The sequence below is a fragment of the Pelomonas aquatica genome, assembly GCF_026712205.1.
In the GTDB taxonomy this organism is placed as follows: domain Bacteria; phylum Pseudomonadota; class Gammaproteobacteria; order Burkholderiales; family Burkholderiaceae_C; genus Pelomonas; species Pelomonas aquatica.
Genome location: NZ_JAPPUW010000021.1, coordinates 1 through 56,119, shown reverse-complemented (window position 1 = coordinate 56,119; position 56,119 = coordinate 1). Strand labels below are relative to the sequence as shown.

The 56,119-nt window shown below is 69.8% G+C and carries 49 protein-coding genes, 1 pseudogene and 1 riboswitch (1 of these 51 cut by a window edge); of the genes and pseudogenes, 25 read left to right on the top strand and 25 right to left on the bottom strand.

All coding sequences use genetic code 11. From position 1 onward, the window contains the following. Positions 1-1,047, bottom strand: the 5' portion of a protein-coding gene (locus NYP07_RS19400; RefSeq protein ID WP_268153378.1) for a DUF2235 domain-containing protein. The gene continues 165 nt to the left of window position 1, outside the view; 1,047 of the gene's 1,212 nt are visible here — the first part of the coding sequence; its start codon is at positions 1,045-1,047; the stop codon falls past the left edge of the window. 49 nt (positions 1,048-1,096) lie between these two features. Then, positions 1,097-1,759 (bottom strand): Crp/Fnr family transcriptional regulator, encoded by a 663-nt coding sequence (locus tag NYP07_RS19395; RefSeq protein ID WP_268153377.1) that lies wholly within the window; start codon positions 1,757-1,759, stop codon positions 1,097-1,099. Between the two features lie 57 nt (positions 1,760-1,816). Here NYP07_RS19395 and NYP07_RS19390 point away from each other — a divergent pair, with 57 nt between their 5' ends. Genes NYP07_RS19390 through NYP07_RS19365 form a run of 6 tightly spaced genes read left to right on the top strand, consistent with a single transcriptional unit; the run spans position 1,817 to position 8,267 of the window. Next, a complete protein-coding gene (locus NYP07_RS19390; protein ID WP_268153376.1) occupies positions 1,817-2,929 on the top strand; it encodes a DUF2332 domain-containing protein in 1,113 nt (370 codons plus the stop codon). A gap of 56 nt (positions 2,930-2,985) precedes the next feature. Further along, complete coding sequence (locus NYP07_RS19385; RefSeq protein ID WP_268153375.1) at positions 2,986-4,182, top strand: amino acid aminotransferase; 1,197 nt, start codon at positions 2,986-2,988, stop codon at positions 4,180-4,182. Between the two features lie 7 nt (positions 4,183-4,189). Continuing rightward, on the top strand, positions 4,190-5,053 hold the full coding sequence (locus NYP07_RS19380) for a hypothetical protein (protein WP_268153374.1): 864 nt from the start codon (positions 4,190-4,192) through the stop codon (positions 5,051-5,053). 41 nt (positions 5,054-5,094) lie between these two features. Continuing rightward, complete coding sequence (locus NYP07_RS19375) at positions 5,095-6,039, top strand: ornithine cyclodeaminase family protein (protein WP_268153373.1); 945 nt, start codon at positions 5,095-5,097, stop codon at positions 6,037-6,039. Next, on the top strand, positions 6,033-7,454 hold the full coding sequence (gene dacB / locus NYP07_RS19370) for a D-alanyl-D-alanine carboxypeptidase/D-alanyl-D-alanine endopeptidase (RefSeq protein WP_268153372.1): 1,422 nt from the start codon (positions 6,033-6,035) through the stop codon (positions 7,452-7,454). The genes NYP07_RS19375 and dacB overlap by 7 nt, the downstream gene beginning before the upstream one ends. A 45-nt stretch (positions 7,455-7,499) precedes the next feature. After that, positions 7,500-8,267: a substrate-binding periplasmic protein gene (locus tag NYP07_RS19365; RefSeq protein WP_268153371.1), complete on the top strand. Its 768-nt coding sequence runs from the start codon at positions 7,500-7,502 to the stop codon at positions 8,265-8,267. Here NYP07_RS19365 and NYP07_RS19360 read toward each other — a convergent pair. Then, entirely contained in the window at positions 8,260-9,309 is a 1,050-nt protein-coding gene (locus tag NYP07_RS19360; protein ID WP_268153370.1) for a S66 peptidase family protein, read from the bottom strand. The genes NYP07_RS19365 and NYP07_RS19360 overlap by 8 nt on opposite strands. Positions 9,310-9,415: 106 nt before the next feature. Here NYP07_RS19360 and NYP07_RS19355 point away from each other — a divergent pair, with 106 nt between their 5' ends. Genes NYP07_RS19355 through NYP07_RS19340 form a run of 4 tightly spaced genes read left to right on the top strand, consistent with a single transcriptional unit; the run spans position 9,416 to position 13,349 of the window. Next, the gene (locus NYP07_RS19355) at positions 9,416-12,256 is read left to right on the top strand and encodes a peroxidase family protein (RefSeq protein ID WP_268153369.1); all 2,841 of its coding nucleotides are present in this window, start codon (positions 9,416-9,418) and stop codon (positions 12,254-12,256) included. 15 nt (positions 12,257-12,271) lie between these two features. Next, complete coding sequence (locus NYP07_RS19350; protein WP_268153368.1) at positions 12,272-12,508, top strand: DUF1653 domain-containing protein; 237 nt, start codon at positions 12,272-12,274, stop codon at positions 12,506-12,508. Continuing rightward, positions 12,505-12,975 carry a GNAT family N-acetyltransferase gene (locus NYP07_RS19345; protein ID WP_268153367.1) on the top strand — a complete coding sequence of 157 codons (471 nt, stop codon included), beginning with the start codon at positions 12,505-12,507 and terminating at the stop codon, positions 12,973-12,975. Before NYP07_RS19350 ends, NYP07_RS19345 begins: the two co-directional genes overlap by 4 nt. A gap of 56 nt (positions 12,976-13,031) precedes the next feature. Further along, positions 13,032-13,349, top strand: a complete 318-nt coding sequence (locus tag NYP07_RS19340) for a hypothetical protein (RefSeq protein ID WP_268153366.1) — start codon at positions 13,032-13,034, stop codon at positions 13,347-13,349. A 1-nt stretch (position 13,350) separates the two neighbouring features. On the opposite strand, the gene NYP07_RS19335 is transcribed toward NYP07_RS19340, so the two are convergent. Together NYP07_RS19335 and NYP07_RS19330 are read right to left on the bottom strand one after the other, a co-directional pair. Beyond that, positions 13,351-13,956 carry a M15 family metallopeptidase gene (locus NYP07_RS19335; RefSeq protein ID WP_268153365.1) on the bottom strand — a complete coding sequence of 202 codons (606 nt, stop codon included), beginning with the start codon at positions 13,954-13,956 and terminating at the stop codon, positions 13,351-13,353. Beyond that, entirely contained in the window at positions 13,953-15,533 is a 1,581-nt protein-coding gene (locus tag NYP07_RS19330; protein ID WP_268153364.1) for an ABC transporter substrate-binding protein, read from the bottom strand. Before NYP07_RS19330 ends, NYP07_RS19335 begins: the two co-directional genes overlap by 4 nt. Before the next feature lie 195 nt (positions 15,534-15,728). Between NYP07_RS19330 and NYP07_RS19325 the strand changes: the two genes are divergently transcribed. From NYP07_RS19325 to NYP07_RS19305, 5 genes are all read left to right on the top strand, one after another. After that, a complete protein-coding gene (locus tag NYP07_RS19325) occupies positions 15,729-16,778 on the top strand; it encodes a homocysteine S-methyltransferase family protein (protein ID WP_268153363.1) in 1,050 nt (349 codons plus the stop codon). Positions 16,779-17,072: 294 nt separating this feature from the next. Beyond that, positions 17,073-17,237 (top strand): carboxymuconolactone decarboxylase family protein, encoded by a 165-nt coding sequence (locus NYP07_RS24195; RefSeq protein WP_455430674.1) that lies wholly within the window; start codon positions 17,073-17,075, stop codon positions 17,235-17,237. 147 nt (positions 17,238-17,384) lie between these two features. Then, positions 17,385-17,987, top strand: coding sequence for a hypothetical protein (locus NYP07_RS19315; RefSeq protein WP_268153362.1), 603 nt, complete (start codon positions 17,385-17,387; stop codon positions 17,985-17,987). 28 nt (positions 17,988-18,015) lie between these two features. Then, positions 18,016-19,167: a methionine aminotransferase gene (locus NYP07_RS19310; protein WP_268153361.1), complete on the top strand. Its 1,152-nt coding sequence runs from the start codon at positions 18,016-18,018 to the stop codon at positions 19,165-19,167. A gap of 72 nt (positions 19,168-19,239) precedes the next feature. After that, the gene (locus NYP07_RS19305; RefSeq protein ID WP_268153360.1) at positions 19,240-19,950 is read left to right on the top strand and encodes a methyl-accepting chemotaxis protein; all 711 of its coding nucleotides are present in this window, start codon (positions 19,240-19,242) and stop codon (positions 19,948-19,950) included. On the opposite strand, the pseudogene NYP07_RS19300 reads toward NYP07_RS19305, so the two are convergent. Then, a pseudogene (locus NYP07_RS19300) lies at positions 19,950-20,270 on the bottom strand (MerR family transcriptional regulator); the annotation flags it as partial. The gene NYP07_RS19305 and the pseudogene NYP07_RS19300 overlap by 1 nt on opposite strands. An 86-nt stretch (positions 20,271-20,356) precedes the next feature. On the opposite strand from NYP07_RS19300, the gene NYP07_RS19295 reads away from it, so the two are divergent. The 4 genes from NYP07_RS19295 to NYP07_RS19280 all read left to right on the top strand — a co-directional run bounded on the left by NYP07_RS19295 (position 20,357) and on the right by NYP07_RS19280 (position 23,824). Then, positions 20,357-20,761, top strand: coding sequence for a hypothetical protein (locus NYP07_RS19295; protein WP_268153358.1), 405 nt, complete (start codon positions 20,357-20,359; stop codon positions 20,759-20,761). Between the two features lie 101 nt (positions 20,762-20,862). Next, entirely contained in the window at positions 20,863-22,722 is a 1,860-nt protein-coding gene (ilvD, locus tag NYP07_RS19290; protein WP_268153357.1) for a dihydroxy-acid dehydratase, read from the top strand. Positions 22,723-22,898: 176 nt separating this feature from the next. Further along, a complete protein-coding gene (locus tag NYP07_RS19285; protein WP_268153356.1) occupies positions 22,899-23,306 on the top strand; it encodes a hypothetical protein in 408 nt (135 codons plus the stop codon). Further along, entirely contained in the window at positions 23,303-23,824 is a 522-nt protein-coding gene (locus tag NYP07_RS19280) for a hypothetical protein (protein ID WP_268153354.1), read from the top strand. Before NYP07_RS19285 ends, NYP07_RS19280 begins: the two co-directional genes overlap by 4 nt. Positions 23,825-23,867: 43 nt before the next feature. Here NYP07_RS19280 and NYP07_RS19275 read toward each other — a convergent pair whose 3' ends face one another. The 8 genes from NYP07_RS19275 to NYP07_RS19240 are packed head-to-tail and all read right to left on the bottom strand — an operon-like array spanning position 23,868 to position 33,458. After that, positions 23,868-25,124 carry a Zn-dependent hydrolase gene (locus NYP07_RS19275; RefSeq protein ID WP_268153353.1) on the bottom strand — a complete coding sequence of 419 codons (1,257 nt, stop codon included), beginning with the start codon at positions 25,122-25,124 and terminating at the stop codon, positions 23,868-23,870. A gap of 31 nt (positions 25,125-25,155) precedes the next feature. Beyond that, positions 25,156-25,569 carry a hypothetical protein gene (locus NYP07_RS19270; RefSeq protein ID WP_268153352.1) on the bottom strand — a complete coding sequence of 138 codons (414 nt, stop codon included), beginning with the start codon at positions 25,567-25,569 and terminating at the stop codon, positions 25,156-25,158. 8 nt (positions 25,570-25,577) lie between these two features. Beyond that, complete coding sequence (gene hydA, locus NYP07_RS19265; protein WP_268153351.1) at positions 25,578-27,026, bottom strand: dihydropyrimidinase; 1,449 nt, start codon at positions 27,024-27,026, stop codon at positions 25,578-25,580. Further along, complete coding sequence (locus tag NYP07_RS19260; RefSeq protein WP_268153350.1) at positions 27,023-28,540, bottom strand: NCS1 family nucleobase:cation symporter-1; 1,518 nt, start codon at positions 28,538-28,540, stop codon at positions 27,023-27,025. The genes hydA and NYP07_RS19260 overlap by 4 nt, the downstream gene beginning before the upstream one ends. A gap of 1 nt (position 28,541) precedes the next feature. Further along, positions 28,542-29,270, bottom strand: coding sequence for a hypothetical protein (locus tag NYP07_RS19255; protein WP_268153349.1), 729 nt, complete (start codon positions 29,268-29,270; stop codon positions 28,542-28,544). A 22-nt stretch (positions 29,271-29,292) separates the two neighbouring features. Next, positions 29,293-30,792: a CoA-acylating methylmalonate-semialdehyde dehydrogenase gene (locus NYP07_RS19250; RefSeq protein WP_268153348.1), complete on the bottom strand. Its 1,500-nt coding sequence runs from the start codon at positions 30,790-30,792 to the stop codon at positions 29,293-29,295. Positions 30,793-30,802: 10 nt separating this feature from the next. Continuing rightward, positions 30,803-32,110, bottom strand: coding sequence for an NAD-dependent dihydropyrimidine dehydrogenase subunit PreA (preA, locus tag NYP07_RS19245; protein WP_268153347.1), 1,308 nt, complete (start codon positions 32,108-32,110; stop codon positions 30,803-30,805). Next, positions 32,103-33,458: an NAD(P)-dependent oxidoreductase gene (locus NYP07_RS19240; protein WP_268153346.1), complete on the bottom strand. Its 1,356-nt coding sequence runs from the start codon at positions 33,456-33,458 to the stop codon at positions 32,103-32,105. Before NYP07_RS19240 ends, preA begins: the two co-directional genes overlap by 8 nt. A gap of 107 nt (positions 33,459-33,565) precedes the next feature. On the opposite strand from NYP07_RS19240, the gene NYP07_RS19235 reads away from it, so the two are divergent. After that, positions 33,566-34,198, top strand: a complete 633-nt coding sequence (locus NYP07_RS19235) for a TetR family transcriptional regulator C-terminal domain-containing protein (RefSeq protein WP_268153344.1) — start codon at positions 33,566-33,568, stop codon at positions 34,196-34,198. 146 nt (positions 34,199-34,344) lie between these two features. Here NYP07_RS19235 and NYP07_RS19230 read toward each other — a convergent pair whose 3' ends face one another. Both NYP07_RS19230 and NYP07_RS19225 read right to left on the bottom strand, forming a co-directional pair. Continuing rightward, the gene (locus tag NYP07_RS19230; protein WP_268153343.1) at positions 34,345-34,971 is read right to left on the bottom strand and encodes a hypothetical protein; all 627 of its coding nucleotides are present in this window, start codon (positions 34,969-34,971) and stop codon (positions 34,345-34,347) included. Beyond that, complete coding sequence (locus tag NYP07_RS19225) at positions 34,968-35,474, bottom strand: RNA polymerase sigma factor (protein WP_268153342.1); 507 nt, start codon at positions 35,472-35,474, stop codon at positions 34,968-34,970. Before NYP07_RS19225 ends, NYP07_RS19230 begins: the two co-directional genes overlap by 4 nt. Positions 35,475-35,552: 78 nt before the next feature. On the opposite strand from NYP07_RS19225, the gene NYP07_RS19220 reads away from it, so the two are divergent. Both NYP07_RS19220 and NYP07_RS19215 read left to right on the top strand, forming a co-directional pair. Further along, complete coding sequence (locus tag NYP07_RS19220) at positions 35,553-36,842, top strand: S8 family serine peptidase (protein WP_268153341.1); 1,290 nt, start codon at positions 35,553-35,555, stop codon at positions 36,840-36,842. A 111-nt stretch (positions 36,843-36,953) separates the two neighbouring features. Beyond that, positions 36,954-37,592 (top strand): hypothetical protein, encoded by a 639-nt coding sequence (locus NYP07_RS19215; RefSeq protein ID WP_268153340.1) that lies wholly within the window; start codon positions 36,954-36,956, stop codon positions 37,590-37,592. Positions 37,593-37,646: 54 nt separating this feature from the next. Here NYP07_RS19215 and NYP07_RS19210 read toward each other — a convergent pair whose 3' ends face one another. After that, positions 37,647-38,849 carry an HD-GYP domain-containing protein gene (locus NYP07_RS19210; RefSeq protein WP_268153339.1) on the bottom strand — a complete coding sequence of 401 codons (1,203 nt, stop codon included), beginning with the start codon at positions 38,847-38,849 and terminating at the stop codon, positions 37,647-37,649. Between the two features lie 75 nt (positions 38,850-38,924). Further along, positions 38,925-38,990, top strand: a riboswitch (S-adenosyl-L-homocysteine riboswitch). Between the two features lie 19 nt (positions 38,991-39,009). Between NYP07_RS19210 and metH the strand changes: the two genes are divergently transcribed. From metH to NYP07_RS23980, 3 genes are all read left to right on the top strand, one after another. Next, positions 39,010-41,703, top strand: a complete 2,694-nt coding sequence (metH, locus tag NYP07_RS19205) for a methionine synthase (protein ID WP_268153338.1) — start codon at positions 39,010-39,012, stop codon at positions 41,701-41,703. Between the two features lie 111 nt (positions 41,704-41,814). Next, entirely contained in the window at positions 41,815-42,387 is a 573-nt protein-coding gene (locus NYP07_RS19200) for a glycine zipper 2TM domain-containing protein (RefSeq protein WP_268153337.1), read from the top strand. Positions 42,388-42,468: 81 nt separating this feature from the next. Continuing rightward, the gene (locus tag NYP07_RS23980) at positions 42,469-42,921 is read left to right on the top strand and encodes a glycine zipper 2TM domain-containing protein (RefSeq protein ID WP_276597536.1); all 453 of its coding nucleotides are present in this window, start codon (positions 42,469-42,471) and stop codon (positions 42,919-42,921) included. A gap of 15 nt (positions 42,922-42,936) precedes the next feature. Here NYP07_RS23980 and NYP07_RS19190 read toward each other — a convergent pair whose 3' ends face one another. The 8 genes from NYP07_RS19190 to NYP07_RS19155 all read right to left on the bottom strand — a co-directional run bounded on the left by NYP07_RS19190 (position 42,937) and on the right by NYP07_RS19155 (position 56,007). Further along, positions 42,937-44,451, bottom strand: coding sequence for a YifB family Mg chelatase-like AAA ATPase (locus tag NYP07_RS19190; RefSeq protein WP_268153336.1), 1,515 nt, complete (start codon positions 44,449-44,451; stop codon positions 42,937-42,939). A gap of 158 nt (positions 44,452-44,609) precedes the next feature. Then, positions 44,610-46,262 (bottom strand): RHS repeat-associated core domain-containing protein, encoded by a 1,653-nt coding sequence (locus NYP07_RS19185; protein ID WP_268153335.1) that lies wholly within the window; start codon positions 46,260-46,262, stop codon positions 44,610-44,612. Positions 46,263-46,489: 227 nt separating this feature from the next. After that, positions 46,490-47,848, bottom strand: a complete 1,359-nt coding sequence (locus NYP07_RS19180; RefSeq protein WP_268153334.1) for a PoNe immunity protein domain-containing protein — start codon at positions 47,846-47,848, stop codon at positions 46,490-46,492. A gap of 7 nt (positions 47,849-47,855) precedes the next feature. Next, positions 47,856-52,958, bottom strand: a complete 5,103-nt coding sequence (locus tag NYP07_RS19175) for a DUF6531 domain-containing protein (RefSeq protein ID WP_268153333.1) — start codon at positions 52,956-52,958, stop codon at positions 47,856-47,858. Between the two features lie 21 nt (positions 52,959-52,979). Next, positions 52,980-53,873, bottom strand: coding sequence for a TadE/TadG family type IV pilus assembly protein (locus NYP07_RS19170; protein WP_268153332.1), 894 nt, complete (start codon positions 53,871-53,873; stop codon positions 52,980-52,982). Between the two features lie 10 nt (positions 53,874-53,883). Continuing rightward, positions 53,884-54,738, bottom strand: a complete 855-nt coding sequence (locus tag NYP07_RS19165) for a hypothetical protein (protein ID WP_268153331.1) — start codon at positions 54,736-54,738, stop codon at positions 53,884-53,886. A gap of 8 nt (positions 54,739-54,746) precedes the next feature. Then, positions 54,747-55,115: a DUF192 domain-containing protein gene (locus NYP07_RS19160; protein WP_268153330.1), complete on the bottom strand. Its 369-nt coding sequence runs from the start codon at positions 55,113-55,115 to the stop codon at positions 54,747-54,749. A 7-nt stretch (positions 55,116-55,122) separates the two neighbouring features. Further along, positions 55,123-56,007, bottom strand: coding sequence for a type II secretion system F family protein (locus tag NYP07_RS19155; RefSeq protein ID WP_268153329.1), 885 nt, complete (start codon positions 56,005-56,007; stop codon positions 55,123-55,125). Positions 56,008-56,119 lie beyond the last annotated feature (112 nt).

The following is a 56,119-nucleotide window of genomic DNA, read 5'->3' as shown; positions in this document are numbered from 1 at the left end:
CTGGCCCGGGGCGACGCGGGCCGCGACGCCGAGGGCCGTCCACGGCAGATGCTGCCAGGGGGCGTGGGCCCAGGCGTCGGGCTGGGGCCGCGGCAGCGTGGGCAGCGGGTCGACGAAGCGCAGGCCCTGGGCCGCGACGCCGGCCTGCATCCAGGCCAGGGCGGCGTCCGACAGGCCGGACTCCTCGGCCGTGTTCGGATAGCCGCCGCCCACGTCGGCATGGGCACCGGGGAAGAGCACCTGGGTGATGCGGGCATCGGCCGTCCACAGGCAGGGCGTGAAGTTCTTGCGCTTCTCGTCGGCCGCCACCGCGTGCAGGCCGCGCTCGACGGCCGGGCTCAGCCGCGTGTCGGCGAACTGCAGCGCGTCCACCAGCGCGCCGTCGCTGCCGATCTGCGGGATGCCCAGCGAGCCCACGGTGTCCCAGACCGCCACCGTCGCGATGACTATGCCCGTGCGCCGCGGCGGCGTGGCCGGGCCGGCGCTGAAGAAGCCGGGCAGCGAGGTCAGCAGGTCTTCCAGCCGGCCGAGCAGGGTCGGGTCGCCGCCGAGGGCGCCGCGGCGGTAGTCGCTCCAGGCCGCCGCGCCGAGGCGGTAGGCGCCGGCCTTGTCCTCCAGGTCGCTGCGGGCCGGGTCGAGCAGGCCCTGGGACGCGATCAGCCCGGCCAGCGCCCGCGCCGTGTAGGCGCCGCGGCTGAAGCCGATCAGGTGGATGCGGTCGCCGGTCTCGTAGTGGCGCGACACGAAGGTGTAGCCGCGGATGACGCGCGCGATCAGCCCGGCGCCGAGGGTGCCGCCCAGCAGCTTGACGAGCAGGTTGTTGGAGTCGCCGACGCCGTGCAGGTATTTGGCCGCCTGCAGCGTGGCGCCGGCGCCGTCGGCGAGGAAGCGCTCCTGCTCGTCGGCCAGCGCGAGGCTGTCCAGCGAGTCGATGCCGGCCAGGTTGTGGAAGAGCTTGAGCACATTGGTCGGCGGCCCCGGCTCCTCGTCGTCGCTGCCGCTGCCATTCCAGGTGCCGTCGGCACAGAAGACGATCTGCTTGCCCATGAAGCCCTCCCGAGCGGTGAAGCCCGCCTTTTAGTCCGAAGCGGGCGTTTCAGCCATCCCCTGCCGTGCGCTGCCACCAGCGGCCGCGGCTCAGGCGCAGCCGGCCGTCGGCGCGGCCGGCCTGCAGCAGCTCGTTGACCGTCTGCCGCGACAGATGGGCCAGGCGGGCCAGCTCGGCCTGCGTGGCCGCCACCTCCAGCCAGCCCGGGGCCGCCGGCCGGCCGCGCTCGCGCGCGAGCTGGGCCAGCGCGAGGCCGAAGCGCTCCGCCGCGCTCTGGTGGCGGGCCGCCTGCAGCAGGCGCAGCGTGCCGTCGTAGCGGCGCGCGAACTCGGCCAGCAGTGCGCGCGCAAAACCCGGCACCTCGTCCATCAGCCGCGCATAGGCCTCGGGGCCGAAGACCAGCACCTCGCTCGCACCGCGCGCAAGCGCCTCGTACTCGGACGGCCGTCGCGCAGCGAACGCGGCCAGGCCGAAGAGGCGTGGCGGGCCGACGTTCTCGATGACCGACACCGTGCCGTCGACGCCGGTGAAGCGGGTCTCGATCTCGCCGGCCGCGACCGCGTAGAAGGCCGTCGTCCGCTGGCCCTGCACGAACAGGCTGCGGCCGGCCGCCAGGCGCCGCCGCGCGACGGCAGCGGCGATGTCGGCCGGCAGCGCGATGCCGGGGAAATGGGCGTCGAAGACGCGCTGCAGGGCCGGATCGACAGTCATGGTTCTATTGTCGGCTGGCCGACACAAGCCGGCCCGGTGCCTGCCTATGCTGGCCGCATGGACCACCCCGAAGAACTCTCCGCGCTGCTGCGCCGCTTCGGCCGCGAGGAATGCGCGCAGGAACCGCTCTACGTCGCGCTGTGCGGGCTGGCCGCGGACGACGCCCGGCTGTGCGCGCTGCTGGCCGAGGTGCCGCCCGAGCAGCGCAAGGTCAATCTGCTGCTGGCCGCGCTGCACGAGCGCGTGCTGGCCGGCGCCGCCCCCGAGCTGGCGGCCTACTACCCGAGCGCCGGCGGCGAGCGCACGCCCGACGCCGGGCTGGCCGCCGCGCTGGCGGCCTGCGTCGAGCGCGAATGGCCGGCCCTCGTCCGGCAGCTGCGCCACGGCGCGACGCAGACCAACGAGGTCGCCCGCGGCGCTGCGATCTGGCCGGCCCTGGGCGCCGCGGCGGCCGCGACCGGTGCGCGGCAGCTGGCGCTGCTGGACTTCGGCTGCAGCGCCGGCCTCAACCTCGGCGTGGACCGCTACCGGCTGCGCTACCGCTGCGGCGACGGCGGCTGGCACGAGCGCGGTGCCGCCCGCGACGAACACGGCGCGGCCGAGATCGAAGCGCTGTGGCTGAGCGCCGCGCCGCCGCCGGCCGACACCGGCTGGCGCCTGGCCCTGCGCCATGGCCTGGACCCGGCGCCGGTCGACGTCGCCGACCCCGTGCGTCTGCGCTGGCTGCAGGCCTGCCTGTGGCCGCACGACGCCCGCCGCCGCGAGCGCCTGGCCCGCGCGGCGGCCCAGCTGCGCACGCTGCCCCACGCGCTGACCCGGGCCGACGACTGCATCGCCGCCATCGGGCCCTGGCTGGCCGGCCTGCCCGCCGGCGTGCAGCCGGTGCTGCTGACGAGCTGGGTGCTGTACTACCTCGGCGCGGCCGAGCTCGCGCGGCTGCGCGAGACGGCGGACCGCCTCGCCCTCGGCCACGGCCTGGCCTGGATCTGCGGCGAGCTGCCGGCCCTGAGCGCCCAGCTGCTCGCGCCGCCGCCGTTGCCCGCGCTGCCGCCGGGCGAGGTCGCGTCGTCGGCCACGCTGTGGACGCTGCGCTGGCCGCAGGCCGGCCGCGTCGCCGAGCGGGCGCTGGGCTGGAGCCACCCGCACGGGCGCTGGGTGGCCTGGCTGTAGGAGGGGGCTTTGGCGGCCGCTCGGATAATCTGGGTTCCCCAACGGAGTCGAGCCCCATGTTCCAGCACGTCGATGCCTACGCCGGCGATCCCATCCTGAGCCTCAACGAGGCCTTCCAGAAGGATCCGCGCGCCGGCAAGATCAACCTGTCCATCGGCATCTATTTCGACAACGACGGCCGCATCCCGATGCTGCCCTCGGTGCGAGCCGCGGAGCTGGCCGTCGTCGAGGCCGCCGGCGCGCGGCCCTATCTGCCGATGGAGGGCGCCGCCAACTTCCGCAGCGCCGTGCAGGCCCTGCTGTTCGGCGCCGAGCATCCGGCCATCGCCGCCGGCCGTATCGTCACCATCCAGGGCGTGGGCTCCAGCGGCGGCCTCAAGGTCGGCGCCGATCTGCTGAAGCGTTATTTCCCCGACAGCAAGGTCTATCTGTCCGACCCGACCTGGGACAACCACCGCGCCGTCTTCGAGGGCTCGGGCCATGTCTGCGAGACCTATCCCTACTACGACGCGGCCACCGGCGGCCTGCGCTTCGACGAACTGCTGGCCCGCCTCAAGGCCCTGCCCGCGCGCAGCATCGTCGTGCTGCACGCCTGCTGCCACAACCCCACCGGCGTGGACCTGACGCAGGACCAGTGGCGCGCCCTGCTGCCCGTCATCCGCGAGCGCCAGCTGCTGCCCTTCCTCGACCTGGCCTACCAGGGCTATGGCGACGGCATCGAGGAGGACGCCTTCGCGCCGCGCCTGCTGGCCGACGCGGGCCTCGCCTTCCTGATCGCCAACAGCTTCTCCAAGAGCATGAGCCTGTACGGCGAGCGCTGCGGTGCGCTGAGCGTCGTCTGCCCCGACGCCGACCAGGCCGCGCGCGTGCTCGGTCAGATGAAGTTCATGATCCGGCGCAACTACTCCAACCCGCCGATGCACGGCGGCCAGATCGTCGCCAAGGTGCTGACCACGCCCGAGCTGCGCGCGATGTGGGAGGCCGAGGTGGCCGAGATGCGCGAGCGCATCCAGGCCATGCGCCGCGAGCTGCATGCGGTGCTGGCGGCCAAGCTGCCGGGCCGCAGCTTCGACTACTTCCTGACCCAGCGCGGCATGTTCAGCTACACCGGCCTGACGGAGACCCAGGCCGAGCGGCTGAAGGCCGAGTTCGGCGTCTACATCCTGCGTTCGGGCCGCATGTGCGTGGCGGGGCTGAACACGCGCAACGTCGAGGCCACCGCCGCGGCCATGGCCGCGGTGCTGGCCGGCTGACCCACCCATGCGAGGGCGGCTCTGCGGCATCGCCGCGCTGCTGCTGGCCGGCTCGGCTCACGCGGCCGAGCCGGTCGTCGACCGCATCCTCTGGCTGAACGGCGACACCCTCGCCGTGCGCGACGGCGACAAGCTCGTGCGCCCGTCCCAGATGATCTCGATCTGGCTGCAGACCCATCTGCAGGGCGTCGAGCTCAGGCCCATCGTGGCCAATGCCGAGCGTGCCTGGACGCTGGTGCGGCGCGGCGAGAACGCCTGCATCGCCAACGCCGTGCGCCTGCCCGAGCGCGAGCGCATCGCCTACTTCAGCGCGATCTGGCTGATGCCGCCGCCCCAGCTCATCGTGCGCCGCGAACGCCGCGACGCGCTGCCGCTGGACGCGCGCGGCGCCGTCGACCTGCAGGCCCTGCTGGCCGATGCGTCGCTGCGCGGCGTTGTCGTTCATGCGCGCAGTTATGGCGCGACGCTGGACGCGCAGCTGGCCTCCGGCGGCCCGGCGCTGCGGCGCGTGACCGGCGGCGACTTTGGCAGCAACCTCGTGTCCATGCTGCTGCAGGACCGCGCCGACTACACCGTCGAATATCCCAATCTGCTGGTCGCGCTGGCCAGCCAGCGCGAGGGCGAACTGCCGCTGGCGGTGCTGCCGGTCAAGGGGGCCACCGACCCCGTCCCCAGCGGCGCGGCCTGCCCGCGCACGCCCTGGGGCCACGCGGCCATCCGGCTGATCGACCAGGCCCTGGGCACGCCCGAGGGCGCCGCCATGCTGCGCGAGGCCCTGCGCATCTCGCTGCCGGCCGACACCCAGCGCGCCTACCGCGACGCCATCGACGCCTACTTCCAGCGCCGCGCCAGGCCCACGCCGGGCTTGTAGGCGCCCGGGCCGGCGCCAACCAGCTTTCCGGAGATGTCTCCATGCGATTGATCACCGAGGCCGAGGTCGCGGCCGTGCTCGACCCCGACAGCGCCGTGGCCGCGCTGCGCGCCGCCTTCGCCCAGCATGGCCGGGGGCGCGCCCAGGTGCTGGGCCGCCACCGCGCGACCGCCACGCAGGACGGCGCCGCGCTGGCCATCAGCGCGATGGGCGCCATCCTCGATGCCGACGCGGCGGCCGACGGCGGGCTGCCGGCCGTGCTCGGCACCAAGGTCTACTCGGCGCGCAACGGCCGCTACCACTTCCTCGTCAGCCTGTTCTCGGCCGCCACCGGCGCGCCCATCGCGACGCTGGAGGCCAACGAGTTCACGCGGCTGCGCACGGCCGCGGCCACGGCCGTCGCGGCCGACCTGCTGGCGCGGCCGGACGCGCGCACGCTGGCCGTGTTCGGCGCCGGCATCCAGGCGCGCGCACACGCCGAGGCGCTGTACCGCGTGCGCCGCTTCGAGCGCGTGCTGGTCTGCGCCCGCTCCGGCGCCGACGCGCTGGCGCGCGAGCTGCAGGCGGCGCTGGGCCTGACGGTGCGCAGCGCCGCCGTGGCCGAGGCCGCCGCCGAGGCCGACGTGATCGTGACGGCCACGCGCTCGGCCACGCCGCTGTTCGACGGCGGCCTCGTGAAGGCGGGCGCCTTCGTCGCCGCCGTCGGCACCAGCACGCCGACGGCGCGCGAGCTGGACGATGCGCTGCTCGGCCGCGCCAGCCTGGTTGCCGTCGAATGGCTGGGCGCCGCCCGCCATGAGGCCGGCGAGCTCGTGCTGGCCGCGCCCGGCGTCGTGCCGGCCGAGCGCCTCGTCGAGCTCGGCGCGCTGCTCGTCGAGCCGCGCCCGCGCGGGCCGCTGGACATCGTCGTCTACAAGAGCGTCGGCATCGGCCTGGAGGATGTGGCCCTGGCCCGCCTCGTCGCCCGCCGACTGGGCCTGTGCTGACACGCGCGTGGTTGTGTGCAGCAGCCCTGCTGCTGGCGGGCTGCGCCACGACGCGGCTGCCCGACCCCGCCCAGGCGGCGCTCGCCCGGGCCGGCCTGCCGGCCGACAGCCTGGGCTTCGTGCTGCAGCCGCTGGACGGCTCGCGGCCCGCGCTGACCCGCCGCGCCGGCGACGCGATGGCGCCGGCCTCGACGATGAAGCTGGTCACCGCCATCGTCGCGCTGGACCGGCTGGGCATAGCCCACCGCGGCCGCACCGAACTGCTGGCCGCCGTGCCGCCGCTGAACGGCGTCATCGACGGCCCGTTGTTCCTGCGCGGTGGCGCCGACCCCGACCTCGACTGGCCGGCGCTGTGGTGGCTGCTGCGCCAGCTGCGCGAGAGCGGCGTGCGCGAGATCCGCGGCGGCCTGCTCGTCGACCGCACGCTGTTCAACCCCGCCCGGCTCGACATCGGTGCGCCGCCCTTCGACGAGGCGCCAGCGTTCGCCTACAACGTCATCCCCGACGCGCTGCAGCTGAACGGCAGCCTGCTCGACGTCGAGCTGCGCGCGACGGACACCGGCGTCGTCGCACGCAGCCTGCCGGCGCTCGCCGGGCTGGGCATCGACGCCGGCGCGATGACGCTGTCCGCCCGGCCTTGCAAGGACTGGGACGAAGACTGGCGACCCGCCGAACTGACTGCCGCCGGCGATGCGCGGCGGCTGACGCTGCACGGCGCCTTCCCGTGCGGCTGCCGCCGGCTCGAAGCGCTGCAGCTCGTCGACCGCCAATGGCTGGCGACCCATGCGGTGCGCCAGTTCTGGGCCGAGCTCGGCGGCACGATGGGCGCGGGTGACGCGGAAGGCGCGGCGCCGGCCGATGCGGTCGTGCTGGCCAGCCACCGCGGCCGGCCGCTGGCCGAGGTGCTGCGCGGCGTCATGAAAGGCAGTGACAACGCGCTGGCCCGCCTCGTCTACCTGCAGCTCGGCGCCCAGGCCGCGCGGCCCGGCGAGCCCACGCTGGCGGCGGCCGGGCGCAGCGTGCGCGCCTGGTTCGCGGCCCATGGGCTGGACGACCGCGGCCTCGTGCTCGACAACGGCTCCGGCCTGTCGCGCAGCGAGCGCATCAGCCCCGCCCAGCTGGCCGGCCTGCTGCGCGCGAGCCAGGCCGGCGGCCAGGCGCCCGAACTGCTGGCGGCCCTGCCCGTCGCCGGCCTCGACGGCACGCTGTCGCGGCGCCTGAAGGACGGCCCGGCCGCCGGCCAGGCGCGGCTCAAGACCGGCACGCTGCGCGACGCGGTCGGCCTGGCCGGCTTCGTGCCCGACGCCGCGGGCCGGACCTGGCTCTTCGTCGCGCTGCTCAACCACCCCGACGCGGCGGCCAAGGGCCGGCCCGTGCTCGACGCCCTCGTGAACTGGGTGGCCGCGCAGCGCTGATCCGCCTATCCTGCGTCCCCGACGCAGTGGACCGGGAGGGCAGGCATGGGCAAGCGACGGGGCGTGATCGGCGTGCTGCTGGCAGTGGCCGCGCTGCAGGCCGCAGCAGCGCCGATGCGCTTCGTCACCGAGTCCTTCCCGCCCTACACCTTCGCCATCGACGGCCGCGCGGCGGGCCCGATGGTCGACGTGCTGCAGGCCGCCTGCGTGAAGCTGGCCTGGAGCTGCAGCATCGAGGTGCTGCCCTGGCGGCGCGCGCTGTTCATGGCCCAGCGCGGCGAGGTGGAGGGCATCTTCACCGTCGTCGACTCGCCCGAGAGGCGTGAGTATTTTCATGTGTCGCCGCCGGTCATCGAGGCGCGCTATGTGCTGTTCGCGCGCCTGGGCAGCCGCTTCCAGTACGCCGGCGACCCGCAGACCCTGGCCGGGCGCGTCATCGGCGCCTACGGCCCGTCGGCCACGGCGCTGACGCTGGAGCAGCTCATCGAGGGCGTGCCGCGCACGCGCAGCGAGATCGAGCCCGACAACCGCACCGTCGTGCGCAAGCTCGCGGCCGGCCGCTACGGCGAAGACGGCCTGGCCCTGGCCAACGAGGCCGTGGCCCAGCACCTGATGCGCGAGGACGGCATCCGCAACCTGCGGCCCGCCGGCCTCGTGAAGGCCTTCGGCTATGCCTTCGGGCTGACCCGCCAGAGCGTCGACCCGGCCCAGGCCCAGGCCTTGGCGAAGACGCTCCACGAGCTGTGCCGCAGCGGCCGCACGGCCGAACTGCTCAAGCCCTATGGCCTGCCGGCGTCGGTCTGCGTCAAATGACGGCGGGTTGCAGCAGCCTGATCGTGCCGGCATCCGCATCCATCTCGGCCGGCGCGCCCACCGGCACCGTCAGCTTGCGTTTGATGTGGCCGATGGCCGCACCGCGGAACACCGGCACGCCGAGCGGCAGCAAGTAGTCGTCGAAGACCTCGTCCAGCGTCAGGCTGCCGTAGCCCTCGCCGGGCTCGCATTTCGTGAAGCGGCCGAGCACGACGCCGGCCAGCCGGGCCAGCGCGCCGCCCAGGCGCAGCGTGGAGAGGCAGCGGTCGACGCGGTAGATGTATTCGCCGATGTCTTCGAGGAAGAGCAGCGCGCCGCGGCAGTCGGGGAAATAGGGCGTGCCGGCCAGCGAGGCCAGCACGCTCAGGTTGCCGCCCACCAGCGGCCCCTGCGCGCGGCCGGCGCGGAGCGTGGTGATGCGCTCCTCGCGGGCGACGAGGTCGTCCGCCGGCGGCGCGGCCGGGTTGCGCAGCAGCGCGGCCTCGGCGTTCATCGCGACGGCCCTGAAGTTCTGCACCGAGTAGTCGTTCCACTCCGACGCGGCCACCGGGCAGTGGAAGCTGACGAGGCCGGTCTGGCGGTGGATGGCGTTGACGAGGCTGGTCAGGTCGCTGAAGCCGCCGAAGAATTTCGGCTTGCGGCGGATCAGCGCGTAGTCCAGCTTGTCGACGATGCGGTTGCAGCCCGAGCCGCCGGTCATCGCGAGGATGCCGGCCACCGAGTCGTCGGCGAACATCGCATTGATGTCGGCGGCGCGCTGGGCGTCGGTGCCGGCGAAGGGGCCGCGCCGCGCGGCGACGAATTCGCCGGGTTTGACCTTGAAGCCCAGCGCCTGCAGCGACTCGATGGCGATCTGCAGCGGCTCGCGCTCGAAGGTCGCATTGGCCGGGCTGACGAGGCCGACGGTGTCGCCCGGGCGCAGCCGCGGCGCGCGCAGCGGGCCGGCCGCGGCCTGGGTCGTGCCGCCCAGCAGGCCGCTGGCGGCGGCGCCGAACTGCAGCAGTTGGCGGCGGGAGGCTGGCGTGGCTTCGACGGGGAGCATGGGGCTGTCCTCAAGATGAATCTTTCTGGGCCTTCGCAGGATTGACGCTGCGCTGGCCGGCTCGCTATGTTGCTCGATCCGCGAGGCCGCCCGTGAGGAGACGCCCATGAAGTCTTGTCTGACAGCCCTGCTGTTGCCCCCGCTGCTGGCCGGCTGCGTCAGCACGACGCCCCAGGCCAGCCTGGACGACACGAAGCACTGCTCGGCCATGGTGCTGGGGGGCTTTCGCAAGGTGGCCGATGCGCGCGGCGAGCGCTTCAACGGCAAGGTCGGCGAGGACGTCGGGCGCTGCCGCGGCGGCGACAAGGCGGCGGCCTTCCGCGCCACGCCCTATGTCGACTGGGCCAACTACTGGGCCACTGGCGACGCGAGCTCGCTGCTGCCAGGTACAGGCGGCATCGGCAGCCACCTCGGCCCCAACGGCCGCGGCGTGGACGGCGCGCTGCTGGACCTCGAATACCAGCGCATGGAGCTCATCAAGCTCAATCTGTTCGACAACGCCGGCAGCTTTGCCGACTACGCGCTGGGCCGCGGCGGCGTACCCGGCCTGGCCCTCAAGACCTGGCCCTCGATGCGGCTGCCGGCCAGCTCGCCCTTCTACGCTGCCGTGGGCGGCGACGGCCCGCAGCTCTGCCAGGGCGAGCTGATCCGCTGGCGCCAGCTCGGCGGCATCTGCAACGACCTGCGCAACCCGCGCATGGGTTCCAGCGGCACGCCGTTCGCGCGCAATGTGCAGTTCGAGGCCACCTACCCCGACAGCAGCGACGACCCGCTTGCGCGCAACCGCCACGGCGACCGCCTCTCGCTGCTGCGGCCCGACCCGCAGCTGATCAGCCGCAAGCTGTTCACGCGCACCCAGAGCGACCCGGCGCGCTGCCGCGACGGCCAGGGCCTGCCCGGCAATTCGGCCGACGCGAACTGCGACTACCAGAAGGCGCCTTTCTTCAACGTGCTGGCCGCGTTCTGGATCCAGTTCATGACGCACGACTGGTTCTCGCACATGGAGGAAGGCCACAACGCGCCCGACTGGATGCCGGTCGGCTGCAGCGGCGATGCGGCCCGCTCCGGCTGCCGACCCGGCGACCGCATCGACCGCGGCTATGTGGCCGAGGCCGGTGCGCCGCCGCGCTACACGGCGCCCGACGGCAGCCGGCCGCTGGCGCGCGCCTTCCGCACCCATGCCAACAATGTGACGGCCTGGTGGGACGCCTCGCAGATCTACGGCTACGACACGACCTCGCGCCAGCGCGTGAAGCGCGACCCGGCCGACCCCGCCCGGCTGCTGCTGCTGCCGGGCGCGCGCGCCGGCGCCGGCGAGGCCCAGGGCCAGCTGCCGGTGTTCGCGCCCGGCGACCCGATCAACCCGCAATGGGGGGGCCAAGGCAGCGCGGCCTTCCCGGACAACTGGAGCATCGGCATCGGCTTTTTGCACACCATCTTCTCGCGCGAGCACAACGCCTTCGTCGCCGAGTTCCGCCGCCGCGCCGCGGCCACGCCCGACGCCGACTCGGGCCTGCGCGACCCGGTCAGGCCGACCGACGTGATCCGCTACAGCGACGTGTCGGCCGACGTGCTGTTCGAGGTGGCCCGCCTCGTCGTCGCGGCCGAGATCGCCAAGATCCACACCATCGAATGGACGCCGCAGCTGCTCTACGACGAGCCCCTCTACCTCGCCATGAACGCGAACTGGGGCGGGCTGTTCGAAGGCCATCCGCGCGTCGAGCATGCGCTGGAGGCCGTCGTCGTGCAGAACTTCGGCAAGTCCGAGGACGCGAAGAAGGCCGGCCAGTGGTATTCGGCGCTGGCCTCCGGGCCGGGCATCTTCGGCCTGGGCGCGCGCGTCTACAAGGACGACCGCCTGTTCGCCCGCCACGACCCGGCCAGGGACGACATCTGGAACCTGGCCAATCCCGACGACGTGAACGGCGGCGTCAACCACTTCGGCTCGCCGTTCAATTTCCCTGAGGAGTTCGTCAGCGTCTACCGCCTGCATTCGCTGGTGCCCGACCTGATCGAGCTGCGCCACTGGGACGCCGACCCCAACCGCATCGCCGCCAAGGTGCCCGTCATCGAGACCTTCCGCGCCAAGGCCACCGGCGCGCTGGCTACCCAGGGCGCGGCCGACTGGGCCCTGTCCATGGGCCGCCAGCGCCTGGGCCTGCTGACGCTGGGCAACACGCCGGCCTTCCTGCAAAATCTGCCGCTGCCGCGCTTGCAGTCCAGCACCGGCAAGATCGACGTCGCCGCGCTGGACCTCATCCGCGACCGCGAGCACGGCGTGCCGCGCTTCAACGAGTTCCGCCGCCAGTACGGGCTGCGCCAGCTGACCAGTTATGACGACTTTGCCGATGCGCACCTGCCGGCCGACTCGGCCGAGCACGCACGCCAGATGAAGGTGATCGCCGACCTGCGCAGCATCTATGGCCAGCACAAATGCGATGCCGGCAAGGTCATCACGGCGGCGCAAAAGAACCTCGACGGCAGCCCGATCAACGACTGCCTGGGCCACCCCGACGGCAGCCTGGTCGACAACATCGAGGACGTGGACACGGTGGTGGGCTGGCTGTCCGAGTTCACGCGGCCGCATGGTTATGCGATCTCGGAGACACAGTTCCAGGTCTTCATCCTGAACGCGTCGCGGCGCCTGTTCAGTGACCGCTTCTTCACGAGCAGCTTCCGGCCCGAGTTCTACGGCCGGCTCGGTGTCGACTGGGTCATGAACAACGGCCCCACCGGCCCGCAGTTCGAGCCCAGGGAGAGCAACGGCCACCGCGTGCCGGTCTCGCCCTTCAAGCGCGTGCTGCTGCGCACCGTGCCCGAGCTCGCGCCCGAGCTGAGCGGCGTCGTCAACGCCTTCGACCCCTGGGCGCGCGACCGCGGCAGCTACTACAGCGTCGGCTGGAAGCCCCGTGCCGGGGCGGAGAGCGACCCGGCCTTCAAGCCCTGAGGTGAAATGCGGGGCATGAGTTCCGACCTGCCCCCGCTGCCTGCCATCACGCCCGGCCGCTACCGCCACTACAAGGGTGGCGAATACGAGGTGCTCGCCACCGCCCGCCACAGCGAGACGCTGGAGGCCGTGGTCGTCTACCGGCCGCTGTACAACGACAGCGGCTGGTGGGTGCGGCCCTATGCAATGTTCGTCGAGAACGTCGTCATCGACGGCGCCGAGCGGCCGCGCTTCGAGCACTTCGGCGCATGACGGCGCAGCCCTGCGAGGCGAGCCTCGCCCTCGAATCCGCCGACCAGCCCGAGGTCATCGAACTGATCGCCGAGCTGGACGCCTACCAGGACGGGCTCTACCCGCCCGAGAGCCGTCATGCGCTGGACCTGGCGGGCCTGACCCGGCCGGAGGTGGTGTTCGCCGTCGCGCGGGACGAGGCCGGCCGGGCCATCGGCTGCGGCGCCGTCGTGCTGGCGCCGGAGTTCGGCGAACTGAAGCGCCTGTTCGTCAGCCCGCGCGGCCGCGGGCGCGGCGTGGGCCGTCGCCTGCTGGCCCTGCTCGAAGCCGAGGCCGGTGCGCGCGGCTGCGGCCTGCTGACGCTGGAGACCGGGCCCTATCAGCCGGAGGCGCTGGGCCTGTATGCCGCCTGCGGCTTCGAGCGGCGCGGGCCTTTCGGCGACTATGCCGATGACCCGCTGAGCGTCTTCATGCAGAAGGCGATCTGAGGCCAGGCACCCTGCATCGGCGGGCACTGCATCGTCAACTTCCTTTTCACGAAGCCATGGCCATCAAGCGCTGCCCGGTCTGCTCCGGCCCCATCGCGGATTGGGCGATCCGCGCCGAGTTCAGCTGCCACCACTGCGGCTGGGCGCTGTCCGCCAATCTGCGCCGGGCATCCGCCTGGGCATTGGCCGTCGCGGCCATGCTGGAGCTGGCGGTGTTCGCGGCTCTGTGGTTCTGGGCGGAATCGGCGCGCGATGCGCTGGGCCATTACGTCGCCGTCTTCGGCGTGGCGGGCGCGCTGGCCTGGGGTGTCGCCTATCACGTCGGGCTCAGGCTCAAGCCGCTTCGCCCCCAGCGCCCTGCCAAGGCGGGCTGAGTCAGAGCGCCCGCGGCAGGTCGCGGCGCACGGCCACGCGGTCGCCGAAGTCGAAGTGCCACCACTCGGTCGGGATGCCGTGGAAACCCGCCTCGCGCATCGCGGCGCGCAGCCAGCCGCGCTCGACGAGGTGCTGGGCCGTCAGCGCACCCAGAGCCAGGTGCTCGGCCTCGTGGTCGGGGTGGGAGGCCAGCGTCATCTCGTCAAAGCCGCTGCCCATGTCGACCTCGCGGCCCTGCGGGTCGAGCAGGGTCAGGTCCACCGCCATGCCATAGCTGTGGATGGAGCCGCGCTCGGGATGGGCGAGGTAGAGCGTCAGCGGCGTGCCCTGCAGTTCGTCCCACAGGCGCTGCTGCACGCGCTGGGGGCGCAGCGCGTCCAGCACGAGCAGGCGCCAGCCGGGGCGGTGCTGCCGCAGCCAGGCGGCGGCGCGTTCGAGGGCGTCGGCGGCCTCGCGGCGCAGCCAGGCGCAGTCCATGCCCGCGTAGACCGGGTGGCCGACGAAGTTGGCGGCCGTCGCGTAGCGCAGCTCGACGGCAATTCCGTGGCGCAGGCCGGCCAGCGGGCGGAAGTCGGGCTGCGAAGCGATGTCCTCGATGCGGATCACTTGCGGTACACGCCTGCGAAGTCGACGCTGCCGTTGGGCGCCATCTTGAAGCCGACGACGTCCTTGCGGACGGGGATGTAGACCGTCGAGTGGGCCATCGTGATCCAGGGCCGCTCGCGCTTGAAGATCTCCTGCGCGCGCTCGTAGAGGGCGATGCGCTTCCCGGCGTCGGGCGTCGCGCGGGCCTCGTCGATCAGCCCCTCGAACTCGGCATTGCAGAACTTGACGCCGCTCTTGTTGGCCGCGCAGCTGAGGTTGGGCGTCAGGAAGTCGTCGGCATCGCCCGTCTCGCCGCTCCAGCCGCTCATGTAGACGTTGTGCTCGCCGTTGTTGGCGCGCTTCAGGTACTCGCCCCACTCGTAGGTCTTGATGTGGGCGCGCACGCCGATCCTGGCCCAGTCCTGCTGGATCAGCTGGGCCATCAGCTGGCCGTTGGGGTTGGAGGAGCGCTGCACGGGCAGGGCCCACAGATCGATGTCGAGGCCGTTGGCGAAGCCGGCCCTGGCGAGCAGGGCCTTGGCCCTGGCGGGGTCGAACTCGTTCTTCAGCTTGCTGTTGTAGCCGGGGATGGACGGCGGGAAGGCGCTGACGGCCTGCATCGCATCGCCGCGCGGGAACAGGGCCTTGAAGATGGCGTCGCGGTCGATGGCGATGTCCAGCGCCTCGCGCACCTCGCGCCTGTCGGTGGGCGGCTTCTTCAGGTTGAAGCTCAGGTAGGAGATGTTCAGCGCCTGGATCTTCTCGATGCCGACGTTGGGGTTGCGGGCCAGCGTGGCGATGTCCACGTCGCGCAGCGCCGCCGCCACGTGGCATTCGCCGGCCGCGATCTTCTGCACCCGCACATTGGGTTCGCGGCTGATGCTGAACACCAGGGCCGGCGTGGGCTGATGGCCGCCCCAGTAGTCGGGGTTGGCCGTCATGCGCAGCACGTCGTCCTTGGCATAGCTCTTGAACATGAATGGCCCGGTGCCGACCGGCTGGACATTGATCTGGCTGGCCTGGCCCGCCTTCAGCAGCTGCGCGGCGTATTCAGCCGACTGGATGCCGGCCCAGGCGAAGGCGAAGTTCGCGACGAATGTCACGTTGGGCCGGCGCAGGCGGAAACGAATTGTGCGCTCGTCGATGCGGTCGATGCCCTCGATCATCCTGGCCAGGCCGAGGTTCTGCGGGTAGACGAAGTTCGCGGGGAAGGCCCTGTTGAAAGGGAGGTTGGGGTCGATGAAGCGCCGGAAGGTGAACAGCACGTCGTCGGCATTGAAGTCGCGCGTCGGCTTGAACCACGGCCTGCTGTGGAACTTTACGCCGGCGCGCAGCCTGAAGGTGAAGCGCTTCGCGTCGGGCGAGATCTCCCAGCTCTCGGCGAGTTTCGGCATCAGCGCCGTCGTCGGCCGCCTGAAGCCCAGCAGGCCGTCGAACATCTGGGTGCCGACGATATTGGTGCTGGCGCTGTCCCACATGCCGGGGTCGAAGCCTTCGGGGCTGGCATCGGCGCAATAGACCAGCGGCTTGCCCTGGGCGTGGGCCGCGGGCGGCGTCAGTGCGAGGGCGATGGAGAGCAGCGGAACGGCGAGCTTCATGGCAGATGGCAAGGGGGTGCGGGCGCGCCGCGTGGTTCGACGCCGATTCGAGCGCTGCGGGCAGGGCGGCAATCACGAGGCAGGGCAAAAGCTTATACGCAGGCCAGCCGCGACCGGAGCGGTGCATCGAGGCCGACGCAGAGCCCATCGGCGTGAAGGCCCGGGCCGGCGTGCGAGGGCTGCGAAAATGCCGGCATGAAGCCCATCGCCTACACCCGCGCCAAAGACCTGCCTGCGCTGCTGCAGAACCGCATCGCCGTGCTCGACGGCGCGATGGGCACGATGATCCAGCGCTACAGGCTCGGCGAGGCCGACTACCGCGGCGAGCGCTTCAAGGACCATGGCAAGGATCTGAAGGGCAACAACGAGCTGCTGCTGTTCACGCGGCCCGACGTCATCCGCGAGATTCACGAGCAATACCTCGCCGCCGGCGCCGACCTGATCGAGACCAATACCTTCGGCGCCACCTCGGTCGCGCAGGAGGACTACGACCTGCCCGAGCTGGCCTACGAGATGAACCTCGTCGCCGCGCAGATCGCCCGCGCCGCCTGCGACAAATACTCGACGCCGGACAAGCCGCGGTTTGTTGCCGGCGCCCTCGGCCCGACGCCGCGCACGGCCTCCATCAGCCCCGACGTCAACGACCCCGGCGCCCGCAACATCGACTTCGACACGCTGCGCGCCGCCTACTACGAGCAGGCCAAGGGGCTGCTCGACGGCGGCGCCGACCTCTTCCTCGTCGAGACCATCTTCGACACGCTGAACGCCAAGGCCGCCATCTTCGCGCTGGACGAGCTGATGGAGGACACGGGCGAGCGCCTGCCCGTCATCATCTCCGGCACGGTGACCGACGCCTCGGGCCGCATCCTGTCGGGCCAGACGGTGACGGCCTTCTGGCATTCGGTGCGCCATGCGCGGCCCATCGCCATCGGCCTGAACTGCGCGTTGGGCGCCACGCTGATGCGGCCCTATATCGAGGAGCTGGCCAAGGTGGCGGGCGAGGTGGCCGTCAGCTGCTATCCCAATGCCGGCCTGCCCAACCCGATGAGCGACACCGGCTTCGACGAGACACCGGACGTGACGGCCCGCCTGGTCGGCGAGTTCGCCCAGGCCGGCTTCCTGAACATCGCCGGCGGCTGCTGCGGCACGACGCCCGACCACATCGCCGCCATCGCCAAGGCCGTGTCGGCCTACAAGCCGCGCGTCAGCGGCGAGAAGTTCTTCAGCCGGATGCTGGCCGCCTGAGCCCTTTTCGGGCGCCCCGGTCCTCCCTGCACGCGGCCTGCCCGCCGGCCGGCACCGATGCTTGCCCCAGGTCAAGCCGGGCGGCGCGCGTCGGCCCCAGCATGGGGCACGACACAGATGGCCGGGAGCCCCGATGAGCATCCATTACCGCACCCTCGCCGGGCGACATCCCCGACACCCCCCGCGGCTTCGGCGCGCTGTCCCAGGCCGCCATGCGCGATGGCGCCCTCGACAAGAAGACCAAGGAACTGATCGCGATGGCCCTGGGCGTGGGCCGGGCGCTGCGACCCCTGCCTGGCCTTCCACGCCGAGGCCCTCGTCAAGCTCGGCTGCACGCGGGCCGAGCTGGAGGAGATGCTGGCCGTCTGCGTCTACATGGGCGGCGGCCCGTCGCTGATGTATGCGGCCCACGCCGTCGACGCCTTCGAGCAGTACAGCCGCGACGGCTCGGCCCGATGACGAGATCGTGACGCGCGCGCCGCGCGCGGCGCCCTCTTGCGCTGGATCAAGGCCTGGCGACGCGGTGCGCCCGGCGTAACCGGAATTTCATGCAGGCCGGTCAGGCTGTCGCCACGCGTTGCGCGTGATCGACAAGGCTTCACCATCATGGCCAGTTTCCGGGACAAGGTCCGCACCCTGCGCTGGGACGACCACCGCTACTACCACCAGTGCCGCATCAACCAGACGCTGCACCTCGTCAGCGCGATCAGCTTCCTGGTCGCCTATGCGCTGCTCTTCATCGACCCGGCCGCCGCGGCCTGGGTCGGGTGGTGCGTCGGCATGGTCACGCGCCAGAGCGGCCACATCTTCTTCGAGCCGCGCGGCTACGACCACGTCAACCAGGCGAGCGACGAACACAAGGAGGCCATCAAGGCCGGCTACAACATGCGCCGCAAGGCCGTGCTGATCGGCGTGTGGCTGGCCCTGCCCCTGCTGCTGTGGGCCAGCCCCGGCCTGTTCGGCCTCATCGAGCCCGCCCACGGCGCCGCCGGCTGGGCGCATGACGTGGGCCTGGCCTGGCTGGCGCTGGGCGTGTCGGGCCTGCTGCTGCGCGGCCTGCAGCTGGCCGTGCTGCGCGGCCCGGCCTGGGGCCTGGCCTGGGTCGTCAAGATCCTGACCGACCCGCTGCACAACGTCGACATCTACTGGCGCTCGCCGCTGGCTCTGTTGCGGGGCCAGCGCTACGACCCCATCGAGCCCGCTCATTGAACGGAGGGCTGGCCTGCAAAATCAGGCCATGCCCATCCTGCCCGCCAAGCTGCCCAACGCCGGCACCACCATCTTCACCGTCATGTCGGCCCTCGCGGCCGAGCATGGCGCCGTCAACCTCGGCCAGGGCTTTCCGGACTTCGGCGCCGACCCGGCCCTGCTGCAGACCGTCACCGACGCGATGGCGGCCGGCCACAACCAGTACCCGCCGATGACCGGCGTGCCGGCGCTGCGCCGAGCCGTGGCGGACAAGCTCAACGCCCTCTACGGCTCTGCCTACGACGCAGACGGCGACATCACCATCACCGCCGGCGGCACGCAGGGCCTCATCACGGCGCTGCACGCCTGCGTCGGCGCGGGCGACGAGGTCATCGTCATCGAGCCGGCCTACGACAGCTACGACCCCGCCATCCGCCTGGGCGGCGCGATGCCGGTGGGCGTGCCGATGACGGCGGACTACCGCATCGACTGGTCCGCCGTGCGCGCCGCCGTCACGCCGCGCACGCGCGCGCTGATGCTGAACACGCCGCACAACCCCAGCGGCCGCGTCGCCAGCGCCGACGACCTGCGCGAGCTGGGGCGCATCGCCGAGCAGCACGACCTCTTCGTCATCAGCGACGAGGTCTACGAGCACATGGTCTTCGACGGCGCCGTCCACCAGAGCGTGGCGCGCTTTGCCGGCCTGCGCGAGCGCAGCTTCCTCGTCGGCAGCTTCGGCAAGACCTTTCACGTGACGGGCTGGAAGGTCGGCTTCGTCGCCGCGCCGCCGGCCCTGTCCGCGGCCTTCCGCCGCCTGCACCAGTACACGGTGTTCACCGTGCACACACCGACCCAGCACGCCCTGGCCGCCTACCTCGCCGACCCGGCGCCCTGGCAGGGCCTGAGCGGCTTCTACCAGGCCAAGCGCGACGCCTTCCGCGCCGCGCTGGCCGGCACGGGGCTGAAGCTGCTGCCCTGCGAGGGCACCTATTTCCAGACCGTGGACTACGGTGCGGTCTCCGACCTGCCGGAGCTGGACTTCGCCCGATGGCTGACCACCGAGATCGGCGTCGCAGCCATCCCGCTGTCGGTCTTCTACCAGCGGCCCCAGCAGCGGCGGCATGTGCGCTTCTGCTTTGCGAAGCGGGACGAGACGCTGGCCGAAGCGGCACAAAGGCTGCAGCGCGGCTTGCGGCGCTGAGGGCACGCTGGCACGCCCCGTGCTATCCCTAGGTCGACAGGACCGGCGCGCCCTCGGTGGGCGGCGCCGGCCATGACCCAGTTCACGGAGGCCTCCATGCTGCACCCCACGCGTGCCACCCACGATGCACCAAAGCGAGCACCCGCCGCACCCAAGTCGACGGCCGGCGAGCTCTACGGCAAGTCGATCAATCTGTCGGGCCGCCGCCGCTTCACGTCGCAGCGCCTCGTGCTCTACGCGGTGCTGGCATCCCAGGGCCGCGACGGTGCGCTGGCCACGGCCCATGACGCGCTGGCGACCTTCCGCGAGGCCCATCGCGCGCTGCTCGAAGGCGAGCTGGCGCCGGCTATGCTGGGCGGCGAGTTGCAGCAGGCCTATTTCGGCCCGGATCGCGCGGATGAGCGCATCGCCGCCTTCATCGACCTGGCCCGCCGCGTGCTGGACGCCATCCCGGCCCGGGGCCCCGGCGCCGCGCCGCTGCTGGAGGCGCTGGTGGAAAGCGCCACGCCGCTGCTGGCCACGCTGAACCGGCTGACCCAGGTCTACGAAGACCTCGCCCGCCAGCAGGCCAGCAGCGCCAGGAAGCAGCTGACGTCCGTCATGGGCGACATCGAGCAGATCGCCAGGCACGCGCGCATCGTCTCCTTCAACGCCCAGGTCGTCGCGGCGCGGGCCGGCCACTCGGGCCGCGAGTTCGCGGTCGTGTCGGGCGAGTTCACGCAGATCACCGGCAAGCTCGACGGCCTCGTGCGCGAGGCGGTGCGCAGCGCGGTGGCGGGCTGACGGGTCGCCAGCTCGGCGCGCAGGCCCTGCAGCGCGGCGATGCGCGCATCGACGTCCGCCAGCTTGCGCGCCAGCGTCGCCCGCAGCGCCGGGCCGGCGTCCTCGCCCTGGGCCAGCAGCGGCAGGTCGGCGGCGATCTCGGCCAGCGTGAAGCCGAGCTGCTGGGCTGTGCGCACATAGCCCAGCCACTGCACGGCTTCTTCTGGGTAGTCGCGGTAGCCGTTGGCGGCGCGGCGGGCCTGCAGCAGGCCGCGCTTCTCGTAGAAGCGCAGGCTGTCGCGGCTCAGGCCGGTGAGGGCGGACAGGGTGCCGATCTGCATGGGCGTCGGGCCAGGGGCGAAAGTGCTTGACCCTGGAGCGTAGTCCAGGGTCGAGCATGCGGGCCTTCGTCACTTCCGCAGTGCCCATGCTCACATTCAGCCCTGCCCAGTTCCGCCGCGTCGTGCGGGCCAGCGCCGCCTACGACCTCGTCGTCACGGCGCCTTTCGCCACGCCCTGGAGCTTCGCCGTCGCCTTCGGCCAGCTCGGCGCCGTCAACCAGGCACTGGGCGGCCCGCCCTTGCCGGCCTTCACGCCCTTGCACACGCTGTTCGCGCTGCTGATGGGCAGCATCGTGCTGGTGTGGTCCGTGCTGCGGCTGCGCGGGCCGACGCTGCAGCTGGGCCGCTACGACGCGGCAGCGCGCGCGCTGTTCAGCCTGTGGATGGCCTGGGCCTGGCTGCAGACGGGCGCGCCGGTGCTGCTGCTGTTCCTGCTGCCGGAGGCGGGCTGGGCCGTGGTGCAGGCCTGGCGGGTCAGGCGCGAGGGCTGAGCTTTCGGCAAGCCGCAACCAAGCATTCGGCGGCGCCTGGGAATAGGCGGGACGCCGGCGGAGCCGGACAATCGCTGAATCCCGATTCCGCACCGCCCGCCATGCCCACCTACCGCTCCAAGACCTCCACCGCCGGCCGCAACATGGCCGGCGCCCGCTCGCTGTGGCGTGCCACCGGCATGAAGGACGACGACTTCTCCAAGCCCATCATCGCCATCGCCAACTCGTTCACGCAGTTCGTGCCCGGCCACGTGCACCTGAAGGACCTGGGCCAGCTGGTGGCCCGCGAGATCGAGGCCGTGGGCGGCGTGGCCAAGGAGTTCAACACCATCGCCGTGGACGACGGCATCGCGATGGGCCACGACGGCATGCTGTATTCGCTGCCCAGCCGCGACATCATTGCCGACTCGGTCGAGTACATGGTCAACGCCCACTGCGCCGACGCGCTGGTGTGCATCTCCAACTGCGACAAGATCACCCCCGGCATGCTGATGGCCGCGATGCGGCTCAACGTCCCCGTCGTCTTCGTCTCCGGCGGCCCGATGGAGGCCGGCAAGGTGCGCCTGGCGGTACCCGGCACCGGCAAGATCGAGATCAAGAAGCTGGACCTCATCGACGCCATGGTCATGGCCGCCGACAGCAAGGTCAGCGACGCCGACCTCGCCGAGGTCGAGCGCTCGGCCTGCCCCACCTGCGGCAGCTGCTCGGGCATGTTCACGGCCAACTCCATGAACTGCCTGACCGAGGCCCTGGGCCTTTCGCTGCCCGGCAACGGCACGGTGGTGGCCACGCACGCGGACCGCGAGGCCTTGTTCAAGCAGGCCGGCCGCACGGCCGTCGAGCTGTGCCGCCGCTACTACGAGCAGGACGACGCCGGCGTGCTGCCGCGCGCCATCGGCAAGAAGGCCTTCGAGAACGCGATGACGCTGGACATCGCGATGGGTGGCTCCACCAACACCATCCTGCACATCCTGGCCGCGGCGCAGGAAGCCGGCATCGAGTTCGACATGACGGACATCGACCGCCTGTCGCGCGACGTGCCGCAACTGTGCAAGGTGGCGCCCAACACCAACAAATACCACATCGAGGACGTGCACCGCGCCGGCGGCATCATGGCCATCCTGGGCGAGCTGGACCGCGCCGGCAAGCTGCACGTCGACGTGCCCACCGTGCACGCCAAGACGATGAAGGATGCGCTGGACCAGTGGGACATCGCTCGCAATCCGAGCGACGCGGTCAAGACCTTCTACAGGGCCGGCCCGGCCGGCATCCCGACCCAGGTCGCCTTCAGCCAGAACACGCGCTGGCCCAGCCTGGACACCGACCGCGCCGAAGGCTGCATCCGCTCCTTCGACCATGCCTTCAGCAAGGAAGGCGGCCTGGCCGTGCTGCGCGGCAATATCGCGCTGGACGGCTGCGTCGTGAAGACGGCCGGCGTGGACGACAGCCTGATGGTCTTCGAGGGCCCGGCCCATGTCGTCGAGAGCCAGGACGAGGCGGTCGCCAACATCCTGGACGACAAGGTCAAGGCCGGCGACGTCGTCGTCGTGCGCTACGAAGGCCCCAAGGGCGGCCCCGGCATGCAGGAGATGCTCTACCCGACGAGCTACATCAAGTCCAAGGGTCTGGGCAAGGCCTGCGCACTGCTGACCGACGGCCGCTTCTCCGGCGGCACCTCGGGCCTGTCCATCGGCCACTGCTCGCCCGAGGCGGCGGCGGGGGGCGCGATTGGCCTGGTCAGGAATGGTGATCGCATCCGCATCGACATTCCGAACCGGACGATCGATGTGCTGGTCAGCGATGAGGAACTGGCGAAGCGCCGTGCCGAGCAGGATGCCAAGGGCTGGAAGCCGATCGAGGCCCGGCCCCGCAAGGTGTCCGCCGCACTGAAGGCGTATGCGCTGCTGGCGACGTCGGCGGACAAGGGGGCGGTGAGGGATTTGGGGCAGCTGGAAGGCTGATTTCCTCAAGTGACCTACCCTGCATCAGCGAGATGGCTGATGCAGGGTGCTTCATTGGCGAAGTCCCGATGAGACGTCTTAGAGGATTGCGTTCAGAATCTGATGGCTGCAAGCGGATCAAACGGGCATGGCTGACGTTTGAAATCCCTGACTAGCGAGCGCAGCGGGAGGAAAAAATGGGCACGCCGGCGAAGACCAGCAAATCACCGAGTCAGACGGGTATCACCTGGGTGCAAGCCGTACGTGACATCGTCGTTACGGCGATAAATCGTGGGCAATTGCCCGTTCTTGGATTCGTCGCATTAGCGCTTCTGATGGTATACAGGCTGCCGGAAGCGGCGGTCGCTGAGCTGTTCAAGGACATCCTTGATTCTTTGCGGAATGGCGCGCTTACTGGTTACGGCCTTTGGGTGGTGACCATCGGTTTTTGGTACTGGCATGCCCGTTCGATGCGGAAGGCCTTTAGCGACGAGGCCAAACGAATTGGCAGAGAGAAGTCCAAGCTACAGAGTGACGCTGCAGGCGTTGAGTTCAAGTCCAGCGATGTGAATCGCGGTGTAGCTTCGAAAGGAAGGCGTTCATGAGCACAGCAATTTTGATTTTTGCGTTCATCGCCGTTGTCCATTTCGTCTATGAAAGCATCGTTGCGCCTTCATGGCGGATGAAGCTTCGCAATGAGCTATTCGTGCTTCGCGATGAGGTGCGGGAGGAAAAAATCCGTGGCGTATCCAAGGCAGATGACGAAGCCTTCTGGTTCGTGCACAACGGCGTCAATTCGTTTCTTAGCAAACTCCCCAGTCTAACGGCTTGGAATCAGCATTTGGCTTTGGAGGTGCTACGTGCGGACCCAGAGCTGCGTGCTGTGGTGAACAAGCGAATTGCCACCATCGACCAATGCACTAACGATGTCGTCAAGAGCGTCTTTAGGCGGACCGTCAAGGTCGTAGAAGAGGCGATGGTCGTTAATGCCGGGGGATGGTTTGTCTATCTGATCCCAGTTGCTCTGCTGATGGCGACGCTTGGCCGACTGAAGCGGTTCGCTTCAGCATTGGTGGTCGCGCCAGAGCGGGAAGCTGCTCGACTGCTTCCTCAGCAGGCCTGAGAACGCTGCCCTTCGTGCATCGTTCGTTGTTGACGTTCGCGCTTTAACGCGCGGCATTCAGCATCGCCTGCAACAACACATTGCACCCCGCCTCAATGTGTTCCGGCTTCGCGTCCTCGATCTCGTTGTGGCTGATGCCGTCCTTGCAGGGGATGAAGATCATGCCGGCCGGGGCCAGGCGGGCCATGTAGACGGCGTCGTGGCCGGCGCCTGACACGGCCGGCATATTGCTGTAGCCCAGCGCGTCGGCGGCCTTCTGCACGGCGGCGATGCAGTCCTTGTGGAAGGGCTGGGCCGGGTAGGCGCTGACCTGCGTGATCTCGATGCCCAGGCCCGATTCGGCCGCGAGCCTGGCCGCCACCGCGCGGATGTCGGCATCCATCGCCTCGCACAGCGCATCGCTCGCGTTGCGCAGGTCGATGCTGAACTTCACGCGGCCGGGGATGACGTTGCGGCTGTTGGGGTGGACCTGCACCATGCCCACGGTGCCGCGGCCATGCGGCGGATGGCGGTGGGCGCAGGCGACGACCTCCTGCATCAGCCGCGTCGCGACCTGCAGCGCATCCTTGCGCAGCGCCATCGGCGTGGGGCCGGCGTGGGCTTCCATGCCGGTCACGATGCAGTCGTACCAGCGGATGCCCAAAACACCGGTGACGACGCCGATGGTCTTGTCGTGGTCTTCCAGCACCGGGCCCTGCTCGATGTGGGTCTCGAAATAGGCGCCGATGGGGTGGTCGCCGGGCACCTGGCTGCCGATGTAGCCGATGCGCTCCAGCTCGCCCTTGACGGTCTTGCCCTCGGTGTCGGTGGCCGCATAGGCGTGCTCGAGCGTGAAGGCCTTGGCGAACACGCCCGAGCCCATCATGACGGGCACGAAGCGCGAGCCTTCCTCGTTCGTCCAGAACGCGACCTCGATGGGCGCCTCGGTCTCTAGGCGATAGTCGTTCAGCGTGCGCACGACCTCGATGCCGGCCAGCACGCCGTAGTTGCCGTCGAACTTGCCGCCGGTGGGCTGGGTGTCGATGTGGCTGCCGGTCATGATGGGCGGCAGGCTGTTGTTGCGGCCCGGGCGGCGCATGAAGCCGTTGCCGATCTGGTCGATGGTGACCGTCATGCCGGCCTCGCGCGCCCAGCGGGTGACGAGGTCGCGGCCCTGCTTGTCGAGGTCGGTCAGCGTCAGGCGGCAGACGCCGCCTTTCTCGGTGGCGCCGATCTTGGCCAGCTCCATCAGCGAGGCCCACAGGCGCTGGCCGTTGATGCGCAATTTCGTGATGTCGGGCTTGGTGGCGGGCATGTCCATGCTGGACTCCTCAGTGCAGATTCGAGCTGAGTTAGTTGGTTTTGGAAGCGATGCTGCGGTCAGGTGCCTTGAGCGGTGCCCACAAGATCGCCCAGAAAAATGCGCCTGACGTCAGCCCCGTTCCAAGCGCGAGAGCAAGATTGATTTGCCAAGAGCGTTGGAAGTACAGGCTCTCGAACGGATACAGCCAGATCGCAATGACAGGCAGCGAGCAGACCATGCCGCCCAGTGCTGCGTGCCACAGCCGGATGTTCTTCACCAGTCGTCGTATCACTAGGTACAAAGGCGCTCCGAATAAGAGTGCGGCTGCGTAGGCCAGAAACATTCCGAAGAAGCAGTACAGCCCCCACGACCGAAAGTCACCGAACAGCGCGGAGATCACAGGCGTGGCGAACAGCGTGCCAAAGAATGGTGCGGCTGCGAACGCCAGTACGGATTGCTTCATGACTTACGTCATCGCGCGACGGCGGTGGGCATCAGGTCAGCAGCGCGCCTGGCTGCCGCATCGAACTGCGGGCCGAACGGCGGGCGCTTCAGGTAGCGGCCCTGGCCGGCTTTTGCGCGCAGCTCGCCCCGCGCGAACACGACGCGGCCTTGCGAGATCGTGTGGCTGGGGATGCCGCGCACCGTGCGGCCCTCGAAGATGTTGAAGTCGTTCTTCGAGAACTGCGTGCCGGCGCTCAACGTCTTGGTGCCGGCCGGGTCCCACAAAACAAGGTCGGCATCCGCACCTTCGGCGATGACGCCCTTGCGCGGGTACATATTGAACAGCCGGGCCGCGTTGGCCGACGTGATCGAGACGAACTCGCTCGGCGTGAGCCGCCCGGAGTTGACGCCGGCATCCCACAGCACGGCCATGCGCTCCTCGACGCCGCCGCAGCCGTTGGGGATCTTGGCGAAGTTGTCGATGCCGGCGGCCTTCTGGCTCGCGCAGAAGGTGCAGTGATCGGTGGCCGTCGTGTGCAGCTGGCCGCTCTGCAGGCCGCGCCACAGGAATTCCTGGTGGATCTTGGGCCGGAAGGGCGGGCTCATCACATAGGCCGCGGCCCTCGCGAAATCCGGGTCGCGGTAGACGCTGTCATCGATCAGCAGATGGCCTGCCAGCACCTCGCCGTAGACGCGCTGGCCGCGGGCGCGCGCACGGGCGATGGCCTCGGCGCTCTCGAGGCAGCTCACGTGCACGATGTAGATGGGCACGCCCAGCACGTCGGCGATCGCGATGGCGCGGTTGGCGGCCTCGCCTTCGACCATGGGCGGGCGCGACAGCGGGTGGCCCTCGGGGCCGGTGATGCCCATCTTGGCGACCTCGGCCTGCAGCAGGTAGACCAGCTCGCCGTTCTCCGCGTGCACGGTGGGCATGGCGCCGAGTTCGAGCGCACGCTTGAAGCTGTTCACCAGCGTCTCGTCGTCGCACATGATGGCGTTCTTGTAGGCCATGAAGTGCTTGAAGCTGTTCACGCCTTCCTCGCGAACGAGGGTGCCCATGTCGGCGTGGACCTGTTCGCTCCACCAGGTCACGGCGACGTGGAAGGCGTAGTCGGCGGCGCTCTTCTCGGCCCAGCCGCGCCACTGGCGGTAGGCGTCCATCAGCGGCTGCTGCGGGTTGGGGATGACGAAGTCGATGATGCTGGTCGTGCCGCCGGCCAGCGCGGCGGCGGTGCCGCTGAAGAAGTCGTCCTGCGTGACCGTGCCCATGAAGGGCAGCTGCATATGCGTGTGCGGGTCGATGCCGCCGGGCAGCAGGTACTGGCCGGTGCCGTCCAGCGTTGTCGTGCCGGCCGGCGCTTCGCGCACGGCGTGCTCGCCGAGGGCGGCGATGCGGCCGTCCACGCAGAGAACATCGGTGCGGGATTCGGCGTCGGCGTTGACGACGACGGCGCCGCGGATCAGAAGGGAACTCATGTCGCGCTCCTCTTGAGCGATTGAGATTGGATCTTGCTGGCCATCAGCAGGCCGTAGAAGACGCCAGCGATCAACAGCCCCGCAAACCAGGCATACGTGTAGATCGTCCTGTAGCCGTCGCTGATCTCGTGAAACCTGGAAGGGAAGGCTGCATTGAGGAATCCGGGAACATTCGGTGCAACGCCGAGCAGGAAGGCTGCAATTGCAGCCAGGTTCCAACCCCCGCTGTAGCTGTAGCGCCCGCCCTCGCGGTAGAGGTCGGCGACCACCAGCTCGGTCTTGCGCAGCAGGTAGTAGTCGACGATGAGGATGCCGGCCACCGGCCCCAGCAGCGCCGAGTAGCCGATCAGCCAGGTGAAGATATAGCCCTGGGTCGAGGCCAGGATCTTCCACGGCATCATGGCGATGGCGATGCCCGCGGTGAGCATGCCGCCGAGCTTGTAGCTGACCCTGCCCGGCGCCAGCGCCGAGAAATCGTAGGCCGGGCCGACGAGGTTGGCCGCGAGGTTGACGCTGACGGTGTCGATCAGCAGCACGACGAGGGCGATCAGCACGGCCGCGCCCGTCATGCGGCTGGCCAGGTCCACCGGGTCCCACAGCGCCTTGCCGTAGATGACGACGGTGGCCGACGTGACGAACACCGCGAGTGCGGCCAGCAGGCCCATCGGCGCGGGCAGGCCGATGGCCTGGCCGACGAGCTGGTCGCGCTGGCTGTGGGCGAAGCGCGTGAAGTCGGGGATGTTCAGCGCGAGCGTGGCCCAGAAGCCCACCATGGCCGTCAGCGAGGGCCAGAACACGGCGGAGAACTGGCCGGCCTTCCTGCCGCCTTCGACGAAGGCGGAGGGCTGGTCGAGGATGGGGCCGAAGCCGCCGGCCTTGTCCCAGGCCCACCACAGCAGCACGAAGCAGATGACGATCTTGATCGGGGCCGTGTAGGTTTCCAGCTTGCGGATCGCGTCGATGCCGTGCACGACGAACCAGAACTGCAGCGCCCAGAACAGTAGGAAGCAGCCGAACTGGGCCGCGTTGATGCCGAGGCCCGGCAGCGGGTCGCCCGACAGCGGCTGCCCCATCAGCACGCCGGCCAGCGTGTAGATCATCTGGCCGCCGAACCAGGTCTGGATGCCGTACCAGCCGCAGGCCACCAGCGCCCGCAGCAGGGCCGGCAGCCGCGCGCCCTGCGTGCCGAAGGAGGCCCGCGCGAGCACCGCATATGGGATGCCGTACTTCGCGCCGGCGTGGCCGATCAGCAGCATCGGCACCAGCACGATGAGGTTGCCCAGGAACACCGTGCCCACCGCCTGGCCCCAGCTCATGCCCGACTCGATGAGGCTGGCCGCCAGCGTGTAGGCCGGGATGCACATGACCATGCCCACCCACAGCGCCGCGAAGTGGTACCAGCGCCAGGTGCGCTGAGCAGCCGTGGTGGGTAGCAGGTCCGCGTTGGAAAGTGAGCTATCGACGGGACTGTTCACTCTTGGTTCCCTTGCACGGTTGCGCGAGGTAGGAGGCATGTCAATGAATTGCCCCAAACTCATCGAAGAATGCTGATAGCGCGAGGGCGCGGTCGCCGTTCGGCTTGTATCTCGACAGGTTTGGAATAGCGAGCAGTCTTACACCGGAGCTGAGCTGCCACGCATAGAGCGATTTCAGCGTCCCACCCCAACCAGATGGGCGACATTCGCCTGCACCGAGGTTCAGTCGTTCTGCAAGCTTGCGAGCGGCACCGACAGCATGAGTGATCACGAATTGACAGCCGCTAACGTCAACAACGGCCTGATGGAACGGCCAGCACGCCGCCAACAGTTGCGCTGAACTGAAGCCAGTCTTTTCTAACAAGGCTGCCTCTGACTTGGATCGGGGCAGGATCAGGTTGCTGACTGGCGTTTCCCTCAGCAGGCGATCACCCGCTATCGGGTTGTTGCCGCACAGAATGGCGAAGACCTCGCGGCCGGCCATTTGAATGGGGGCTCGGCCCGGCATGCAGCCTTTCCATCGCTCATCTAAGTACGCATGCTCAACAACGAGATCCTGCTCAAGTCTCGCTAGGTCTTCTTCAATGGTGAGATGACTGTGATGCTGATCGTCCGTTTCGTTTTCGCCAGGATTCAATCCAAGAAAGTAAAACGGTGAGCTGCCGTCCAACGTACTGGCAGGCGAATACAACGCGCGGCCACTGGCCTTAAGTAAAGACGGCGATAACGCTTTTCTTGCCTCTGCAATGATGTGATGACGACGTTCCATAGCGTTGGCCGCGTCTTTGCGTTCAGGCGTTCTGAGGAAAGGCAAATTGCGGGCCCTTGGGCGTCGAGTCCGGCCAGCGCTGCATGACGGCCTTGTGCTTGGTGTAGAAGCGCACCGCCTCGGGGCCGTAGGCATGGTGGTCGCCGAACAGGCTGCGCTTCCAGCCACCGAAGCTGTTGAAGGCCATGGGCACCGGCAGCGGCACGTTGACGCCGACCATGCCGACCTGGATGTGGTGCACGAACTCGCGCGCGACATGGCCGTCGCGCGTGAAGATGGCGACGCCGTTGGCGTACTCGTTGGCCTCGATGAGTGCGATGGCGGCGGCCAGGTCGGGCACGCGCACGACGCAGAGCACGGGGCCGAAGATCTCTTCCGTGTAGCAGCTCATGCCGGCGCCGACGCCGTCGAGGATCGTGCCGCCGACGAAGAAGCCGTCCTCATGGCCGGGCACGCGCAGGCCGCGGCCATCGACCACGGCCTTCGCACCGGCCTCGATGCCTTCGCCGATCAGCCGCTCGACGCGCTGCTGCGACGCGCGCGTGATCAGCGGGCCCATCTCGGCGCCGGGCTGATGGCCTTCGCCGATCTTGAGTGCCTTGACCTTGGGCGCCAGCGCGGCGACGAGCCTGTCGCCGACGTCTCCCACCGCGACGGCCACCGAGATCGCCATGCAGCGCTCGCCGGCCGAGCCATAGGCCGCGCCCATCAGCGCGTCGACGGCGCCGTCGAGGTCGGCGTCGGGCATGACGACCATGTGGTTCTTCGCGCCGCCCAGCGCCTGCACGCGTTTGCCGTGGGCCGTGCCGACCTTGTAGATGTGCTCGGCCACCGGCGTGCTGCCGACGAAGCTGACCGCCGCGATGCCGGGGTGGGCCAGGATGGCGTCGACGATGTCCTTGTCGCCCTGGATGACGCTGAAGATGCCGTCCGGCAGGCCGGCCTCCTTCAGCCACTGGGCCATCAGCAGCGAGGCCGACGGGTCGCGCTCGCTGGGCTTGAGGATGAAGGCGTTGCCGCAGCCGATGGCGATGGGGTACATCCACATCGGCACCATGGCCGGGAAGTTGAACGGCGTGATGCCGGCCACGACGCCGAGCGGCTGGCGCATGCTCCAGGCGTCCATGCCGCGCGCGATCTGCTCGGTGTATTCGCCCTTCAGCAGCTGCGGCATGGCCGTCGCGAACTCGACGACCTCGATGCCGCGCGCCACTTCGCCCAGCGCGTCGGGCAGGGTCTTGCCATGCTCGCGCACGAGGGCCTCGGCGAGCTGCTCGCGGCGCTCCTGCAGCAGGGTCAGGAATTTGAACAGCACGCGGGCGCGGGCCAGCGGCGGCGTCTGGCCCCAGCTTTTGGCGGCTAGCGTGGCCGCCGCGACGGCGGCGTCCAGGTCGGCCGCGCTGCCCAGCAGCAGCCGGCCCTGCACCGCCCCCGTGGCGGGGTTGTAGATGTCCTGCTGGCGCTCGCCGCTGCCGCGCGTGGCGGCGCCGTGGATCCAGTGGCCGACTTCGTAAGCACTCATCTCGATTCCTTCAGTCGCACCCGGCGCGCATCGGGTTGTTGGGGTGCGTGGTCCAGTTCGCGTAACTGCCGTCGATGACGCGACCCGTGCGGGCATCGGTCTCGCCGGCGTCCAGCCTGCGCATCGTGATGGTGCCAGGGACGGGGCAGATCGACACGCACAAGTTGCAACCCACGCACTCGGCTTCGTTGACGTGGAAGTGACGCTTGCCCTCCTTCGTGGCGAAGATGGCCTGGTGGGAGGTGTCTTCGCAGACCACGTGGCAGCGGCCGCACTGGATGCAGCTGTCCTGATCGATCACCGCCTTCTCGACGTGGTTCAGGTTGAGCTGGTTCCAGTTCTTCACGCTCGGCACCGCGCGGCCCTGGAAGTCCGCGAGGCTCGCGTAACCCTTCTCGTCCATGAAGTTGGCGAGGCCCGAGCACAGGTCCTGCACGATCTTGAAGCCGTAGACCATGGCGGCCGTGCAGACCTGCACGGTGCCGCAGCCCATGGCGATGAACTCGGCCGCGTCGCGCCAGGTGGTGATGCCGCCGATGCCGCTGATCGGCAGCCCGGCCGTGGCCGCGTCGCGCGCGATCTCGGCCACCATGTTGAGCGCGATGGGCTTGACCGCCTGACCGCAGTAGCCGCCGTGCGAGCCCAGGCCGTCAGTGGAAGGGCTCATGATCATGCGGTCCAGGTCGACGCCCATCACCGAGTTGATGGTGTTGATGAGGCTGACCGCGTCGGCGCCGCCGGCCCTGGCCGCGCGGGCCGGGACCCTTACGTCGGTGATGTTGGGCGTCAGCTTGACGATGACGGGCATGCGCGTGTGCTTCTTGCACCACTCGGTCACCTGCTGGATGTACTCGGGCACCTGGCCCACGGCCGAGCCCATGCCGCGCTCGCTCATGCCGTGCGGGCAGCCGAAGTTCAGCTCGACGCCATCGGCGCCGGTGTCGGCAACCCTGGCGAGGATGTTCTTCCAGGCCTCCTCGTTCACCGGCACCATCAGCGACACGACCATGGCGCGGTCGGGGAAGTCGCGCTTCACGCGGCGGATCTCGTCGAGGTTGGTCTGCAGCGGCCGGTCGGAGATGAGCTCGATGTTGTTGAAGCCGATGACGCGGCGGTCTTGGCTCCACAGCGTCGCATAGCGCGGGCCGTTGACGTTGACGACCGGCGGGTCCTCGCCCAGCGTCTTCCAGACCACGCCGCCCCAGCCGGCCTCGAAGGCGCGCCGCACATTGACCTCCTTGTCGGTCGGCGGCGCCGATGCGAGCCAGAAGGGGTTGGGGCTCTGGATGCCGAGGAAGTTGCTGCTCAGGTCAGCCATGGGCCAGCTCCTGCGTCAGTGCGGCGTGGATGGACTCGGCGGCGCGCTTGCCGTGCTCGACGGCCTCGACCGTCAGGTCGCGCCCGCCGGCGCGGCAGTCGCCGCCGGCCCAGACGCGCGGCAGGCTGGTGCGGAACTGCGCGTCGGTCCTGATGCGGCCGCCTTCCAGCGCGATGGCCGCGCCGGCCGCCTCGCCAGTTTCATCTCCGTAGGCCTGGCCGATGGCGCGCAGCACCAGGTCGGCCTCGATGAAGAACTGCTCGCCGGTGTCGACGAGTTGGCTGCCTTCGAGCCGCGTCGCCGCGAAGCGCATGCCGCGCAGCACGCCGCCGCTTGCCTCGACGGCCAGCGGCCGCGCCCAGCAGCGGATCGTCACGCCATGGGTTTGCGCCCAGTGCTGCTCATATTCGGAGGCCGACAGCGCCGAAGGCCCGCGGCGGTAGACCATGGTCACCTGCTCGGCCCCGAGCAGCCGGCTCTGCACGGCCGCGTCCACGGCCGTCATGCCGCCGCCGATGACGACGACGCGGCGGCCCACGGCCACGATCTCGGGCGCGCTCTGGCGCAGCTCGGCGATGAAGTCGACCGCATCGCGCAAGCCCGGCACCTGCGGCTCGGCAATGCCCAGCGCGTTGACGCCGGCCAGGCCCAGGCCGAGGAAGACCGCGTCGTACTCGGCCAGCAGGCCGTCCAGCGTGATGTCGCGGCCGAGGCGGCGGTTCAGTTGCGGCGTGATGCCGCCGATGCTCAGCAACCAGGCGATCTCGCGCTGCGCGAAACCGCCGGCCACCTTGTAGCTGGCCAGGCCGTATTCGTTCAGGCCGCCGAGCTTGGGGCGGGCGTCGAACAGCGCGATGTCGTGGCCATGCCGCGCCAGGCCATGCGCCGCCGCCAGGCCGGCCGGGCCGGCGCCGACGACCGCCACGCGCCGGCCCGTGGGCAGGCCGCGCTCGAACAGCGGCTTGCCCGGGCGCGCGAAGTGGCCCTCCACCGCAAAGCGCTGCAGCAGCCCGATCTCGACCGGCTTGGCCTCGTTGGCATGGCGCACGCAGGCCTGCTCGCACAGCACCTCGGTCGGGCAGACGCGGGCGCACAGGCCGCCGAGCGGGTTGGCCGTCAGGATGGCCTCGGCCGCGCCGCGCAGGTTGTCCTGCGCGATGCGCTGGATGAAGCTCGGGATGTCGATGCCGGTCGGGCAGGCCGCCTGGCAGGGCGCGTCGAAGCAGTAGTAGCAGCGCTCCGCCTCGATCAGCGCCTGCGTGCGGTTCAGCGGCGGGTGGGCGTCGGCGAAGTTGCGGGCGTAGTCGGCGGGCGAAAGTCGGCCCGGCTTCAGGTCGGCAAGGTCCACGGGGGCTCTCCGAGGGTTTAACAGTCAAACATTACTACCCCGTAAAAATTGACCCAGACGTAAAAACCCGCAGCTCCCGCCTGGTGCGCCCCGTCAAAATCCGGTGCATGACCGAACCCGTCGCCGTGACGCGCATCCCGCGCGCCGCCACCCTGCGCAAGCAGGAGGCCATCCTTGCCGAGGCCGAGCGCCAGTTCGCGCGCTTCGGCTTCGAAGGCGTCAGCCTCGACAGCATTGCCGCCGTCCTCGCCCTCTCGCGCCAGAACCTGCTCTACCACTGGCCCAGCAAGGAGGAGCTCTACCGGGCCGTGCTGGACAGCGTGATGGGCGAGTGGATGGCCAATATGACGGCCATCGCCGAGGCCGACGAGCCCCAGGCGGCCATCCAGACCTATGTCGCCGTCAAGCTGCGCTTCAGCCGCGAGCGGCCCAGCGGCAATGCCGTCTTCACCCGCGAGATCATGGCCGGTGCGCCGCGCTACCAGGATGTGCTCAAGGCCCAGGTCATGCCGCTGCTGCATGCCGACGTGGCCCGCTTCGAGCGCTGGGCCTCCGAGGGCCGCGTGCGGCGGCTGGACTTCACGCACCTGATGTTCCTGATCTGGTCGTCCACCCAGGCCTATGCCGACCTGGCGCCGCAGTTCGCCCTCTACATGGGCAAGCCGCGGCTGCAGGAGGCTGATTTCGACGCGGCCCGCGAACTCATCACGAGCCTGATCTGGCGCAGCCTGCAGGTGTGAAGCCCCTTGCCCAGTCTTGCGCCGCTGAACGCGAGCAAGCCTGGTCAGTCCCCCAAGGGGACGGCGATTGACCGTGCTTCGAGCCCGGTCAACATCGCCAGACGGGCCGGCTTGGGGCGGCCCGGCGCCCGGCCCGCAAGGTCGGCTCAGCGCCAGCCCGCGTCCCGCGCCGCGCGCTCCTGCTCCGGCCCCAGGGCCTCGCCGGCCATCAGGCCGTCCACGGCGGTCAGCACCGAGGGCGGCAGGCTGCTGGCGGCCTGGCGCATGCCGCCGCCCGCTGCCGGCGCCGTGGCCGCCAGCTGCTGCAGCGCCCAGCCGCCATCGGCCTCCCGGCAGGCCAGGCCGGCCGACGCGGCGGTCGTGAAGCTGCGGCAGTAGCGCCCGTCCCGGGCCTTGAAGCTGAGCTGGACCGCCACCGCGGCGCCGGCCTCGGGCGCGCCGGCCAGCTGACGGTCCAGCGCGCGGGCCACCGAGCCCGTGGCCACCAGCCGGCCGCCGTCCAGCGCGTCGCCGCCGGAGGGCGCCAGCCGCGTGCCGAGCAGCGTGCCCAGCAGCAGCGTCGCGGCCATGCCGCCCCAGGCCGCCCAGCTGGACATCGCCCGGCCCGGCCCTCGAAGCCTGGCCCGCACCGCGCCGATGTCAACGACCTGCGGTGCCGGCTCGGCCAGCAGCGCCTTGAGGCGGTCCGGCACCGGCTCGTGCAGCACCTCGCCGAAGGCGGCGGCCATGCGCCGGCGCTCGGCCTTCAGCATCTCTTCGTCGTTCGGGCTCATGGCCACTCTCCCAGCAATTCCTGCAAGGCCTCGCGGGCGCGGGCGAGGCGGCTCGTCACCGTGCCCACGGGCACGCCCAGCACCTCGGCCGCTTCCTGGTAGCTCTGGCCCTCCACCAGCACCAGGCCGACGACGGCGCGGTGCTCCTCGCTCAGCCGCGCGACGGCCTTGCGCACGAGGATGGCGTCGAGCTGCGAACCAGAACCCGAGACGGCCGCGCCGTCGCCGACGTGCTCGCCGTCCTCCTCGGGCAGGAAGGTCTGGCCGCGCCGCTCGCGGGCGCGCAGTTCGTCGATCCAGGCGTTCTGCATGATGCGAAACATCCAGCTGTCCAGACGCGTTCCAGGCGTCCACTGGTCGCTGCGGGTCAGCGCCTTCTCGATGGCGGCCTGCACCAGGTCGTCGGCGTCTTCGCGGGCATGGGCCAGCGTGCGGCCGAAACGGCGCAGCCGCGGCAGCAGCGCGGCGATCTGCTGGCGAAGCTCGGCAAGGTTTTCTGGCATCGATGCAAGGACAACGGATGAGGCGCGGATTTTCTTCCCGGCCTCGCTCGTTATCCTCGTAAAACATTCCCGAACGCCATGAAAGCCGTCTTCACCCTGTCCCTTTGCGCCGCGCTGGCTGCGCCCGCCCAGGCCCAGCTGCGCCTGCCGCAGCTGCCCGGCATGCCGCGCCTGCCGGGCATTGCCGACCGCGTGCTGCCCCAGCCGCTGCCCGAGCTGCTGTCGTCGGCGACCCAGCTCGTCGACCTGCGCCTGAGCACCGTGCGCGAGCTGCTGGCCCGCCACCGCGACCTCGTCGAGGCCGACCCGGCCGGCGAACCCATCCGGCGCCAGGAGCTGGTGCTGGTCTCGCCCAGCCATGCGGCCCTGGCCGCAGCGGCCGAGCTGGGCCTGGCCCGGCTGCGCGAGGAGGCCTGGCCCGAGCTGGACCTGCGCGAGGTCGTGCTGCGCGTGCCGGCGGGCCTGGACACGGCGCAGGCGCTTGCGCGGCTGCGCGCCGCCCAGCCCGGCCTGCAGGCGGACTTCAACCATCTGTATTCGCGCAGCGGCGAGGTCGCCGCGGCTGCGGCCGCAGCGCAGCGCGGCGCGCAGCCCGGGCCGCTGCGCGTGGGCCTCGTCGACGGCGGCGTGGACCGCCGCCACGCGGCCCTGCGCCACGCGGCCGGCGCAAGCTTCGGCTGTGACGGCCGTGCCCTGCCGAGTGAGCACGGCACGGCCGTCGCGTCCCTGCTGGTCGGCCACGACCGCGGCTTTGCCGGCGCTGCGTCCAAGGCCGAGCTGTTCGCGGCGGACGTCTATTGCGAGCAGCCCGACGGCGGCTCGGCCGAGGAGGTCGTGCGTGCGCTGGCCTGGATGGCGCGCGAGCGCGTCGCCGTCGTCAACATCAGCCTGGTCGGGCCGCAGAACCGGCTGCTGGAGCAGGGCGTCGCGGCGCTGGTGAAGCGCGGCCACCTGCTCGTCGCGGCGGTCGGCAACGACGGCCCGGCCGCGCCGCCGCTCTACCCGGCGTCCTATGCCGGCGTCGTCGGCGTGACCGGCGTGAGCCCCGGCCGCCGCGTGCTGCCCGAGGCGGCGCAGGGGCCGCAGGTGATGTGGTCAGCGCCCGGCGCCGACGTGGCCGTGGCGCGCAGCGGCGGCGGCTATGGCATCGCGCGCGGCACCTCGTTCGCCGCGCCGCTGGTGGCCGGCCTGCTGGCGGCCGAGCTGCGCGCGCCCGATGTCGCGGCAGCCGCAGCAGCGGTGGACAAGCTCGCGACCGGCGCCGTGGACCTGGGCGCGCCGGGCCGCGACCCGGTCTACGGCCGCGGCCTCGTCGCCGAGGAGCTGCGCGTCGTGCCCGAGCAGTTGCAGCAGCGGCAGGCGCGCTGACACAAATCGTTTCAAGTCAGGCGGGAAGGAAGTTCCGGCGGCGGTCGTTGTACTCGGTGAAAGGGCCGGAATGGCCGGCTCTTCCAAGACGACCACCCTCGGAGATCCATCATGTTTGCAACCCGTCGCACCCAAGTCCTTCGCAGCACGCTGAGCCTCGCCGCCCTGGCCGCCGGCCTGTGCGCCACCAACGCCCACGCCGGCCTGCTCGGTGGCGGCCTCGGCGGAGGCCTCACCGGCGGCCTGAACGGCGCGCTGTCGCCGCGCCAGCTCGACATCGGCGGCAATGCCAACGGCTCTGCCAGGGGCTGGGCCGGCGACCTGAGGCAGAACGCCAGCGACAAGGCCGGCGAGGCCAAGTCCGCCGCTCAGGGCACGGCGGGCGGCCTGAAGTCCACGGCGGGCGACGAGGCCGGCGATTTGAAGACGGCCGGCCAGGGCTTGAAGGACCAGTTCGCGTCGACGGCGGCCAGCGGCTCGGGCAGCGCCAGTGGCGCGTTGAGCCAGAGCGCAGCGCCGAGCGCCACGCCGGCCGCGGCGACGACGGCGAAGCCCACCGCCCCGGCAACCCCCGTGGCGTCCACGGCCCCGGCCGCGACCACCGGCAGCAGCAAGGCGGCGAACGGGGGTGTCAATGCCCAGGCTACCGGCCGTCAGGCGCAGGCTTCGGGCGGCGCGTCCGCCACGGCCTCGCGCGCCGACCACTCGGTGGCGGTGGATGCGTCGGCCAACGGCTCGGCCCAGCGCTGATCCGGTCCGGCTGAAGCAGCAGGGCGGCCCGAGGGCCGCCCTTTGCCGTGGCGTTCAGAGCCTCAGCAGCGCATCCAGGTTCACATGCAGCTTCAGCTCCGCCGGCGCGAGGCTGGCGGCGATGGCCTGGGTGGCCAGCCGGGTGTCGCGCGGCACAGGGTTGCTCAGCGGGCTGCCGCTCTTGCCGATCAGCGCGGCCACCAGGGGTTCGTTGGCGCTGAAGCCGCGCTTGAACACGATGCCGACCTCGCCGTTGGCCAGGCGCACGATGCTGCCGGGCGGGTAGAGGCCCACGGTCTTGATCAGTGCCGCGCCGGCCTCGTCGGGCTGGCCGAGCTCGTCGAGGAAGACGGCGCGCGCCGCTGCCGCGCCGCTCATGGCCTGGCGGCTGCGGCGCGGTGACAGGCGGGCGCCGAAGATGTCGATGCGGCGCAGCAGGCGCGCCAGCCTCTCGCCGTCGCTGCGCGCGGCCAGCGGGCCGGGGCCGGCCTCGTGGTGCAGGCGCACGGCCGTCAGCCAGACCGGGTCGGTGATGCCGGCCTGGGCCAGGCGCTGGGCGGCGCGGTCGCCGTGGGCGGCCATGGCCTGGCGCTGGGCCGGCGTTGCCGGCCCGGTCTGGCTGGCCATGCGGTCATGGGCCTCGCCGGCGCCGTAGTTCATCGTCAGCGCCGCGCCCTGCAGGGCCGTGCGCAGCTCGGGCGCGAGCTGCAGCTGCCCGGCGATGAGGTCGCAGAGCAGCAGGGTCAGCAGCGCGTGGCGGGAGCTGTAGTCGCCGAACTCCTGGCTGCTCTCGAAGACCAGCAGCATCAGCGTCGCGTCGGGATGGCCGTGCAGGCGCTTCAGCGCCGCGTCGCGCAGCGCCGCCAGGCGGACGGCGAAGTCGGCCGGCGCGGCTTCGCGCAGCAGCGCGTGGGCGTGCAGCAGCAGGTCGGACCAGGCCTCGCGCGGGCCGGGCTCGACCTTGCCCGGCGCCAGCGTGTCGAGCCGGAAGCTGGCGTCGGCCTTGGCGATGTCGGACAGCGGCACGTCCTGCAGGACCAGGGTGTCGAGCCGGTGGGCGCGGGCGCGCTGGTATTCCAGCGTGTCCTCGGACTGCACCCAGGCGCCGCCCTCGGCGAGCTGGCGCACCAGCGGCGAGTCGCGCAGCACCTGGCCGCGCGCGAACAGCAGCTTGCCGCCGGCGTCGAACAGGTCGTAGGGCAGCGTCATGCCCGGCCGCAGCGTGCGGGCGGGCAGGGGGATGAGGTCTGAGGCCATGGATCAGGCCATTGTTCGGCAGGTTTAAGCCTGGCTTGAGGGCTGGCGAAGGCCGGCTGCGTAGAATTCCCGCCTTCATCCGAGGAGCGCTGCGAGGATTTTCCCCAGGCTCGGATCGTTTTCAAACGGCGCTCATCGATCTCCCGCGTGGACTGCCTCGATGACCATTTCGCCGCCCCCCCTGAAGCTCTCCGGCCTGGAGCCCGTCGCCATCGACGCCGGCAGCCTGTTCGTCAACATCGGCGAGCGCACCAACGTCACCGGCTCCAAGGCCTTTGCCCGGCTGATCCTCGCGGGCCAGTTCGAGGATGCGCTGGCCGTGGCCCGCCAGCAGGTCGAGAACGGCGCCCAGGTCATCGACATCAACATGGACGAGGCCATGCTGGACAGCCAGGCGGCGATGGTGCGCTTCCTGAACCTGATCGCCGGCGAGCCCGAGATCGCGCGCGTGCCCATCATGATCGACTCGTCCAAGTGGGCGGTCATCGAGGCCGGCCTGAAGTGCATCCAGGGCAAGGGCATCGTCAACTCGATCTCGCTGAAGGAAGGCGAGGCGGAGTTCAGGCGCCAGGCCGGGCTGGTGAGGCGCTACGGCGCCGCGGCCGTCGTGATGGCCTTCGACGAGCAGGGCCAGGCCGACACCTTCGCCCGCAAGACCGAGATCTGCGCGCGGGCCTACCGCATCCTGGTCGACGAGGTGGATTTCCCGCCCGAGGACATCATCTTCGACCCCAACATCTTCGCGATCGCGACGGGCATCGAGGAGCACGACAACTACGCGGTGGACTTCATCGAGGCCACGCGCTGGATCAAGGCCAATCTGCCGGGCGCCAAGGTGTCGGGCGGCGTCAGCAACGTGTCCTTCAGCTTCCGCGGCAACGAGCCGGTGCGCGAGGCCATCCACACGGTCTTCCTGTACCACGCCATCCAGGCCGGCATGGACATGGGCATCGTCAACGCCGGCATGGTGGGCGTCTACGACGACCTCGATGCCGAGCTGCGCGAGCGCGTCGAGGACGTGGTGCTGAACCGCCGCGCCGACGCCGGCGAGCGCCTCATCGAGATCGCCGACCGCGCCAAGAGCGCCGGCAAGGATGACTCGGCCCGTCTGGCCTGGCGCGCCGGCGACGTGAACGAACGCCTGAGCCACGCGCTGGTGCACGGCATCACGGACTTCATCGTCGACGACACCGAGGAAGCTTGGGCAGCCATCTCGGCCAAGGGCGGCCGGCCGCTGCACGTCATCGAAGGCCCGCTGATGGCCGGCATGAACGTCGTCGGCGACCTGTTCGGCCAGGGCAAGATGTTCCTGCCCCAGGTGGTCAAGAGCGCCCGCGTGATGAAGAGCGCGGTGGCCCACCTGGTGCCCTATATCGAGGAAGAGAAGCGCCGGCTCGAAGCCGCCGGCGGCGACGTGAAGAGCAAGGGCAAGATCGTCATGGCCACGGTCAAGGGCGATGTGCACGACATCGGCAAGAACATCGTCACGGTGGTCCTGCAGTGCAACAACTACGAGGTCGTCAACATGGGCGTCATGGTGCCGGCCCAGGACATCCTGCGCAAAGCCAAGGAGGAGGGCGCGGACATCATCGGCCTGTCCGGCCTCATCACGCCGAGCCTGGAGGAGATGCAGCACGTGGCCGCCGAGATGCAGCGCGACGACTACTTCGCCTCGCGCCACATGCCGCTGCTGATCGGCGGCGCGACGACCAGCCGCGTGCACACGGCCGTCAAGATCTCGCCGCACTACGAGGGGCCGGTCGTCTATGTGCCCGACGCATCGCGCGCGGTCGGCGTCTGCTCCGAGCTGCTCAGCGACGAGCGCGCCGCGGCCTATGTCGCCGAGCTCAGGGCCGACATCGAGAAGACCCGCCAGCTGCATGCGAACAAGAAGCAGACGCCGCTGGTCACGCTGGCACAGGCGCGCGCCAATGCTGCACCGCTGGACCTGGGCCGCGTTGCGCCGGCGCCGAAATTCACCGGCCGCCGCGTGCTGAAGAACCTCGACCTCGCCGAGCTGGCCAGGTACATCGACTGGGGGCCCTACTTCCAGACCTGGGACCTGGCCGGCCCCTATCCGGCCATCCTCGACGACGCCGTCGTCGGCAGCGAGGCGCGCAAGGTCTTCGCCGACGCCCAGGCCATGCTGAAGAAGATCATCGACGGCCGCTGGCTGCAGGCCCATGCGGTGTTCGGCCTCTATCCGGCGGCGCGCGTGAACGATGACGACATCGCGATCCGCAGCGAGCCGCCCATGGTCTGGCACGGCCTGCGCATGCAGTCGGAGCGGCCGGTCGTCGACGGCGTGAAGCGGCCCAACCGCTGCCTGTCCGATTTCATCGCAGAGAGCGGTGACCACATCGGCCTGTTTGCCGTGACGGCGGGACTGGGCGTGGACAGGAAGGAAGCCGACTTCCTCGCCACCCACGACGACTACTCGGCCATCATGCTCAAGGCCCTGGCCGACCGCCTCGCCGAGGCCGCGGCCGAGTGGCTGCACGAGCGCGTGCGCCGCGAGTTCTGGGGCTATGCGCCGGCCGAGGCGCTGGGCAACGACGAGCTCATCGCCGAGAAATACCAGGGCATCCGCCCCGCGCCCGGCTACCCGGCCTGCCCCGACCATTCGCCCAAGCGAGAGCTGTTCAAGGTGCTCGCGCCGGAGGAGATCGGCATGGGCCTGACCGACAGCATGGCCATGACGCCGGCCGCCAGCGTCAGCGGCTTCTACCTGGCCCACCCCGACGCGGCCTATTTCAACGTTGGCCGCATCGGCGACGACCAGCTCGCCGACTGGGCCGCGCGCTGCGGCCTCGAACTCGGCGACGCCGAGCGCGCGCTCGCGCCGCTGCGCTGAGGCGGCCTGCGCCTTGGGCCGCGCGGCCCTACCCGCAGAGCCGGCGCCGTCCTACAAGCCAGGGGTGGCGCCGGCCTTAGGCTGGAGGCCTACAGATTTCAAGGAGCCCCCATGTCGCCCGCCCCCCAGCTCAAGTCCACCCAGATCGTCGCCGGCGTCGCCGTCGTGCTGGCGCTGCTTGGCGGCGCCTACGCGGTGGGCCGCTCGCAAGGCCCCGGCGCCGACGCCCCCCCGCCGGTGGTTGCGCAGGAGGCCGCCAAGCCCCAGCGCCTGGCCGCCGCCGGAAACACCGCGCCGCGCGAGGCCGCGCCGCAGGCCCGCCACGCCGAAGAAGGCAGCCAGCCCGCGCTCTGCCAGGGCTGCGCCCGCGTGACCGATGTGCACACCGAGACCCGCCGTGGCCAGGCCAGCGGCGTGGGTGCCGTGGGCGGCGCCGTCGTCGGTGGCCTGCTCGGCAACATGCTGGGCGGTGGCAATGGCAAGAAGCTCGCGACCGTGGGCGGTGCCGTCGCCGGCGGCTATGCCGGCAACGAGATCGAGAAGAACGAGAAGAGGTACTCGGTCTGGGTCGTGCAGGTGCAGGAGCGCGACGGCCACACGCGCCGCTTCGAGCGCAGCGCCGACCCGGGCCTGCGCGTCGGCGACGAGGTGCGCCTGACCGAGAGCGGCTTCAGCCGCGTCTGAAGGCGGGCATGACGGCGGCGCTGGCGCGCGGGCGCCGGCTGCCGCACACTGGCCGGGTTCGCATACCCAGGAGGTGACGCCATGAAGCAGATGATCCCCGCGGCGGCGCTGGCCGCCGTTTTTGCCGCCGCGCAGGCCCAGCAGGCGCCGCAGCCGGCCGCTTCGGTGCCCCTGCCGACCGCGAGGCAACTGGCCAAGCTCTGCGACGGCTGCGCCTGGGTGCAGGACGTGCACAGCGAGACCCACAAGGGCAAGGGCAGCGGCCTGGGCGTCGTCGGCGGCGCCGTGCTCGGCGGCCTGCTGGGCAACCAGGTCGGCGGCGGCACGGGCAAGAAGATCGCGACCGTGGGCGGTGCCGTGGCCGGCGGCTATGCCGGCAACGAGGTCGAGAAGAACATGAAGAAGCAGACCGTCTGGATCGTGCAGCTCGTCAACAAGGACGGCAGCACGCGCCGCATGGAACTGGGCGCCGACCCGAATCTGAGGGCGGGCGACACGGTGCGCGAGAAGGACGGCCAGCTGCAGCGCCAGTAGGCGCCGGCCGGCGGCTCAGCCCGCCTGGCCGGGCAGGCCGCGCCGCATCTGGATGGCCTCGGCCACATGGCCGCTGCCGATGCCTGCCGCGCCGGCCAGGTCCGCGATCGTGCGCGCGACGCGCAGCACGCGGTGGAAGCTTCGCGCCGACCAGCCGAGGCGCTCGGCCGAGCGCTCCAGCAAGGACTTGGCGGCCGGCTCCAGTCCGGCGTGCCCGGCCAGGTCCTGGGCTGGCAGCTGCGCGTTCGCCACGCCCTGGCGCATCAGTGCGCGCTCGCGCGCGGCGGCCACGCGCTCGGCGACGACGGCGCTGGGCTCGCCCGGGGCCATGTCCTGCAGCTCGCGCGGCGGGATGACGGGCACCTCGACGAGCAGGTCCAGCCGGTCCAGGAAGGGCCCGCTGAGCCGGCCCTGGTAGCGCGCCACCTGGTCGGGCGTGCAGCGGCAGGCGCGCAGCGGGTTGCCCAGATGTCCGCAAGGGCAGGGGTTCATCGCGGCAACGAGCTGGAAGCGCGCGGGGAACTCGGCCTGGCGGGCCGCCCTCGAGATCAGGATGCGGCCGGTCTCCAAGGGCTCTCGCAAGGCCTCCAACGCAGCCCTTGGAAATTCGGGAATTTCGTCGAGGAACAACACGCCGTGCTGGGCCAGCGAGATCTCCCCCGGTCGCGGCGGTGATCCGCCGCCGACCAGGGCCACGCTCGACGCCGAGTGGTGAGGCGCCCGCAGCGGCCTCTGCCCCCAGCGCGAGATGTCGAACTGGCCGGACAGGCTGAGCACGGCGGCGGACTCCAGGGCCGCATCGTCGTCCAGCGCCGGCAGCAGGCCGGCCAGGCGCTGGGCCAGCATGGACTTGCCGGTGCCCGGCGGGCCGACCATCAACAGGCTGTGCGAGCCGGCCGCGGCGATCTCCAGCGCGCGCTTCGGGCCGGCCTGGCCCTTGATGTCGGCCAGGTCGGGCAGGCCGCTCTGACGTTCGCGCGGCAGGGCCGCGGCGCGCGCCAGGCCTTCGCCTTCGGGCTGCAGCGCCGCGACGACATCGAGCAGGTGTCTGGCCTGCCGCACCGCGAGGCCGTCGACCAGTGCGGCCTCGGCGGCGCTGGCCTCGGGCAGCAGCAGCTCGCGGTCCGTGCCGGCCTGGCGCAGCGCCAGGGCCATCGCCAGCGCGCCGCGCACGGGCCGCAGCTCGCCGGCCAGCGACAGTTCGCCGGCGCATTCGAAGCGCGCCAGCCTGGCCGCGTCGATCTGCCCGTTGGCCGCCAGCAGGCCCAGGGCCATCGGCAGGTCGAAACGGCCGCCCTCCTTGGGCAGATCGGCCGGCGCGAGGTTCACGGTGATGCGCTTGTTCGCAGGGAAGCCCAGGCCGCTGTTCTGCAGCGCCGCGCGCACGCGCTCGCGGGCCTCCTTGACCTCGGTATCCGCGAGGCCGACGACGGTGAACGACGGCAGGCCGTTGGCCAGATGCACTTCCACGGTCACCGGCGCAGCGGCAAGGCCGTCGAGGGCGCGGGAGTGGACGGTGGCGAGGGACATGGCGGCGTGGCTTGTCGCGATGGGCCGCAGCATAGTGCGGGCGGGGAATGGGCTGGCCTTGTCCGCGCAGCCTGCTGGGCTGCGCGGCTTGCCGTTGGGCAAGGGATTGCGGCGCGAGTGGGCTGGCCGCCGAAGGAGGAAAATGATGCCGATACGAGTCAATGCTCTGTCTCGACGCGGCTGCCGTCGGGCTTGATCTCCCAGCCTCGTATCAAGCCCGTGGCCTTGGTGTAGCGTGCGGCATTGAAATCCCCGCCAGGCATGTCGAAGCGCGAAAGACCGCCGTCTGCGCGCTCGATGTCCCAGCCGAACAGCACGCCATCGGGCTTGAGGCGGAACTTCAGCCGCAGTGCGCCACGGCGGGCGCGGATGTCGGCCAGCACTTCATCGGGGATGCGGCGTGCGACTTCGACGGTGTAGTCGCCCAGCATTTCGCTGTCGTAATGACTGCCCCAGGGCCCATGATGCTGGATGCCCTTGTTCTTGGCAATGATCTGGCGTTTGGCGATTTCTTGAGCATCGTCTTTGTAAGTTTCGATATGGTGTCCAGGATAGGTAATGTCACGGCCGAAATCATCGACGTAGGCCGTGGTGTTCGGTGCGCCGAACTTCAGCTGGTCGCGCGGCGGATAGCACTTGGTGGCGTCGCAGTAGTAGCCGATGCCGGGGCAGCCGTTGGTGGAGCAGTCGCGGTTGATCTGCGCAGTTTCGTTGATCTCGGACGCTGCCTCGTACTTGGCCACGCGGCGCTTGTCGATGTCGGTGGCCGCCCCGTCGCCGCAGGCCAGGATGCGCTGCTTGTCGGCATCGCCCGAGGTCGCCGACGTGACGTTGATCGGTGGCTCCTCGGCCGCGAAGTTGATCGGCGGCAACATCAGGCTGCGGGCCGGACAGCCGTTGGGGTAGAGCGCGGGGCGGTCGGCGTCGATGTAGTTTGCGATCAGGCGTGTGGCGTTCGCATCGTTCATCGTCACGGTGAACTCGGCAGCGCTGATGAGGTGGTCGCCGTAATGGTCCTTGAACAGGTCGGCCACGCCACCTTCGCCCAGCCAGCTCTCGGCCGACTTGCCGTTGAGGAAGTCACCGTTAACGTCGACCAGCAGGCTCTGCTGGCTGCTGGCGTATTTGCTTTGCAGGTTGTTGAGCGTGGCGTCACCGCCCACGCCGGACGGCGCCACCACCTGGTCGACGATGAAGGCCCAACGGGCCTTGGTGTAGCCCTGCATGGTGCCCAGGGCCTTGCCCTTGGCTTCGGTGGTGATGGCGAAGTAGCGGATGCGGGCCGCGCCGTCCGGGTCGAAGTACTGATCGGGCTGACCGGCGGCGAAGGCGTAGAGGTCAAGCAGATGGGCCGGACCGGTCGCGTTGACAGCATCGGCGATGCCTGCCGGGTCGGGGCTGATGAAGCGGCCGGCACCCGGCTCCAAGAAGCGAGCACTGCGGTAGATGAGGCCGCTGTCCTCGTCCTGCACCTGGCCGACATGGCGCAGCGGCTGGTGGATGCCTGCCACCGTGGCGGCTGGGTCGGCAGCCGACCACAGCACGCGCTCGCCATCCACCATGCGCTGCACGCGACCGGCGGCATCGGTGTACAAGGCGTGGCTGGGGGCGCCCAGCAGCCAGGTCCGCAGGCGCGCCCAACGACCGCGAGGGCTCGGATCGAGCTGGGTCACGGCGCGGTAGCCGATCGACGCATAGGCCTGGGTGAACTGGTCGCGGGCGTCGGCCTCGGCCACCAAGCGGTGGCGGTCGTCGTAGAGGCTAAGCGCCAGCGTGTCGGCCCCGCCGCTACCGTGGCGCCAGCTCAGCACGCGGCGGCCGCGCGTCGTAGAGGTAGTCCGTGCGATCCTGCCCAGCGTTGTACGCCTTCCAATTCGTCGTGCGGTAGTGGATCCGCTCTTGCTCTTCGCTTCTGTTACGCCGTCAAGCACCTGCGTCGGCAACAGCCAGCGCAGGGCAGGGTGCCATCGAACCGCTTGCACAGCGCCTGTAGCTCCGGCGAGATTTCCGGCCTGGATTTGCTAGGCTGAACCTTCCTTCACGTGAAGCGACCAGCCAGCCGCAGTTGCTGGGACAGCGCCTCCAACTCGTCAACATGCTTGCGCTGGACCAGGAGCGCTCGCCAATCGTCCTGGCCGCTGCTGTACTGCAGCAGGCGAAGGTTGCCTGCAGACCGCTGAATCCATGCTTGGGCGCGCACCATCACGGCCTCGCAGCGGGCGGCACCATTGCCGTCGATGTCGTCGCTTTCGAAGACGCTTCCGGGCGCGCGTGCAGCGATCAACGCGTGCAGTTGCGCCTCAAGCGTCTCGTCGTCCTTCAGGTCTGCACAGATCGCCTGCCCGTGCTCTGCAAGCGCGCCGAAAGCCAAGTCAGCGCTGGATTCAAGAGCGCCAGTCTCGTCCAGCGAACTGAGCGCAGCGGCGACGGCGACTTCATCCCCATCGCTGGCCAAAGCCAGCCAGCGTTCCAGGTCTGTGCCATGACGTTGATCGAGATTTATCCGTTTGCCAGGCGCTGGCTCGGGGAGATGCTCTCCGCTGGTTATCGGCAAGACATGGCCACCATAAGCCCGAAAGTGCGCAACCAGATCCCTGGGGTAGTGGGGGTGGTCGCTTAGCCCGACGTCGTCAATGTCCCACAGCATAACGACCAGGGCTAGCGGCAGGTCCCACTGCCCGACGTAGCCAAGGTCTCCCGGCTTGCTGGGCGCTCCGCTGCGCGCCAGTGCCCGAGCCCATTTCTCCAAAGCCCTGACAGCCAGCTTCGGGCGGTCAGCTACGGCGCCATCGATCAGAGCCATCAAATGCTGGTGATCCATTGGCATCCTTAGACGACGGGCCATCGGACGAGCAAAACCCAGTTGGCAGACGATACGGTCAAAGAGTGCGTCTTGGCCTGGCGGGCCACAGCAGTCCAGATAACGCGCCAGTTGCGCCGGTGTAGCTCGCATACCGACGAGCCAGGCCAAGCCTTTTAGCGCCTCTTCCAGCTTGAACTGAACTTCAATGATGCGGCGCGCCGGCTGCCAGATGGTAGAAAACTCCTTGTCGAAGTGCTCCAACTGTTCCAGATACTCATCGATCGTCGAGGCCAGTTCAGAAATTGGAAATCCTGCTGAATAGGCTATATGCCAATAGGCCGGAATGTTGCCCTCTCCATTGATTCGATTTTCATGGCGATGACCATTATTTCGATCATCGACAAGTTCGGCGCGTGCGAATTTCAAGGCCTTGACGGCCTGATTTTGAAGATATTCGCCTGAGGCGCTCGCCTGGCGCTGGTTGTCGCGAATGTGGTGAATGGTGTCGGCTCCAATTCTTGGAGCAATGTCGAGCCGAATTGTTGGCAGTTGCTGAACACCAAACATCCTCTTGAGTGCAGATAAAATTGCCATAGTTTATCTATTTGAATAGGCTGGTAATCTCATCGCCAACGGCCACTTTCTTTGGGTCGGTTGGATCCGGCTTGACCTCCCAATACCTTGTCCCGCTGGAATCGGTCGTGGCGAGAACCCGGGTCAGGCGGCCCTCCTTGAAGGCTTTTTGCATTTCAGTCGCAGCAGATGTTCCAACCGAACTATTGAGTCTGCTGCTGGGGTCCGCTGGCTTGTCAATGCCCAGCCAATTGTTGCTCAGCTGCTGATCGCCAGCCTTGGTCTTGTTCAGTAGGCCGTTGAGTTCCGCCTTGGTGTGGCTGAATGTTCCTCCGGTCGCCTTGGATTCAATGACATAGTATTGATCTTTGCCGCCGAGTAACCGTTTGAAAAAGCCGGGCTGTGATTCAAAGGCGCCGTCGACCCCCTTTGTGCCTTTGTAGGCAGCAAGCGCTGTATCGTATTCTGCTTGATTGGTGATCTTGTTCGGATCAATGGTTTTGCAGCAGAGCGCTTGCAGTTTGGCCTTGCCACTCATCAGCCAACTCCAAGCGTCGATTTCACCGACGAAACCGCGCTCCGCGTTGCTGCTGATGGCCGCCCATGAACTGGAGCGGAAGCCCAGCTTGGCGGCTGAGGAAGCGGCGTTGACGACCTTGCTCTTGGCGTAGTTGACGCTTTTCTTGAGCGACTCGATCGCTGTGGCGCCGAGGTCGCCTTCGGTCTTGGAGAAGACCTTTCTCAGCACGGCACCTTCGATGAAGGCTGCCGTCCCCTTGCCAAGCGCCTTTGACAGCTTGGCTGCCGCGGCATCCAGGTCACCGCTGCATTTCGCCGCGTTGATGGCGATCGTGGTGTCGATCAGACCCACGATGAGATCCGCCGCTGCCTTGCCCAGGGTGTAATAGGCGACGCCCAGCATCACGGCATCGAACGCGAACCCGATGCCCAAAGCATGCGAACCGGCCCAGAGCGCGAAGATGGCCGCGGTGGTGGCGATATGGCTGGGGCTGACCAGATCGCTTAGCGCGGCTGCCAGGTCGCTGGGCAGTTTTTCTTTCAGAGCGATGCTGACAACCTCGACCAGCTTGTCGCCAAAGCTCCAACCGCTTACGTCCGTGCCGGCTGGCGCCAGGCCCAACGGGTCCTGCAACGAATGCGGCCGATTCAGCGCAAAGGCGTATAGGTCAGGCCCAACGGCCAGGCCCATGGGGTCAGGCGTGAGGTAGCGTCCGGCCTGCGCGTCGTAGTAGCGGTGGGTGTTGTAGTGCAGCTCGGTCTCGGGGTCGTGGTACTGGTTAGACCCTCTCAGGTTGAACTCGACGCGGCCCAGCGACGCACCTTGCACCACAGAGGCGGCAAGGAAGTCAGCGACTTGCGCTTGCCAGACCACCTGACGTGCCGCATTGGTCAAAGCAAGCGGTGCATTGCGGTGGTCGGTGTGGATGTACAGGACCTGCCCAGTCTCCAGCAGCGCCACGGGCTTGTCGTTGATCCAGACGTATTGGCGTTGCACAGCGCCAGCGGCGTCGGCCTCGGCCACAAGTTGGCTGCCGTCGTGGAAAAAGTAAGTCGTTCGGCTGACCTGACTGCCCGCCTGGACCGTGACCTTGGCAATGCGCTGGCCGAACACGTTGTAGCGATAGCGGGCCACGGGTTGCAGCGCTTCACCCTTCGCGTCGCGCTGTACTTCGACCAGACGGCCCAGGCTGTCGTAACTCAGGCGCAGTTCGCCACGGGTGATCTGGCGTCCCAGGTCATCAAAGAGTTCATGGCCCGGCGTGGCGATGCCGGCCAACCTAAACGAGGCAGGCTGCGCAGCGGAGTCCGAGCCGCGCCAGCGATCCCATTGGCCATACAGGCGACCTTGCCAGAGCGGAGGCGAGGTGCTGTTCGCAACCTGCCCCAGGCTTGTGCCGCGTTGGGTTCTGACGACGCCGGGTTCCGTGTCGGCGCTGGTGTAACTGAGTCGGGTCTGGCCGACCTCTGGTGACCCTGCCTCGATCGCACGGCCCTGGTCGTCGAGCCGCAGTTCGTTGCCCAGGCCATTGCCGAACATGAAGCGTCGATTGGCGAAGGTGTCGGCCTCGTCGTTCAGTCCGTGAACCAGCGGTCGGTCCACCCAGCCCTTGAGCCAGACCGATTCCAGCAAGCCCGCGCGCGGATGCTGGCTGCCTCGGTAGCGATAGGCCAGCTGCTGGCCTCCCGGCATCTGCTTGGCGATCAGCTGGCCGTTTGCGTCGTAGGTGTAGCGCAGCGTCCAGCTGTGGCCGTCGACGGTCTGGCTGTGTTCGCTCAATTGCCCGGTACGGTCGTAGGCGAAGCGCTCGTCGCTGTGCAGCGAGCGGATGCGGCTGGGCTTGTTGTTCGCGCCCCATTCGATGTGGGCATCCTCGTCCAACTGGCCCTGGGCGTCGCGGGCTTGAATGGCGATGACGCGACCCGCCGCATCGCGCTGGTAGCGCGCTGTGTCGCCCACGTTGTCGCGCTGGCCGATGAGGCGACCGGCAGCGTCGTAGTCGTAGCGAGTGCTGCCGGTGGTGGGGCTGTCCGCGCGGCGCAGGAGGCCGAAGTCGTCTCGCCAGTAGATCGTGTAGCGGCCGGCCGAATCGGCCTGCTCGCTGAAACCCTGAGATGACGCGAGACGACCGGCCGCGAGGATGTCGTCCAGTCGTTGCTGCGCGGGGCTGAGTGCCCGCCAGATGTCGGGACGGGCCACCTCGGCACCGCTCTCGCTTTGGCCGATGAGTTGCTGCAGGCCGTCCGCGAGCTCGTCGCGGCGCTCGTTGGCGCTGCCGTCGCGACGGTCCGACTGCCAGGCCTTCGTCTGCGCAATGGAGCCATCGGGGTTGAGCAGGCGGGCCTGCAGCAACTGACCCTCGGTATCCCGTTGCAACTCGATGCGGTTGCTCGGTCCGTCCCAGACCGCTGCCACCCGGCCGCTCAGGTCCATCTGGAACTGCAGGGCCTGACCGCCGGCCATGACCACCTTGCGGAGGTGCAGCGAGCCGTTGTTCTCAAAGCGCTGGATTACACCGCCGCGGTCAAGCGCCGCGAGGGTGCCGTCCGCGGCGTAGCTATAGCGAGTCTTGGCCCCATCGGGGCCGATCAGGCTGGCAAGGCGGCCATCGGGGCCGTATTCGAATCGCGCCTGCAGGCCGGCAGGCATCTCCATGCGCAACGGCGTGCGGCCCCGTGCGTCCCAGACGATGCGCGTGATATCGGAATCGCTCGGGTCTCCCTTGGGGCCGTTAGGCAATGCGCCGTCGACCTCGGTCAGCACGCTCTTGCCGGCGACCAGGGTGTAGCGGTAGTGGGTCGACCGCTCCACGGGCGTAGGCCGCTCCTCGCCTCGCGCATCGACGAGGCTCCAGCCCTTCTCGGTGATGCGCAGCACCTGACCAGACTCGTTGTAGTCGACCTCGGTCGCGCGAGACTTGCCGGGGACGACGCTGGGCTGCTCAATCCGCGTTGGCTGCATCCCGAGAGCGAGGCTGCCATCCTTGAAACGCGTGTCTGTGTACTCCAGGCGCTGGCGCCATTGCGGCGACTGAGGCTTGCCAGCCGCATAGAGCTGTTCCGCAATCTCGACCTGACGATGCCAGCCGTCATAGCGCCACAGCTCGGCCCGCAGGGGTTGTCCCCGCGCATCGAGCTCGATGCTGCGCAGCAGCCGCCCCTCGGCGTCGTAGGCATAGCGCCGGTTGCTCGGCCCGCAGGTCGAGCAGCCGGCACCGGTGAACTCGATCAGCCGCAGCTGCCCGCCGATCACGGCGGTCTTGAGTTCGCTCGTCTGCCCGAGGCTGTTGGTCAGCCTGACAAGGCCCAGTCGCTCGGGCGACACCTGCACCTCGCCGCTCTTGTCCGGCCGGCCCTCGTTGGGGCTTGGCTTGCGCAGGTAGTCGACACGAACCTGCTCGATGCCGTGCTGGGCATCGGCCTTGCCGTCTTCAGCGGGCAGGCCCTTGGTGGACAGGATGGCGCGGCCCTGGGCGTCGTAGGCGTAGGTGGACAGGCGCTGCGGGCTGCCTTTGTTCTCCCCCGGCGCCTGCACGCTGATGCCCGTCAGCAGATAGCCGTAGCCGCCGTTGTACTGGGCCTCGTAGTGGTAGAGCCGCGTGACGTAGGCGCTGGCCTGCGGCTGGCCATCCTTGCCGGGCGCGTATTGGCTCACTGCAGTGAGGCGACCCTGGGCGTCGTGCTGGTAGCCGATGCGGCCCAGCGGCGTCAGCACAGCCTGCAGCGGCGCGCGCTGGCCCGGCGCGGCCTTGGCGTAGATGAATTCGAGCTTGCGGCCCTGCGGGTCGGTCACGCCGATGAGGTCGCCCAGCGGGCTGTAGCGCAGCTGCAAGTGCTCCCCACTGGCGGCGCGAATCTCGTGCAGCGGGTAGCCGCCCGTGGTCGCCCCCACCGCGCGGAAGCTCAGCACGCGGCCGTCGGCCCAGCGCCAGCGATAGACGCGGTCCCTGCCCTCGGGGCCGGTCTGCTCGATGCGGACCTGCCCGTCCTGCAGCTGCGTGCTGGTGCACAGCCTGGCGTTGGCGCCCACGCCGCGCTGCAGCGTGATGCGGCGGCCATCGGCCTGCACGATCTGCAGCTGCGAGCCCAGGTCGTAGAGCACCGTCTCGTAACTGGTGCGCCAGTTGGCGCCGCTCAAGCCGGGGTAGCTGGCGTCGCTGTTGTAGTAGCGCTTGAGCTCCAGGCCGAGCACGCCGGGCAGGGCCGGCAGGTCGGTCTCCTCCTGGTATTTGTTGCCGCTGAGCAGGTTGATCGGGTTGCCGCCGCCGACCGAGACACCGCCACTGCCCCCGCCGCCGACGCTGGCCGGCCCCGAGCCGCCGCAGTTCGGGCTGCCGCCGCCGGGCGCCGTGCAGGTGGGGCCACCGCCACCGCCTCCCGGCGTGCAGCGCGGGTCGTTCGGCAGGATGGAGCAGATCGGCGGCTTGGGGTCCGGCGCGCAGCTCATATTGGGCGGGCAGCTCGCCAATGGCGACTGCAGCACGGCCGCCTGGGCGGAGGGCTGCAATGCGACCGCGGTCCAGAGCAATGCGGCAATGCACGGCAAAAGCCCGCAGCGGGTCGACAAGTCCCTCAGGGCGGATGGGAAGCGAGCGGCGTTCATCGTTTTCATGGGGTGGAGCCCGTTCCGGCGTCAATGGCCGCCGCAGCTCGGCGGCTTGGGTTCGCACTTGCCGACGTCGGAGCCATCGGTGCAGATGGAGCAGCTCGGGTCCCACCAGGGGCAGGTGGGCAGGCTGGGGCTGCTGGCGGGCGGGCCGGGGTCGACGGGCCTGCCGTCGTTGCCCGGGCCGGGGTTGCTGACCATGGCGGCATTGCGGATCGCGTCGGACTGCATGCGCACGACGACATGCGACACGACGGGGATGCGGTGGGCGTCGATCAGGGCCTGCTTGAAGGGGTCGTCCGCCCCGGCGCCGAGCTTGCCCAGCGCCCAGGTGTAGAAGCGGCCGACGAGAGGCAACTGCTTCTTCTCGGGGATGCCGTAGGTGACGCGCAGCTTGAGCAGGTTGGCGTCGAGCAGGCTCTGGCCGCTGGCGTTCTTCTTCGGGTCGCTCTGGCAGCCGGGCACGTCGCGCGGGCAGCTCAGTTCGTCCAGGCCGGTGTTGGGGATGACCTTCTCGTCGGTCTTCAGTGCCTTCTGCAGCTCGGGGCTGTTGTAGTCGTCGAAGCTCTCCTGGGTGGGCGACAGGATCTCGATGCGCACGACCGTGCCGGTGATGTCCTCCAGCACCTTCTTGCCGGTGCTGGCCAGCTCGGCCGCCGTGCGGCCGCCGCCGTAGTAGCCCAGCATCGCGCGCTGGAAGCCCGACATGATCTTGGCCCTGCTGGCGTTGGCGACGGAGCCCGCGCGCGCTGCCTCGAAGGTCGCGTAGTTGACGCTGGACTTGGCGTGATAGCCCAGCGCCGCCTGCCACAGGCCGAGAACCAGGAACAGCAGGGTCGGCAGGACCAGCGTGGTCTCGACCAGGCCGGCGCCGCGCTGGCGCTGCGGCCCTGGGCGCGGTCGGCAGAGGTGGCGGCGCATGGTGGCTCCGTCAGTTGATGACCTTCACCGTGAAGCCGGCGGGCAGGTCGAGCTTGCCGGCCGGCGTGGCCTTGCCGCTGTCGACCCCCAGCGTGACGATGAGCTTGCGTTCGCTCAGGCCGGGCTGGGGCGCGTCGAGCATCCAGGGCAAGTTCAGGTACTGGGCCGCCGGGAAGCGGTCCCACAAGCAGCCTGACGTGAGGCTGGGCGGCACGTTGGGGCCGCTGGCGACCAGGCAGGTCTCGCCCATGACCTGCTTCTTGGACCAGGCCGCGACCTCGGCGCTCGTGGCGATGTTGCTGCGCGTGAAGCTGCTGCCGCCGCGCGTGCCGATGGCCTGCCGGGTGTCGTAGCGCAACTCGTACTTCACGCCGTCCAGCCACAGCCAGCCGCTGACGCTGTCCTGCCGCTTGGCGGCGGCGCAGTCCGGCGGCGTGACGGCGGCAGCATTGCCTTGCGCGGCCTTGAGATCGTCCAGCCAGCGCTGCATGTCGGGCAGCGTCAGACCGTAGCCGGCGGTGGTTTCGACCGAGCGGCCGTTGTCGTAGTAGCGCTCCACCACCTTCACGTCCAGGCCGGCCATCAGCACCTCGGGTGGCTGCACGGCCGGCAGCTTGTATTGCGCGTCGCGGAAGGCGTTGCATTGATCGACATTGACCTGGAAGACGTCGCGGGCGATGCCCGTGCTGCCGTTGGTGTGCAGATAGGTCTCCTGTGTTTTCAGATGGGCGGTGCCGGCGTAGGGATCGCTCGACGCACTGGGCGTGGCCGTGGCCGAATCGGCAGAGCTGCCGCCGCCGCAGGCGGCGAGCGTCAGCGCAAGGGCGGCAATGGCGGGAACGGGGACGAGTCGGTAGGCGTTCATGGAAGGGTTCATGGATGAGTCGGGCGGGTGGTGGCCCCGGGCGCGTGCGGGTTGCACCATGCGAGGTGCATGCCGGGGTGGATCTGCAGGCGCGTGGCCTCGCCGGCAGCCAGCTCCAGCGTCGTGCGCGCACCTCGACAGGCGCTGAAACGCCAGGGCGCGAGTGCGAGAACGACCTTGATCACCGTGTCGTCGGCGTCGAGGTAGACCACGTCGATGGCGTAGCGCATGAAGCAGGTGTGCACGCTGCCGCAGGGCTGCAGGGCCAGGGCTTCGCCGGGCTGCAGGCGCGGCAGCGCGAGCAGGCCGAGCAGGCGTGTGCGAAAGCGCGTGGCCTCGTGCACGAGCAGGGTGTCGGGTGTGGGGGTGATGTGCATTCGTTCCTCACAGGCCCATGTGCATGAACTTCATCGCGATCGGGAAACCGAGGACGACGAAGGTGCAGGGAAAGATGAAGGCGATCAGCGGGAACAGCAGCTTCACGGGCGCCTCCATGGCCAGCTTCTCGGCGCGCGCAAAGCGCTCGCTGCGGCGCTGCTCGGACTGGGCGCGCAGGATGGGGCCGAGGTTCATGCCCATGCGCTCCGCCTGGATCAGCGCGGAAACGAAGTTGGTGATGGACGGCTCGTTCATGCGGTCGGCCAGCGTGCGCAGCGCGTCCAGCCGTGGCCGGCCGGCGCGCACGTCGCGCAGCACGCGCGAAAACTCGTCCCGCAGCGGACCCGCCGGCCCCTTGGCCACGGCCTGGCTGAAGGCGCCGGTCAGGTTGAGGCCGGCCTCCACGCACAGCGTGATGATGTCCAGCATGAAGGGCAGGGTCTTCAGCGTCTCGCGGCGGCGCAGCTGCACGAGGTCGCGCAGCCAGATCGCCGGGAAGAGGTAGCCGCACAGCCCGGCCACCAGCGGCCAGGGCCCGAGCGGGCGGCCGAAGCTGCCCAGCAGCCAGACGGTCAGCAAGCCCACCAGCGCAGCGCTCAGCAACTGGCCTGCCACGAACTGCTCGGGTGCGAGGGCGTAGTCCAGGCCCGCCAGGCGCAGCCGCGTCAGCACGCGCTGGCGCAGCGGCACGCTCAGTTGCGGCCCCAGGTAGTAGGCGATCCAGCGGATGGGCCACCAGCCCAGGCGGAAGGCCAGCGGCGGCGAGTCGCGGTAGCTGCGATCCTCGTCGGGCACGTCGTCGATGGCGCGGATCAACGAATGCGCGACCAGCGCGATTGCGAGGCCCAGGCCCAGCGCGCACAGCAGCGGAATCCAGGCGTAAAGGCTCATTGGGCAACCTCCTGCTTGTTGACATCGACGAGGAGGTGGACCGAGGGTAGGAACTGACTTCCGTGCCCCCATGGTGACTGCCTGCGGCGCTGGCCTCGCGAAGGCCCGTATG

Coding starts and splice junctions, on each gene's coding strand:
- NYP07_RS19210 (WP_268153339.1), bottom strand. CDS start 38,849: ATGGCCTCAGACCTCATCCCCCTGCCCGCCCGCACGCTGCGGCCGGGC.
- NYP07_RS19255 (WP_268153349.1), bottom strand. CDS start 29,270: ATGGAACGTCGTCATCACATCATTGCAGAGGCAAGAAAAGCGTTATCG.
- NYP07_RS19385 (WP_268153375.1), top strand. CDS start 2,986: ATGTTCCAGCACGTCGATGCCTACGCCGGCGATCCCATCCTGAGCCTC.
- NYP07_RS19310 (WP_268153361.1), top strand. CDS start 18,016: ATGCCCATCCTGCCCGCCAAGCTGCCCAACGCCGGCACCACCATCTTC.
- preA (WP_268153347.1), bottom strand. CDS start 32,110: ATGGCTGACCTGAGCAGCAACTTCCTCGGCATCCAGAGCCCCAACCCC.
- NYP07_RS19180 (WP_268153334.1), bottom strand. CDS start 47,848: ATGGCAATTTTATCTGCACTCAAGAGGATGTTTGGTGTTCAGCAACTG.
- NYP07_RS19270 (WP_268153352.1), bottom strand. CDS start 25,569: ATGAAGCAATCCGTACTGGCGTTCGCAGCCGCACCATTCTTTGGCACG.
- NYP07_RS19170 (WP_268153332.1), bottom strand. CDS start 53,873: ATGCGCCGCCACCTCTGCCGACCGCGCCCAGGGCCGCAGCGCCAGCGC.
- NYP07_RS19305 (WP_268153360.1), top strand. CDS start 19,240: ATGACCCAGTTCACGGAGGCCTCCATGCTGCACCCCACGCGTGCCACC.
- NYP07_RS19380 (WP_268153374.1), top strand. CDS start 4,190: ATGCGAGGGCGGCTCTGCGGCATCGCCGCGCTGCTGCTGGCCGGCTCG.
- NYP07_RS19280 (WP_268153354.1), top strand. CDS start 23,303: ATGAGCACAGCAATTTTGATTTTTGCGTTCATCGCCGTTGTCCATTTC.
- NYP07_RS19220 (WP_268153341.1), top strand. CDS start 35,553: ATGAAAGCCGTCTTCACCCTGTCCCTTTGCGCCGCGCTGGCTGCGCCC.
- NYP07_RS23980 (WP_276597536.1), top strand. CDS start 42,469: ATGAAGCAGATGATCCCCGCGGCGGCGCTGGCCGCCGTTTTTGCCGCC.
- NYP07_RS19160 (WP_268153330.1), bottom strand. CDS start 55,115: ATGCACATCACCCCCACACCCGACACCCTGCTCGTGCACGAGGCCACG.
- NYP07_RS19225 (WP_268153342.1), bottom strand. CDS start 35,474: ATGCCAGAAAACCTTGCCGAGCTTCGCCAGCAGATCGCCGCGCTGCTG.
- NYP07_RS19390 (WP_268153376.1), top strand. CDS start 1,817: ATGGACCACCCCGAAGAACTCTCCGCGCTGCTGCGCCGCTTCGGCCGC.
- NYP07_RS19345 (WP_268153367.1), top strand. CDS start 12,505: ATGACGGCGCAGCCCTGCGAGGCGAGCCTCGCCCTCGAATCCGCCGAC.
- NYP07_RS19285 (WP_268153356.1), top strand. CDS start 22,899: ATGGGCACGCCGGCGAAGACCAGCAAATCACCGAGTCAGACGGGTATC.
- NYP07_RS19175 (WP_268153333.1), bottom strand. CDS start 52,958: ATGAAAACGATGAACGCCGCTCGCTTCCCATCCGCCCTGAGGGACTTG.
- NYP07_RS19375 (WP_268153373.1), top strand. CDS start 5,095: ATGCGATTGATCACCGAGGCCGAGGTCGCGGCCGTGCTCGACCCCGAC.
- NYP07_RS19190 (WP_268153336.1), bottom strand. CDS start 44,451: ATGTCCCTCGCCACCGTCCACTCCCGCGCCCTCGACGGCCTTGCCGCT.
- NYP07_RS19315 (WP_268153362.1), top strand. CDS start 17,385: ATGGCCAGTTTCCGGGACAAGGTCCGCACCCTGCGCTGGGACGACCAC.
- NYP07_RS19365 (WP_268153371.1), top strand. CDS start 7,500: ATGGGCAAGCGACGGGGCGTGATCGGCGTGCTGCTGGCAGTGGCCGCG.
- metH (WP_268153338.1), top strand. CDS start 39,010: ATGACCATTTCGCCGCCCCCCCTGAAGCTCTCCGGCCTGGAGCCCGTC.
- NYP07_RS19330 (WP_268153364.1), bottom strand. CDS start 15,533: ATGAAGCTCGCCGTTCCGCTGCTCTCCATCGCCCTCGCACTGACGCCG.
- NYP07_RS19230 (WP_268153343.1), bottom strand. CDS start 34,971: ATGAGCCCGAACGACGAAGAGATGCTGAAGGCCGAGCGCCGGCGCATG.
- NYP07_RS19215 (WP_268153340.1), top strand. CDS start 36,954: ATGTTTGCAACCCGTCGCACCCAAGTCCTTCGCAGCACGCTGAGCCTC.
- ilvD (WP_268153357.1), top strand. CDS start 20,863: ATGCCCACCTACCGCTCCAAGACCTCCACCGCCGGCCGCAACATGGCC.
- NYP07_RS19295 (WP_268153358.1), top strand. CDS start 20,357: ATGCTCACATTCAGCCCTGCCCAGTTCCGCCGCGTCGTGCGGGCCAGC.
- NYP07_RS19165 (WP_268153331.1), bottom strand. CDS start 54,738: ATGAACGCCTACCGACTCGTCCCCGTTCCCGCCATTGCCGCCCTTGCG.
- NYP07_RS19360 (WP_268153370.1), bottom strand. CDS start 9,309: ATGCTCCCCGTCGAAGCCACGCCAGCCTCCCGCCGCCAACTGCTGCAG.
- NYP07_RS19340 (WP_268153366.1), top strand. CDS start 13,032: ATGGCCATCAAGCGCTGCCCGGTCTGCTCCGGCCCCATCGCGGATTGG.
- NYP07_RS19350 (WP_268153368.1), top strand. CDS start 12,272: ATGAGTTCCGACCTGCCCCCGCTGCCTGCCATCACGCCCGGCCGCTAC.
- NYP07_RS19235 (WP_268153344.1), top strand. CDS start 33,566: ATGACCGAACCCGTCGCCGTGACGCGCATCCCGCGCGCCGCCACCCTG.
- NYP07_RS19275 (WP_268153353.1), bottom strand. CDS start 25,124: ATGGACATGCCCGCCACCAAGCCCGACATCACGAAATTGCGCATCAAC.
- NYP07_RS19260 (WP_268153350.1), bottom strand. CDS start 28,540: ATGCCTCCTACCTCGCGCAACCGTGCAAGGGAACCAAGAGTGAACAGT.
- NYP07_RS19250 (WP_268153348.1), bottom strand. CDS start 30,792: ATGAGTGCTTACGAAGTCGGCCACTGGATCCACGGCGCCGCCACGCGC.
- NYP07_RS19355 (WP_268153369.1), top strand. CDS start 9,416: ATGAAGTCTTGTCTGACAGCCCTGCTGTTGCCCCCGCTGCTGGCCGGC.
- NYP07_RS19395 (WP_268153377.1), bottom strand. CDS start 1,759: ATGACTGTCGATCCGGCCCTGCAGCGCGTCTTCGACGCCCATTTCCCC.
- NYP07_RS19200 (WP_268153337.1), top strand. CDS start 41,815: ATGTCGCCCGCCCCCCAGCTCAAGTCCACCCAGATCGTCGCCGGCGTC.
- NYP07_RS19325 (WP_268153363.1), top strand. CDS start 15,729: ATGAAGCCCATCGCCTACACCCGCGCCAAAGACCTGCCTGCGCTGCTG.
- NYP07_RS19155 (WP_268153329.1), bottom strand. CDS start 56,007: ATGAGCCTTTACGCCTGGATTCCGCTGCTGTGCGCGCTGGGCCTGGGC.
- hydA (WP_268153351.1), bottom strand. CDS start 27,026: ATGAGTTCCCTTCTGATCCGCGGCGCCGTCGTCGTCAACGCCGACGCC.